This is a genomic window from Streptomyces sp. NPDC052020 (genome assembly GCF_040680575.1).
Lineage (GTDB): Bacteria > Actinomycetota > Actinomycetes > Streptomycetales > Streptomycetaceae > Streptomyces.
In genome coordinates this window covers 1-52,655 of record NZ_JBFAWY010000006.1, presented here as the reverse complement: position 1 = coordinate 52,655, position 52,655 = coordinate 1, and the positions used below count along the sequence as shown (strand labels likewise).

Genomic DNA, 52,655 nt, shown 5'->3' with positions numbered 1-52,655 from the left:
AGGACGTCGACCTGGCCCTCCAGCTGGAGCAGGACGACGACGCGATGGACCTCCTGCACCGCACCCTCTTCCAGCACCTGATGGACGACCGCTGGAAGCACGGCATCGAGACGGCCGTCGACGTGACCCTGCTGGGCCGCTACTACGAGCGGTACGCCGACCACGCCGTCGCGGTCGCCAAGCGGGTGGTGTACCTGGTGACGGGCGAGCACGCGGACGAGCTCCAGGCGGACATCCAGCCGGAGATCCAGGCGGTGGCGGGGAGCGAGGGGGTCTGAGCCGCCGGGATCCCGCCCGGGGGCTCCGGCCGCCCGGCACGCGCTCGGGGCGCGTACGAGCCACAGTGCGCCGTTGATGCGACCGGCACCCGGGGCGTGCAATGGGCACAGGCACCAGCCTTGAGGAGGGACCCATGGCCGAATCCCCCAGCACGACCCCCGACCCCGCCCGGGAACGCCCGTCCGAGCAGCCCGCCGAGGTCAGGAACCTGACCCTGGTGGCCGCCTGCGGCTGCGGCTCGGGCTGCGGCTGCGGCTGCCAGTCGGGCAACCCCTGCCAGTGCGGCTGACGGTACGCCGTTCCCGTACGTCTCCGAAGGGCTCCGGCGCGGCTGCCGGGGCCCTTCGCCGTGGGGCGGGGGCGCGGCGCCGCGCGGCTCGCGGACCGGGCGCGGGCGCGGGCGGGCCGAGGGGTACGGGGCCGGGCGGGCCCTGACGCGCGTCGGACGGACTCGCCCGGAGCCGCGCACGGGCGGAGCATGGAGGGAGAGGCAAGGGTAAGGAGGTGCGGCGCCATGGCCCACTTCATGGATGTCCACCACGGGATGCGGGGCATCACCGCCGACCAGCTGCACGAGGCGCACCGGGCCGACCTGGCCATCGAGAAGGACGAGGGCGTCCACTTCGAGCGGGCGTGGGCGGACCCGCGCTCCGGCACGGTCTACTGCCTTTCCGAGGCTCCCTCCGCCGAAGCGGTCCAGCGCGTCCACGAACGGGCGGGGCACCGGGCGGACGAGATCCACGAGGTGCCGCTGACCGTATGAGGGAACCCGGCGCTGGGTGAGTGCCCCGGAGCGCACCGGAGGGGCGCCGGCCGCGCGGGCCGTCAGCCGGAGGCGGAACCGTCGTCGGCGGCGGCCCTGCTCGCGGCCCGGCGGTACTCGGCGTTGATGCGCTGGGCTTCCTCCAGCTGGTCCTCGAGGATGACGATGCGGCAGGCGGCCTCGATCGGCGTTCCCTTGTCGACGAGTTCGCGGGCCCGGGCGGCGATCCGCAGCTGATAACGGGAGTACCGGCGGTGTCCGCCCTCGGACCGGAGCGGGGTGATCAGACGGGCCTCGCCGATGGCGCGGAGAAAGCCCGGAGTGGTGCCGAGCATCTCGGCGGCCCGGCCGATCGTGTAGGCGGGGTAGTCGTCGTCATCCAGACGATCGCTGAGCGGACTATCAGCTGTCATGTCACCTCGTGTTGTGCAACGCGTCGAGGGGCCCTGGTGCCGCACGGCACCAGGGCCCCGAGGGGAATTGAACACCATCGGCCGGCTCTACCGCTGGGCCGACCTTCTGTTGGCGTCTGCTCCTCTCCTCCGTACTTCGTGAGCTCCTACCCGGCAGTTCGTGTCTGCCAGGTCTCACTTGACCTTGTCTATGACAAGAATCCTAACCACACAGCAGCGCCATGTCTACTCTCGCAAGAGTAGATTTTGAGGCGCTCCGGCCAGAGGTTCCGGTCGCGGCCCGTGTGCTGTCGCGGCTCTCGTCCGGTCACGGCCCGGACACCGCCGTCTCCGTCCCGGCGTGCGGCACCGCCGGACGCGCGGGCGGCGGCGAGAACGCGATGAGGGCCCTGCCGACGTGCGTCGGCAGGGCCCTCATCGCGTTGTCTGGTGCGGCGGCCTACTCCTTGTGTGCGTCCGCCGGGGCGGCGGCGACGCCGCCGAGCAGAGCCGACGCGGTCTGGAGCGGCGTGGCGGGCTCGCTCACGGGCGCGGCGTCGGGATGGGCATGGCAGGTGAAACCGAGCCGTGCCATCGCCCGGACGACCTCACCGCTGGTGAAGTCGCGGCGGTCCTGGCGGGTGACGACCGCGCCCACCTGCTTGGCGGGATAGCGGCGGCGTCCGATGGTCACGGACTCGCCCGTGATGGGCTCGGGCTTGACGCCCTCCATCGAGGCCAGCACTCCGCTCTTGGTCAGCTCGAACGGATACCGGGCGATCACACAGCGCATGTTGCCTCACAGGGAGAAGGAGAAGGGCCGACCGGGCCGGCCGGGGCGGAACCCCCGGACCGGGCGCCGGACGAGGAGAGCGGTCCGTGCGGGACGTCCCGCAGACGGAGCCGGTCCGTGTACGCGGAGCCGGAGCGGAGGGCGGCGAGCCCGGACCGGGTGATCACGCCCGTGCACTGGTCGTCCCCGTCGCACAGCAGCAGGTACTCGACCCGGGCACCGGCCATCACGGACAGGGCCACCTCGACGGTCATGTCGTCGCGCACCCGCGGTCCGGTCACGTCCATGTCGTCGGCCACGGTCAGGCCGCCGAGCCGAAGTCGGACCGCCGCTGCCCGCCGCCGCGTGCCGTCCGCTCGGCGGACCGGGCCCGGCCGGGGCGGCCCCGGCGCCCCCGGGAGGAGGACGCGGCGCGGCGGGGACGTTCCACGGCCGGCGCGGCGATGACGACCGGGACGCCGGAGGGGGCCTGGGCTCCCGTGATCCGGCTCAGTTCCGCCTCGCCCGAACGCACCGCGGTGATCCGCGGCGTGATGCCGGCCGAGGCCATCAGCCGGCTCATGCCGCGGCGCTGGTCGGGGGTGACCAGGGTGACGACGCTGCCGGACTCGCCGGCCCGGGCCGTACGGCCGCCGCGGTGCAGGTAGTCCTTGTGGTCGGTGGGCGGATCGACGTTGACGACCAGATCGAGGTTGTCGACGTGGATGCCGCGCGCCGCGACGTTGGTCGCCACCAGCACGGTCACCTGTCCGTCCTTGAACTGGGCGAGGGTGCGGGTGCGCTGGGGCTGGGACTTGCCGCCGTGCAGGGCGGCGGCCCGCACACCGCTGTTCAGCAGGTGCTTGGTCAGCCGGTCCACGGCGTGCTTGGTGTCCAGGAACATGATCACCCGGCCGTCGCGGGCCGCGATCTCGGTGGTCGTCTGCCGCTTGTCCGCCTCGTCCACGTGGAGGACGTGGTGCTCCATCGTGGTGACCGCGCCCGCGGACGGGTCGACGGAGTGGACCACCGGGTCGTGCAGGTAGCGGCGCACGAGCCGGTCGACGTTGCGGTCGAGGGTCGCCGAGAAGAGCATCCGCTGCCCTTCCGGGCGCACCTGGTCGAGCAGGGCGGTGACCTGCGGCATGAAGCCCATGTCGGTCATCTGGTCGGCCTCGTCGAGGACGGTGATGCCGACGGTGTCCAGCCGGCAGTCGCCGCGGTCTATGAGGTCCTTCAGCCGCCCGGGCGTCGCGACGACCACCTCGGCGCCGGCGCGCAGCGCACCGGCCTGCCGGCCGATCGACATCCCGCCGACCACGGTGGCCAGCCGCAGCTGCACGGCGCGGGCGTACGGGGTGAGCGCGTCGGTGACCTGCTGGGCGAGTTCCCGGGTGGGGACGAGGACGAGGGCGAGCGGCTGCCGCGACTCGGCGCGCTGCCCGGCCGTGCGGGCCAGTACGGCGAGCCCGAAGGCGAGCGTCTTGCCGGAGCCGGTGCGGCCGCGGCCGAGGACGTCCCGTCCGGCCAGGGAGTTCGGCAGGGTCGCCGCCTGGATGGGGAACGGCACGGTCACGCCCTCGCGCCCGAGCGCGGCCAGCAGCGGAGCCGGCATCTCCAGATCGGCGAACGACTCGACGGCGGGCAGGGCCGGCGTGATCGTCTTGGGCAGGGCGAAGTCACCGCCCTGCGCGGCCGGACGGCCGCCGGCGCCCTGGGGCCGGCCGTTGCGGGACCGGCCGCCCTGGAATCGGCGGGAGGCACCGGAGCGCTTGGCGTCAGCGCCTCCGAAGCGGTCGTTTGTGCGAGTAGTACGGCTGCGATTCACGCGGGACCTTCCTTGATACGGCACGAAACAAGGAATTCCCGCAGCACATGAGCGGCGCAGAGAATCGCGAGAACGAGCCGATGATTGATGAGGGCGGACTGAGCCGGCCCGGGCGACGGGAAAACGTCGCCGTGCGGCGATGGGAAAGGCTTCGCCGCGAGCCTGAAAATGCAGCGAGCCGGGGCCCGCACCCCAAGGTGCGGGCCCCAGCTGCGAAGTATGCGTCAGCGCCGATGTCAGGCGGGGACGATGTTCTCGGCCGTCGGGCCCTTCTGGCCCTGCGCGACCTCGAAGGTCACCTTCTGGCCTTCCAGCAGCTCGCGGAAGCCGGAGGTGGCGATGTTGGAGTAGTGGGCGAAGACGTCGGGGCCGCCGCCGTCCTGCTCGATGAAGCCGAAGCCCTTTTCAGCGTTGAACCACTTCACGGTGCCACTGGCCATGTTATTTCTCCTTCAGGGAAACGGTGCTCGGAGTTCGCCCTGTGCGGACTCCGCGTCGCCGTGTTGATTACCCCGACGGAAAAACCTTCTGGCAACCACACCTGCAACTGAGATCGACAGTAGCACGGTGCCAACGGCCGTGCACGGGCAGAAATTTGGCCGCGGCGGCCGACCGGGGAATACTCGCCGCGCGCCCCCTCTATTTCTCACGTGGCAACCACAGATATTGCTCACCGCAGGGGTGCCGTTTCCACCCGCCCCGCCCCGCCGCAGCGCCCCGACCTCCCCCGATGGGCCGTGCGCCACCGCCGCGGTCGCCAGCGGCGGAGGCGCGGGCGAGGCCCCGTATCTCCCCCGCCGCGACGAAGGTCACATCGGCGTGGGGCGGGGAGGTGAGCCGGGGCCCGCCCGCCGCGAGCCCCGTGCTCCGTCTACGGCCTGCTGCTCTCCAGCCAGGACCGGGCCGGTTCCGCGGTGCGGGAGGTGTCCACGGTGAGTTCCAGACGCGTGCCCCCGTCGGCGCCCGCGGGGTAGCTGCGTTGCTCGGTGGCGGCGAAGCAGCGGCGGAGGACTTCCGCGACCCGGCGGGCGACCTCGGGCGACGCGGCGGCGATGTGCACCTCCGCGCATCCGTCCGGCGGCGTTTCCAGCGGCTCCATGGCGACCCCTCGTGCCCTCGGACAAAGATCGGCGGACCACCTCTCACCCTACTCCGCCCCCACCCGCGCGCCCGTCCCCGCGCGCCCGTGGCTGACGGACCACGCCGCGCCGGCCCGCCCTTCCGCCCGGCGAGCCCGGAGTCGGGCGCTCCGAGGAGTACGTTGGAACGAGGACGCGACCCCGATCAGGACCGTCCGCCATCCCGGCAGACAGGCGAGTGCCCATGTCCCCATCCGACGCCCCGCGCAAGCCCGGCCTCCTGCCGGACACCGGCCCCGGCCCCGGTCACCGGGAGGTGCGACCCGGGACGGCCGTCGTGCGGCTGGAGACGACCCACGACCGCCGCGGAGTACTCGACGGCGCCTGGTGGCCTCGCTCGCGCGACATCGCCGCGGAGCTCCCCGCGCTGGTCAGCGCGCTGACCGAGCACATCGGCCCGGTGACCCGCGTCGGTCTGGACGCCGGCGCCTGGCAGCAGCTGCCCACCCGCATGGTCATCGACGACCGCGTCGTCCACCTCGACTCCTTCCCGGTCGGCGACGGCACGGTCCTCATCACCAGAGGCGACCAGGACCACTTCTCCCTCCTGGTGATCCCGCCGGACGCGGCCCCCGAGGCGGCCCACGCCGCCATGGCCGCGGCCGTCCGCACCGACGACGCCAGACCGGCCGAACAGATCCTCATCGACACGGGCGCCACCCCCGCACCGGCCGAACCGGCCTCCGGCTCCGCGCCCGGCCCGGCCGACGAGGCCCCGCGCTAACCCCGGGCAGGGGGACTGAAGCGGACCGACCGGGCCGAGGAGCCCGCGAGCATGGCCGACGACAGGTCGGTGACCGGCCCCCAGCGGCGACGGAGCCACCCACAGAAAAGCCCCCGGCCCATACCCTGGCAGTGACGAGCTGTTCAGAGAGGGGGAAACCGTGCCATCTGACGCTACTCCGGACCCCTACGCCGACCCCTTGGTGTTCGGGCAACGTCTGCGAATCCTCCGCACCCGGCGCGGGCTGACTCGTGAGCAGTTGGGGGGCTCGTCGGCCGGTCCGGCTCGTGGGTGAAGAGCGTCGAGACCGGGCGGCTGAAGGCCCCGAAGCTCGACGTGGTACTGAGGCTGGCCGAAATGACACGCAGGCCGCGGTCCGGCACGCGGATACCGTCGCGGACCGGCGGGGTACGCAGGCCATCCTCGCCGAGGTCTACTCCCTGGCCCAGTTCTTCGTGGCCTACCAGCCCGACGCCCCGCTCCTGTGGCGGGTGGCCGAGCGCGGTCTCATCGCGGCGCAGGAGTCGGAGGACCCCCACGCCATCGGTGTCGCCGTCTGGCTCGCCGCGCAGGCGCACCGGGACAGCGGGCCCGCCCACTTCGACGCCGCCGACGACGTCACCCACCAGACCCTCGCCTACCTCGAGCCGCTGCTTCCCGACGCGAGCGCCGATGTCCTGGCCATCACAGGAGCGTTGACGTTCGAGGCCGGCTACACCGCGGCCCGGCGCGGCGAGACCGGCACCGCGTGGCGGTACTGGGACCAGGCCCGGGAGATGGCGGCCCGCCTGCCCGGTGGTTACTACCACCCCGTCACCTCGTTCTCCAGGGCCATCATGGGCGCCCACGCCGTGACCATCGCGGTGGAACTGCACCAGGGGGACGAGTCCGTCAGGCAAGCCGCCGCAGCCGATGCCGTGGTGATCCCGTCCCGCCCCCGTCGCGCCCGCCACCGCATCGAGGAGGCGCGCGGCTACCACCTCGACGGGCAGCCCGACGTCGCGCTGGCCACGCTGGCCCGGGCGCACGAGGCAGCTCCCGAGACGATCAAGTACAACGGCTACGCGAAGCGCATCGTCCTTGAGGAGGCCGAGGCGAAGAGTCCCGCCCGGCGGCGCCGCGCCTCCGAGCTCGCGGTCAGTCTCGGCCTGCTCGCCGCGTAGTCAAGGGGCACAGACTGTGCCCCTTGCCTGATCACCGGGCCTCTGCGGTCGCGTGCGTGGAACGGAACACCCCGACTGCCCTCGGCGATCGTGGTGGACGAGGCCAGCCGGGAGCCGTCCGAGCAGTCCTCCGCCCTTGCTCGGAGCCTGCTCCTCTCCCGGCCGGCCGACTGGAGCTGGCGGGACGAGCAGCAGCGGGTGTTCGCTCAGCACCGCGAGGGGTGACGTCGGCCCTCGACACATCCGCTTGAGGCGTTCGATCAAGCAGATGTGGCGGAGGTCAGGCCGGCCGAGGCACGATGTTCACCGCTCGGTAGTCGTACCCGTCCTGCTTGAAGCCAGGGGCCTCCCACTGGAGGTCCACCCGCTGTCCCGGCGACAGCGTGCGGAAGCCTTCGATCTGGATGTCGGAGTAGTGGCCCCAGCAACCGCCGGGCGTCTCGGGCGAGTCGAGCACGCCCCACCCCTCCTCGTCGCGCCACTCACGAACAGTCGCAGTCACCATGCGGGCACCTTATGGGATCCGTCGGCCTACCGGGGGCCCGAAGACCGTCCAGGGCAACGGGAAAGCTCCCTACCAGCGGAGAACCCGCAGGCAGGGAGCTTACGCGTGGGCGCTTACTTCTTCTTGCCCTGGTTCTTGACCGCCTCGATCGCCGCCGCGGCGGCCTCCGGGTCGAGGTAGGTGCCGCCGGGGTTGACCGGCTTGAAGTCGGCGTCCAGCTCGTAGGAGAGCGGGATGCCGGTGGGGATGTTCAGGCCGGCGATGTCGGCGTCGGAGATGCCGTCCAGGTGCTTGACCAGGGCGCGCAGGCTGTTGCCGTGGGCGGCGATCAGGACCGTGCGACCGGTGAGGAGGTCGGGGACGATGCTGTCGAACCAGTACGGCAGCATGCGGACGACGACGTCCTTCAGGCACTCCGTCTGGGGGCGCAGCTCCGGCGGGAGGGTCGCGTAGCGCGGGTCGGAGAACTGGGAGTACTCGGCGTCGCGGTCCAGCGGGGGCGGCGGGGTGTCGTAGGAGCGGCGCCACAGCATGAACTGCTCCTCGCCGAACTCGGCGAGGGTCTGGGCCTTGTCCTTGCCCTGGAGGGCGCCGTAGTGGCGCTCGTTCAGGCGCCAGGAGCGCTTGACCGGGATCCAGAGGCGGTCGGCGGCCTCCAGCGCGAGCTGCGCGGTGCGGATCGCGCGCTTCTGGAGGGAGGTGTGGACCACGTCGGGGAGCAGACCGGCGTCCTTGAGCAGCTCGCCGCCGCGCGACGCCTCCTTCTCGCCCTTCGGGGTGAGGTTGACGTCCACCCAGCCGGTGAACAGGTTCTTCTCGTTCCACTCGCTCTCGCCGTGGCGGAGGAGGATCAGCTTGTACGGTGCGTCGGCCATGCCTCAGAGCGTAATCCACGCATTCCCCCCTTCGCCCGGCTGCCCGGCGGCCGGGACGGTTGGCGGCGGCTGTTAATCGAGTGGCCTGCCGGGAAGTCCGCTCCGTAATATGTGCTCGCCGCGTGAGCCGCTTACAGATGGCGGTCACAGAGGGTGCTCGCACTCATTTCCTTCTTGGGGGACCGATGCCACTGGCCACACTGAGACGCGCCGCCCGGGAGACCGTCTCCGGGCTCCCCCGCGAGTTCTGGTGGCTGTGGACCAGCACGCTCGTCAACCGGCTCGGCGCCTTCGTCGCCACCTTCATGGCGCTGTACCTGACCCTGGACCGCGGCTACTCCGCCTCCTACGCCGGTCTCGTCGCGGCCCTGCACGGGCTCGGCGGGGTGATCTCCTCCCTGGCGGCCGGGGTGATGACGGACCGCCTCGGGCGGCGGCCCACGCTGCTGGTGGCGCAGGCGTCGACGGCCGCGTCCGTGGCGCTGCTGGGGTTCATGCGGGATCCGGTGGCCATCGCCGCCGTGGCGTTCGTGGGCGGCATGGCCTCCAACGCCTCCCGGCCGGCCGTGCAGGCGATGATGGCGGACATCGTGCGGCCCGAGGACCGTGTCCGCGCCTTCTCGCTGAACTACTGGGCGATCAACCTCGGCTTCGCCGTGTCGTCCATGGCGGCCGGCTTCATCGCCGAGGTCAGCTATCTCGCCGGGTTCCTGATCGAGGCGGGCATGACGATGGTCTGCGCGGTCCTCGTGTTCGTGAAGCTGCCGGAGTCGCGGCCCGCCGAGGTCCCGGCGGCGGCCGGGGACGCGGACACCGACACCGCCGCCGTCTCACTCGGCACCGTCCTGCGCGACGGGCGCTTCATGGGCGTCGTCGGGCTGTCCTTCCTCGTCGCGCTGATCTTCCAGCAGGGGTACGTGGGGCTGCCGGTGGCCATGGGCGAGGCCGGGTTCTCCCCCGCCGACTTCGGCATGGCGATCGCCGTGAACGGGGTGCTGATCGTCGCGTTGCAGATCCCGGTCACCCGGTTCATCGAGCACCGGGACCCGCGGCGGCTGCTGGTCGTGTCCTCGCTGCTGGCGGGGTACGGCTTCGGCCTCACCGCCTTCGCCGGGTCCGTCGGCGTCTTCGCCCTCACGGTCTGCGTGTGGACGCTGGCCGAGATCGTCAACGCGCCGACGCAGACCGGGCTCGTCGTACGCCTCTCCCCCGCGCGGGGGCGCGGGCGCTACCAGGGCATGTACACGATGTCCTGGTCCGTCGCCGCCCTCGTCGCCCCGCTGATGTCCGGTTTCGTCATCGACCGGTTCGGAGCGGCGTGGCTGTGGGGGCTGTGCGCGGTGATCGGTACGGCGGCCGGCGCCGGGTACGCGGCCCTCATGCGCCGGCTGCCCGACGAGACACCGGCCGAGCAGTCGGGCGACGCCCCGGACGGGCGGGCGGCCGGTACGCCGGAGGGGCGAGCGGCCGGAAAGGTGGCCGGGGAAGCGGCGGCGGCCGGGGACGCCGTCAAGGACGCGAGTGCCTGAGCAGTCGGTCCCGGGGCGCCTTCGACCGTGACGTCCGAGGTCGCCGGGGCGGCGCGAGGCAGGGCCGGGCCCGGGCTCACGGGTGCATCCGTGCCCCCTTCAGCACCTTGTCCACGCCGTTCTTCGGGCCGTACACCGCCAGCCCCACGAGGTCCAGCTCGCCGGTCGGTACGGCGCGGACGGCCGCCCGGTTGTCGCGGTCGTTGCCCGTGGCGAACAGGTCGCCGGTGAAGACCGCGCACGGCAGGGAACGGGACAGCACGCGCGCGTGGGCGGCCGTCAGCGTCTCCTTGCCGCCCTCGAAGACCAGCACCGGCTGGCGGAACATCGGCAGGTACGGCACGCCGTCGGCGTCCTCGTAGGGCTCGCCGATCACCTCGGGGAGCCGCGTTCCCAGGCCGCTGACGAGGAACGCGGTGACGTTGAGGCGCTGCCACGTCTCCAGGTCGTCGCGGAGCAGCACGGCGATCTTCGTGTCGAAGCGGACGGGCGGGGTGTCGGGAGCTGCGTCGTTCATGCGCTCAGCCTGCCGACCGGCGCTCGGCCGCGTCTTGTACGTTCTTTGCATGGCCGCGCAGCGCACCGCCACCGACGCCACCGTCTCCGCCTGGCGACCGCGCGTCCCAGGCGTCGTGGAGGTCTTCCACGCGCACTTCACCGAGTACGCCTACCCGATGCACGTCCACGACGCCTGGACGCTGCTGATCGTGGACGCGGGGGCCGTGCGCTACGACCTGGACCGGCACGAGCACGGCACCCCGCTCGACACGGTGTCGCTGCTGCCGCCGCACGTCCCGCACAACGGCGCCCCGGCCACCGCGGACGGCTTCCGCAAGCGGGTCCTGTACCTGGACGGCACCTTCCTCGCCGACGATCTGATCGGCCCCGCCGTGGACGGCCCCGACCTGCGCGACCCGGTGCTGCGGCGGCGCGTCGGACAGGTGCACGCCGCGCTGGCCCGTCCCGGCGACGAGCTGGAGGCGGCGAGCCGGCTGACGCTGATCGGCGAGCGGCTGCGGGCCGCGCTGCGGCCGGGCCGGGCACGCCCCGCCCCGCGCCGGGACCCCGCCCTCGCCCGCAGGCTGCGCGAACTGCTGGACGCCCGGGTGACCGAGGGGCTGGCGCTGGAGGAGGCCACCGCGCTGCTGAACGCCCATCCCGCCCATCTGGTCAGGGCGTTCAGCACCGCGTACGGCATCGCCCCGCACCAGTACCTCATGTCCCGGCGCGTCGGCCGGGCCCGGCGGCTGCTGCTGGAGGGGCACCGGCCGGCCGAGGTGGCCGCCGCCACCGGCTTCTACGACCAGGCGCATCTGACCCGGCACTTCAAGCGGCTGGTGGGCGTGCCGCCGGGGCGGTACCGGGCCGGCGCCTCCCGCTGACGGACGGCCGCGGCGCTGCGCCGCGCCCGGTACGGACCTGCGCGGCCGGCGCGACCGGCAACGCCGCCCGGCCGGGCGGCCCCGGCTCAGTCGGCGGGGCGCTCGGTCAGGTGGCGGAAGGCCTCCAGGTTGCGCGTCGACTCGCCGCGCGCCACCCGCCACGCGTACTCCTTGCGGATCGCGGTCGCGAAGCCCAGTTCCAGAAGGGTGTTGAACGCGCCGTCGGCGGCCTCCAGCACCTGGCCGAGGAGGCGGTCGATCTCCTCGGGGGTGACCGAGGCGAGCGGCAGGCGGGCGGTGACGTAGACGTCACCGTGCCGGTCGACGGCGTAACTCACGCCGTACAGCTTGAGGTTGCGCTCCAGCAGCCAGCGGTGGACGGCGGCCTCGTTCTCGTCGGGGTGGCGGATGACGAAGGCGTTCAGGGAGAGGGAGTGCCGGCCGAGGAGGAGGGAGACGGTCGTCGACAGTTTGCGGGTGCCGGGGAGCCTCACGGCGTAGTTGCCGGGCTCGGGGCTCTCCCACTCCAGTTCGGCGTCCTCCAGGACGCCCTCCACGACCCGCTGCGCCGCCTTCTGTGCCTCAGCCATGGTGCGAGCGTACGCGACGGCGATGGGAGGTGATCGCGGCCGTGTAGACGTCGGCCGTGGCCGCCGCGGCGGTGTCCCAGCCGAAGGACCGCGCGTGCCGGGCGGCGGCCTCGCCCATCCGGGGCGTGAGTTCCGGGTCGTCGGCGAAATCGCGCAGCACGCGCGCGTAGGCGGCGGGATCGTGGCCCTGGACCAGGAAGCCGGTGCTCCGGTCGCGCACCGCGACGGGGAGCCCGCCGACCGCGGCGGCGAGCACCGGCGTGCCGGCCGCCTGCGCCTCGATGGCGACCAGTCCGAACGACTCGCTGTAGGACGGCATGACGAGCACGGACGCGGCCCGGAACCAGTCCGCGAGCTGCTCCTGCCCGACGGGCGGGCGGAACCGTACGACGTCCGCGATGCCGAGGCGGGCCGCAAGCTTCTGGAGGCCCTCCGGCTTGGCGAGGCCGGAGCCGCTCGGGCCGCCGACCACGGGGACGACGAGGCGGGAGCGCAGCTCCGGGCGTTCGTCGAGGAGGACGGCCACCGCGCGCAGCAGCACGTCCGGGGCCTTGAGGGGCTGTATGCGGCCGGCGAAGAGCGGGATCAGGGCGTCCTGCGGCAGACCGAGGCGGGCGCGCGCGGCGGCGCGTCCGTCGGCCGGGCGGAACCGGTCGAGGTTCACGCCCGGGTGGACGACGGCGACCTTGGCCGGGTCGGCGGCGTAGTGCCGGACCAGCTCGTCGGCCTCCTCGGCGGTGTTGGCGATGAGCCGGTCGGCGGCGGTGACGATCTGCGTCTCGCCGATGACCCGGGCGGCGGGCTCGGGGGTGTCGCCCTCGGCCAGGTTGGCGTTCTTGACCTTGGCCATGGTGTGCATGGCGTGCACCAGGGGGGCGCCCCAGCGCTGGGCGGCGAGCCAGCCGACGTGGCCGGAGAGCCAGTAGTGGGAGTGGACCAGGTCGTAGTAACCGGGGCGGTGGCCGGCCCACGCCTGCATCACGCCGTGCGTGAAGGCGCACAGCTGGGCCGGGAGGTCCTCCTTGGCCAGGCCCTCGTAGGGGCCCGCGTCGACGTGCCGGACGAGCACGCCGGGGGACAGCTCCACGGCCGGGGGGAGCGCGGCGGTGGTCGCGCGCGTGAAGATCTCGACCTCGATGTTGATCGCGGCCAGGCGCTGCGCGAGCTCCACGATGTAGACGTTCATGCCGCCCGCGTCACCGGTGCCGGGCTGGTGGAGCGGGGACGTGTGCACGGAGAGCATCGCGACGCGACGGGGCCGCCGGTGCAGCCGGAGCCGCGAGGGAGCCGCCGGAGAGCGACGCCCGAGCCTGCTGACGTACTGGCTCACGTGGCGTTCCTCCTTGCTCGGGCATGCCGGTCGGAGGACACGCGCCGCCCTCCACGGGGTGCGAACATCGGAGGGCGGCATTCCCATTCCCCGTCCGCGGGCTTTGCCCAACCATTACCGCGCCTCGCTCAACCGTTCGGCACCGCCCGGGCCGGACCGCCCGGCGTGCCGGTCGGCTCCGGGCGCCCGCATACCCTCGTACGCATGACACCCCGCGCCTCGGCCCTCCCCCGCCCTCGGCTTCGCCCGAGCGGCGGGAGCCCCGTCGTGGGAACGGTCACGCGCGGGACGACGCATCCGAACCGCCTGCGCCGCATGGACCGCTGGATCGCCGCCACGCACGGCGCCGAGCTGCGCCGCGCCGCCGAGCCCGTCGCCGTCGACCTCGGTTACGGGGCGGCCCCCTGGACGGCCGTCGAGCTGCTGCGCCGCCTGCGCACGGCGGCGCCACGCGCGCGGGTGGTGGGCGTCGAGATCGACCCGGCCCGGGTCGCGGCGGCCGGGCCGTACGCGCGCGAGGGGCTCGTCTTCCGGCACGGCGGCTTCGAGATCCCGATCCCCCAGCGCCCGCATCTGATCCGCGCGGCCAACGTGCTGCGCCAGTACGACGAGAACGAGGTCGCCGCCGTCTGGCGGCGCCTGTGCGCGCGGCTGGCCCCGGCCACGGCGCACTCCCGGGGCGGGCTGCTGGTCGAGGGGACCTGCGACGAGATCGGGCGCCGGCACGTGTGGGTGGCGCTCGGCCCCGAGGGGCCCCGCACGGTGACCTTCGCCACCCGCCTGGGTTCCCTGGGCCGCCCCTCCGACCTGGCCGAACGGCTGCCGAAGGCGCTGATCCACCGCAACGTCCCCGGCGAGCCCGTGCACGCCTTCCTGCGGGACTTCGACCGCTCCTGGGCCGCCGCCGCGCCGTATGCCGCCTACGGCGCCCGCCAGCGCTGGATCCGGGCGGTACGGGACCTGGCGGCGGACTGGCCGGTGACGGACGGCCCCGCGCGCTGGCGGCAGGGGGAGGTCACCGTGCGGTGGACGGCGCTGGCGCCGCGCGCCTGAAACCGCGGCCGGACCACGGGCTCCCCCGCCCGGCCCGCCCGCCGGTCCCGCGGGGGAACGATCAGCGTGCGCCGTACGTCACACAGCGGGGGAGACGGTGTGCCGGGTGGCGGGTGGGAGGGAGCGCTGCCTCTGTCGCTTTCCGCGCCGGCATGGCACCATCCTCAGGCGAGCTATGTTACTGACAGTTAATCAGCTGGGGGCATGGTATGGGTACGGGCAGACGCGGCCTGATCGCAGCGGCCGTGACCGTGGTCTGCGCGGTGACCGTGCTGGCCGCGCCGGGCACGGCGTTCGCGGACCCCGGCCCCGCGCCGCCGCCGGGCGCCACCGCCCCCGGTACCAAGGACCTGGAAGCCGTACGCGCCGAGCTCGACAGGCTCTACCGCGCGGCGGCACTGGCCACGGATCAGTACAACGCGGCCGAGGAGAGGGCGCGGCGGCAGTCCGCCGAACTGGCCGCGCTCGCCCGGAAGATCACCGAGGGCCAGGAGAAACTGGCCCGGCTCAAGGAGCGGGCCGGCGCCGCGGCCCGCGCCCAGTACCGCTCCGGCGGACTTCCGGACGAGGCGAAACTGGTGCTGAGCGATGACCCGGGGGAGTTCCTCGACGGCACGGGCCGGGTGATCCAGGGCCAGCGGGCCACCAAGGGCCTGATCACGGAAACCGACCGCGCCCAGCAGGACTTGAAGACCTACGCCGGGGACGCCTCCGCCCAGTGGGAGAAGCTGGAGGAGAACCGCCGGGCGAAGGCCGCCGCCCAGAAGAAGGTCGAGAAGCAGATCGCGGCGGCCGAGAAGGTCGAGTCCGAGCTGGAGAAGGAGGAGAGGGAGCGCCTGGAGCGGCTGGAGCGGGAGGCCGCGCAGCGGGCGCAGACCGCCTGGCTCGACTCCGGGATCCTGGAGGAGGTCGACGGCGAGGCGACCGGGGACGGCAGGAAGGCCGTGGAATTCGCCACCGCCCAGGTCGGCAAGCCCTACGCGTGGGGAGCCGAGGGCCCCGCGGCGTACGACTGCTCCGGCCTGACCTCGCGGGCCTGGGCGTCGGCCGGCCTCGCCATCCCGCGCACCTCCCAGCAGCAGTGGAAGCGGCTGCGGCACGTCGAGGCCGAGGACATGCGCCCCGGCGACCTGATCATCTACTTCGAGGACGCCAGCCATGTCGGGATGTACGTCGGCGACGGCCGGGTCGTGCACGCCCCGCGGCCGGGGCGGACGGTGACGATCACCGGCGCCGGCTCCATGCCCATCCTGGGGGTGGTGCGCCCGGACCCGGCCTGAGCGACGGGACGCCGGACCGGCCCGGAGCGCCAACTCGGCGGCCGTCCGCGGGAGGTGACCTGGGCCACGTGACCCAGTCCACGCGCCCCCGCCCCGAGGGGCCCGCCCCGGCGTGACGTTCGTCATCCCGCGCGCCCGGTCGTCCCGTCCAACTGCGCCACGGAAAGCGGCATATGACAGTGGCCGGTGGCCCAGCGGCGTGCCCCACGCCATTCCGCTGCGGCACCGGCACCCGCTATGGTCCCCGTCGGTGGGTCGAGGTCCCTCGCCCCGCCATGCCCTCGGGGGGAGGGAAGGAACCCAAGACCATGCCCGTACCCGTACCGCGGCCCCGAGCGATCCCGGCCGTGGAGAGTGGTCAGGCGCAGGCAGCGTCCGCGGGCGGCCGCACGTCCGCGGAGCACTCCGAGGCGCGCGCCGCGCACAGGCAGGACGCCGCCGAGAACACCACGCACACCGTCGACGCCCCTGACACCGAGAAGGCGAGGAAGGCCGGGACCGCCAGGAACACCGCGGAGAACAGCGCTCCCACCAACCTGACGCTGCTGCTGATCGAGGACGACCCGGCCGGTTCGCCGATCGTCCCCGACCTGCTCGACCAGGCCGGCAAGCCGATCCGCGTCCGCACCGCCCGCAACCTCACCGAGGCCGAGCGGCTGCTCACCGACGACGTCCACTGCATCCTGCTGGACCTCGCCCTGCCCGCCCCCGGCCGGGCGGGCGACGGTGGCGACGACGAGCTGGCGGTGCTGCGGCACGTCCTGGAGCTCGCGCCCCGGCACGCCGTCCTCGCCCTGACCGCGTCGAACGACGCCGAGCGCGGCGCGGAGGCGGTGCGCGTGGGCGCCCAGGACTACCTGTTCCGCGACGAGCTGGACGGCCGGCTGCTGAGCCGGGCGATCCGGTACGCCGTCGAACGCAAGCGGTCGGAGTCGGCCGAGCGGCGGCTCGCCGAGGGCAGGCTGCGCGCCCAGGAGAACCGCCGCCTGGAGCGCGGTCTGCTGCCGACCCCTCTCCTGGAGGGCTCCCCGCTGCGCTTCGCCGCCCGCTACCGCCCCGGCCGCTCCCGGGCCCTGCTCGGCGGCGACTTCTACGACGTCGTACGGACCCCGGACGGCACCGTGCACGCCATGATCGGCGATGTCTGCGGCCACGGCCCGGACGAGGCGGCGCTCGGCGTCGAGCTGCGCATCGCCTGGCGCGCGCTGACCCTGGCCGGCCTGTGCGGTGACGAGCTGCTCGGCACGCTCCAGGAAGTGCTGGAGCACGAGCGGTCGGACGACGAGATCTTCGCCACCCTGTGCGCGGTGGACATCGCCCCGGACGGCCGCCGCGCCGGCCTGTGCCTGGCCGGTCACCCGGCGCCGCTGATCGCCGCGCCCGGCCGCCCCGCGCGGCTGCTGCCTTACGACAACAACGGCCCGGCACTCGGGCTGCTGCCCGGCGCGCGCTGGCCCCGGATGCAGGTGGAGCTGGGACCGGAGTGGACCCTGATGCTCTACACCGACGGCCTGATCGAGGGCCGGGTCGGCGAGGGCCGGGAGCGGCTCGGCCAGGAGGGCATGGTGGAGATGGTCCGCCGCCAGCTCGCCCAGGGGCTGCGCGGCGAGGCGCTGCTCCAGGCCGCGGTGAACGAGGTCCGCGACCTCAACGGCGGCGAGCTGACCGACGACGTGGCGGTCCTGCTGCTGGACCGCGTGCCGTAACGGGGCCGGTACGCCGGGCCGGCCCCCACCGGGCCCGTCCCGCCGGGCCCGTCCCGCCGGGCGGGCGAGGCCGGGCGCGGTGGCCACGCGGCCCGAAGGCCGCGGGCCCGAGGACCCGGGGCTCAGGGGCGGACCTACCGCCCGCCGTTGTACGGCCCGTACGGGCCGTCGCTGCTGGAGCCGCGGCGGCGGCTGCGGCCCCCGCCCGGCAGGCCGCGCAGCGCGGGCCGGACGTCGACCATGTACACGATCGTCGCGATCAGACCGATGATCGGCAGGAACGACAGGATGTTGAAGATCAGGTTCACCACGAAGGCGAGCCCGAGGATGATCAGCCAGAAGGGCTTGGTCTGCTTGTCCGCCGCCCGGTAGGCGTCCTCACGGCGCGTGGCGGCGTCGATCAGCGCGAAACCGCTGAAAAGGATCAGGGCCATGCTCAACAGCCACATGAACCCCACGAACCCCTGCATCAGCACAACGTCCACCACCCGACTCGGCTCGTCGATTTACGCGGTCACCGTACCCGCAAGCGCGGGCCCGCTACCGGAGGAACGGGCCGGGCATCCCGCACGTGCCCGGCCCGTACCCGTACGCCCCTGTTGGTCCGCCGCCCGCTTACGGACGGCTCACTCGCCCGACGGGGTCGTGTTCTTCGCGCCGGTGGCCGGCTTCCGCGCCGGGGCCTTCCTGGCCGGGGCCTTCTTCGCCGCGGCCGGCTCGGCCCCGGCGCCGGCGGGCTCGTCCTCCTCGACCGTGACCGGCTCGGGCTTCGGCTCGACGGCGACGGCCAGCTCCTCCACCTCCTCGGCGATGTCCTCGATGCCCTCGGCGGCCTGGCCGCGCCAGGTGCGCACGGCCTGCTCGCCGTGTTCGGCGACCTTCTCGTAGGTCTCCCGGGCCTTGACGGCGTACTCGGCGGCGACGCCCACCCCGCGCAGCGCGAGGTCCTGGGCGGTCTCACCGAGCTTCTTCAGGTCGGTGTCGAGGGAGCCCAGGAACTCGTTCACCTTGGTCTGAAGGGTCGACTGCGTCTCCTTGACCCGGGCGGTCGCCTTCTGCTGGACGTCCTTCGGGTCGGTGTTGCGGACGGCCTCGATACGGGACGGGGCCTCGGCGCGCAGCTGCTCCACCAGGACGGGCACCTTCTTCGCCTGCTGCCAGGCGAGGTCGGCGGTGCCCGCGGCGAAGTAGAGCGGGGTGGGGTCGCTGAGGGTCTTGCGCAGGTCGTCGGTGATGGCCATGGTGCTGGACCTCCCGGTCGCGTTCGCTGTGAGGGTTGTGTGGGGTTCCCGCGCTCGTCCGGCCGGATCGCGCGTCCGTCTCACCCGGCCGAATGGCGCGGTCCGGCGTCGTCGCCACCGGCCTCGCGGGTGCGGCGCGCGACGGCGCCCTGATCGCCCGCCGCCCCGCCGGCGTCGGCGTCGCGGGAACGGCGTACGGCATCGGCGTCGCCGTCAGCGGAAAGGCGTACGGCGTCGGCATCGGCGTCGCCGTCAAGGGAACGGCGTACGGCGTCGGCGTCGCCCGCGCGCAGGCCGCGTATGGAAGTGCCGCCGTCGGGGCCGGCGCCGTCGGAGGCATCGCGCCGCACGCCGTCCCGGGCCTCGCCCGGGGCGTCCGCCCCGTCCCGCTCCCCCGCCGCCCGGTCCGCCGGGACCTCTGCCGGGGAGGGCGCGGAGGCCGGGGCTCCGAAGCCGTTCTCCTTGCGGAAGGACTCGTAGATCTGGAGCAGCACCTGTTTCTGCCGCTCGGTGAGCGTCGGGTCGGCGAGGATGGCGGCGCTCGTCTCCACCTCGTCGCGGTCCCGGTCGGCGTCGAGGATCCCCGCCCGCACGTACAGCGTCTCGGCGGAGATCCTGAGCGCCTTGGCGACCTGTTGCAGCACCTCCGCGCTCGGCTTGCGCAGCCCGCGCTCGATCTGGCTCAGGTACGGATTGGACACCCCGGCGGCGTCGGCGAGCTGACGCAGCGACAGCTGCGCGTTGCGCCGCTGCTCGCGCAGGTACTCACCGAGATTGCCGACGTTGAGCGATGCCATGCCTCCACGATGCCCCACCTTGCTAACTGTTGCAAGCACCTGCTTGCAAAAGTCGTACGCGCGCGGGTGGCGGCGACCGCGGCGAAACTAAGAGGCACCATCATTTGCCTAAAGGCTTTAGGCTGTTCCATACTTCCCTATGGAAGATGACTTCCTCATGGAAGATGACTTCCTCATGGAAGACGACTTCCTCATGGAAGACGACTTCCTCATGGAAGACGTGGGAGAGAGGGAGGACGACGGCCATGGCACGCGCGGGGCTGACCACGGAGCGCCTGGTCCGGGCGGCCGCCGAGCTCGCCGACGAGGTCGGCTTCGACCAGGTCACCGTCTCGGCGCTCGCCCGGCGGTTCGGCGTCAAGGTCGCCAGCCTCTACTCCCACCTGAAGAACTCGCAGGAGCTCAGGACGCGGATCGCCCTGCTCGCCCTGGAGGAACTCGCCGACCGGGCCGCCGACGCGCTGGCCGGACGGGCCGGCAAGGACGCCCTGACGGCGCTCGCGAACGTCTACCGCGACTACGCCCGCGAGCACCCCGGCCGTTACACCGCGGCCCGGCTGCCCCTGGACCCGGAGACCGCGGCGGCCAGCGCGGGGGTCCGGCAGGCGCGGATGACCCGCGCCCTGCTGCGCGGATACGACCTGGCGGAGCCCGACCAGACGCACGCCGTCCGGCTGCTGGGCAGCGTCTTCCACGGCTACGTCAGCCTGGAGGCGGCCGGCGGGTTCAGCCACAGCGCCCCGGACTCCGAGGAGAGCTGGGCCCGCGTCCTGGACGCCCTGGACTCACTGCTGCGCACCTGGCCCGCACCCGGCGCCGGCCACCCCCACCCGTGACCGACGGGCCGGACCCCCGACCGACGAACAGCAGGCCGGAGCCATGCACCCACACGACTGGATCACCACCCCCCTGACCGAGGCCCTCCTGCGCGGCGCTCTCGAACTGGAGCGGACCGAGCGCGGCGGCCTGCTGCCGCACCGGCTGCCCGCCCGGGCCCGCGCGCGGTGCGCCGACCCCCAGCTCGCCCTGGCCGAGTCCCAGCCGTCCGGCGTACGGCTGGTCTTCCGCACCCGGGCCACCGCCGTGGAGCTGGACACCCTGCCCACCAAGCGGGTCTACGCCGGTGCCCCGCCCCGCCCGGACGGCGTCTACGACCTGCTCGTCGACGGCCGCCCGCACGCGCGGGCCGGCGCGGAGGGCGGTCACGTCCTCGCCATCGACCTGGCCACCGGGAAGACCGAGCACCGGCCCGGCCGGCCCGTCACCCTCCGCTTCACCGGCCTGCCCGACCACGCCAAGGACGTCGAGATCTGGCTGCCGCACAACGAGACCACCGAGCTCGTCGCCCTGCGCACGAACGCCCCCGTCGAGCCGGTGCCCGACCGGGGCCGCGCGGTCTGGCTGCACCACGGCAGCTCGATCAGCCACGGCTCCGACGCCGCGAGCCCCTCCACCACCTGGCCCGCGCTGGCCGCCGCCCGGGGCGGCGTGGACCTGGTCAACCTGGGTCTGGGCGGCAGTGCCCTGCTCGACCCGTTCACCGCCCGCGCCATGCGGGACACGCCCGCCGACCTGATCAGCGTCAAGATCGGCATCAATCTGGTCAACGCCGACCTCATGCGGCTGCGCGCCTTCACCCCGGCCGTCCACGGCTTCCTCGACACCCTCCGCGAGGGTCACCCCACCGCGCCGCTGCTGGTCGTCTCGCCCCTGTACTGCCCCCTCCACGAGGACACCCCCGGCCCCTGCGCCTTCGACTTCGGCGCGCTGAGCGAAGGGAAGCTCCGGTTCCGGGCCACCGGGGACCCCGCCGAACGCGCCGCCGGGAAGCTGACCCTCACCGTCATCCGCGACGAACTCTCCCGCATCGTGCGGCAGCGCGCGGCCGACGATCCGCACCTGCACTACCTGGACGGCCGCGCGCTGTACGGCGAGGCGGACTACGCCGAGCTGCCGCTGCCCGACGGACTCCACCCGGACGCCGCCGCCCACCGCCGCATCGGCGAGCGCTTCGCCGAACTGGCCTTCGCCCCCGGCGGCCCCTTCGCCGGCCGCACCGCCTGACCCCCGCTCCGAGCCCCCACCGCACCCCTCCCCGGCTGGGCGCCGCGCACCGCTCCGGCTCGGCGCCGCACCCGTCCCCGCTGGGCGCCGCGCCCCTCCCTGGACCGGTGCCGCGCACCTCCCCGGCCCGGCGCCGCGCGCCGCCCGCGAACACCCACTTTTTTGTGCGTACTTGGCAGCGGACGCGCACCGGCGGACCCTGGTGGAGGGGCGAACGGGACGGCACCGGGCCATCGGAAAAGGAGCGAGGGGGTGCGGATGCGTCAGGACGCCGTGCGCGTCACGGCAAGCCGCTCCAGGCGGCGGTGGCCCCAGTCGGAGACGGGTCCGAGCGCCTCGGCGAGGTCACGGCCGAACGGGGTCAGGGAGTACTCGGTCTTCGGCGGCAGCACGTCGTACACCTCCCGGTGCACCAGTCCGTCCGCCTCCATCTCGCGCAGCGCCTGAGTCAGCACCTTCTCGGTGAGGCCGGGCACCCTCCGGCGCAGTTCGGCCGGGCGGTGCGGGCCGGATTCGAGCAGCCACAGCAGCGTGGTCTTCCACTTGCCCTCGATCACGGCGATCGCCGCGGTCACGCCGCAGACCTCCGGATCGTGACGCCGGTGCGTCATGCCGTGCCCCGTTTCTCAGTGATTGTCAATTGTTCTGTTCATTATGGGAGTTGAACCATGTCCCTGCACAGCGATCAGCCCACCGCCGCCGTCCCCTCTGTCACCGTCCTCGGGCTCGGCCCGATGGGCCGGGCGCTGGCGGGCGCCTTCCTGGACGCCGGAGTGCGCACCACCGTCTGGAACCGCACCCCCGGCCGCGACACCGAGCTGGCCGCCCGGGGTGCCGTCCCGGCCGCCTCCGCCGAGGAGGCGGTGGCCGCCAGTGACCTGACCGTCGTCTGCGTGGTGAACTACGACGCCTCCGACGCCGTACTGCGCCAGGACGCCGTCACCACCGCCCTGAAGGGCCGTACGGTGGTGAACCTGAGCGCCGACACGCCCGAGCGGGCCAGGGACACCGCGGCCTGGGCCGACCGGCACGGCGTGCGCTACCTGGACGGCGCGATCATGACGCCGGCGCCGACCATCGGCACGGCCGACGCGGTGTTCCTCTTCAGCGGACCCGAGGAGCTCTACCGGGAGCACCAGCCCGTGCTGGCGGTGCTCGGCGGCAGCCACACCCACCTCGGCGAGGACGCCGGCCGGGCCGCGGCGTACGACATCGCGCTGCTCGACATCTTCTGGACCGCGATGGCGGGGTACGCGCACGCCGTCGCCGTGGCGCGGGCGGAGGGCGTCACCGCGCGCGAGCTGGCCCCCTTCGCCCAGGGCATCGCCGCCATCCTCCCGCCGCTGTTCACGGAGTTCGCCGGGGACATCGACGACGGCACCTACTCCGGTGAGCTGAACCCGATCACGTCGGCGGCCTCGACGATGGCGCACGTCGTCCACGCCTCCGAGGCCCACGGCATCGACGCGGGCGTGATGCGGGTGATCGAGGGCCAGGCCCGGCGGGTGATCGCCCAAGGGCACGGCGGCGACGGGTTCAGCCGGGTCGTGGAGCTGCTGGGCCGGGCCTGACCCGCCGGGCGGGCCCGGGTCGGGCCTGATCCCCGGGCGGCCCGGCGGGTCAGAACGGCAGCGGCCGCCCGTGCACCACCTCCAGCCGGGACACCGCACGGGTCAGCACCACGTAGAGCCGGTGCGGTCCCCGCTCCTCCGCCTCGGCGATCGCCGCGGGCTCGACGGCCACGACATGGTCGTACTCCAGGCCCTTGACGACGCTCGCCGGGACCACGGCGACCCGGGCGCCCGGCTCCTCGGGCCCGGCCGCCCCGATGCCCGCCGCGTCCAGTGCCGCCCGCACCCGGGGCACGTCCGCGTCGGCGGCGATGACCCCGACGGACCCCTCCCGGGCGAGCGCGCCCCGTACGGCGGCGGCGACCGCGGCCGGCACCTCGCCGGGCGCGACCGCGCGGAACGCCAGCTCACCGTCGCCGCGCAGCGACCGAGCGGGCGGGACGTCGACGCCGAGCCGCTCCAGCAGCCGGTTGGCGAGGCCGACGACCGCCCGCGGCACCCGGAATCCGGTGGTCAGCGGCACCACGGCGGCGTCCGGGCGGCCCAGGTGGCGCAGGACCGTCGCCCAGGACCGCGCCGCCCACGGGGTGGTGCCCTGCGCCAGGTCGCCGAGGACGGTGAGCGAGCCGAAGGCCGCCCGCCGGGCGATGGCCCGGCACTCCATCGGGGACAGGTCCTGCGCCTCGTCGACGACGATGTGGCCGTATCCCTGGGGGTGTTCGAGGAGCCCGGCCACCTCGTCGAGGAGGACCAGGTCGGCGGCGGACCAGCGGGCCGACTTCCACGACCGCGGGGGCCGCGCCCACAGCACGGCCTTCTGCTCGTCGGCGTCGAGCAGCCCGTCGGCGGCCTCGGCCAGCGCCCCGGGGTCGCCGAGCAGTGCGGCGACGACCTCCTCCGGCCGTACCCGGGGCCATACGGCGTCGAGGCAGGCGCCGACCGGCCGCGCCCGTTCGATCCCGCGCGCCCAGGCGCTGGTGCGCGGCCCGCCGCGCCGCTCGGCCTGGTCCTGGAGGTGGCGCACGATCCGGCCGCGCACCCGTTCCCGCCCGACGCCGTACGGGGGTTCCTCCGCCCGCACCCCGGCGACGATCCGCGCGAGTTCGTCGGCGGGCACCCGCCAGCGGTACGAGCCGTCCGGCACGGCGAGGGAGCCGGCGGCACCGGCCCCCACCCGCGCGTACAGCGCCCGGCGCAGCACCCCGGCCATCCGCGCGTCGTGCTTGACGGCGGCGGCCCGCTCCTCGTCGGCACCGGTGACGGGGTGCCGGGCGATCTCCTCCTGGAGGGTCGCCTGCCGCACACCGGTCTCGCCGAGGGCGGGAAGCACCTCGGAGATGTAGGAGAGGAAGGTGCGGTTCGGGCCGAGGATCAGCAGACCGCCGCGCTGGACGCGCCGCGGGTGGGTGTAGAGCAGGTAGGCGGCCCGGTGCAGGCCGACGGCGGTCTTGCCGGTGCCGGGGGCGCCCTGCACACAGACGGAGGCGGACAGCTCGCCGCGGACGAGGTCGTCCTGCTCGGGCTGGATGGTGGCGGCGATGTCGCGCATGGGCCCGACGCGCGGCCGTTCGATCTCCCGCCGGACGATATCGCCCGGCCGGGACTCGCCCCGGCCGAGGTGCTCGTCCTCCAGCCCGGTGAGGTCGGCGGAGTCGCCCCGGCCGCCGGGCGCCCAGCCGAAGCGGCGGCGGACGGCGACGCCCTGCGGGTCGCGGGCGGTGGCCTGGTAGAAGGCGCGGGAGACGGGGGCGCGCCAGTCGACGACCAGGGGCGGTTCGGCGGGGTGCTCGGTGATCCGCAGCCGGCCGATGTGGTAGCGCTGCCCGGCGTGCTGCCCGCCGGACCCGTCCCGCGCGCCCGCGAAGTCCAGCCGGCCGAAGAACAACGGCCCCTCGGGCAGCTCGCGCAGCGCCTTGGCCCGGCTGCGCAGGCGGTAGCCGAGTACTTCGGCGTCGGCGCCGGAGGCGGAGACGTCCTCGCCGGTGACGACCTGTTCCCGGGCCCCGGCGGCCATGGCGGCGAGAGCGGCGCGGCAGCGGTCGTGGTGGGCGCGTTCCTGACGGAGGGCGTGGCGGAGGGCGGGGTCGGATGGCGTCATGCCACCGAGCGTACCCAATAACGTTACCGAGTTACATTTCTTACCGAGATTCTAACGGGCTCCCCGGGCGAGGTCAGGGCACCCTGGCCAGGTCAGGGCTCCCCCGGCGCCAGGGCTCCCAGGCGAGGTCAGGGCCCCCAGGCCGGGTCAGGCGCTCACGCGAGGTGCGGCAGTCCCGCCGCCAGCAGCCCGAACGCCCGCTCCGCCGCCGCCACCGCGTCCGCCCGGACGTCCGCCACCCGTTCCCCGGCCGCGATCCGGCGCCAGTTCTCCTGGGCGAGGATCCGCTGGACGGCGACGATCTGCCCGGCGGCCAGCCGCGCCTCCAGGTCCCCGCCCAGCGCCTCGGCGAGCGCGGCCTCGGAGCGCTCCAGATGCGTGTGCAGCCGCGCCACCAGCGCGGGAGTCCCGTACAGCAGTGCGTGGAAGGCCAGCACCTCCGGGTCGTCGTTCAGCCCGGTGACCGGATCGCACCGCCGCAGCCCGTCGAGGAAGTGCCGCCGCAGCGCCTCCACGGGCGCCGGCCCCTGCCGCGCCGCCCGCGCCGCCTCTCCCTCGTGGTCGGCGATCCGGTGCAGGACGAGGTCCTCCTTGGCCGGGAAGTACCGGAACAGCGTGGGTTTGGAGACCTCCGCCGCGGCGGCCACCTCGGCGACGGACACCGCGTCGAACCCCTTCTCCACGAAGAGCCGGATGGCGATGTCCGACAGCACCTGGTACGTCCGCCGCTTCTTCCGCTCCCGCAGGCCCATCTCGCTCATGCCGGTGAGCCTACGCAGCCCCCTGCCCGCCCCACCGGCCGGCAGCGGGCCGGTGGGGCGGCGCCCGTCTCGCGGGAGGCCGCGGGCTACTCCCTCAGCAGCCGGAGCACCGGCTCAAGCGATCTGATGACCACCGGGGCCCCGGCCCGCCGCAGGGCCTCCGCCTTCCGCTCGGCGCGCGCGTAGCCGAGGAAGCCCACGCCCGCCTCCCGCGCGGCCGCGACGGCGGCGGGGGTGTCACCGATCACCAAGGTGGTGGAGGGCACGGCTCCGGTCGCGTGCAGGGCGCGGTCGAGGCGGTGCGGGTCCGGCGCGAGGCGGTGGGCGTCCGGGGTACGGCCGTAGATGCGCGGTTCGAAGCAGGCCAGCAGGCCGCGCCCGGCCAGATAGGCGCGGACCGCGCGCGGGGACCGGTCGGTGACGACGGCCTGCCGGGCCCCCACCGCGGTCCAGGTCCGTATCAGCGGATCCGCGTAGGCGGCGGGCATCGCGGAGGCGGCGGCCCGCAGTTCCTCCTGGGTGAGACGTTCCTCCAGTTGGGCGATCAGGTCACCGCCCGGACGCCGCCGGTGCGCGGCGCGCAGCACGGCCTGCGGATCGGGGGCCTCCCGCCCGGGCTCGGCCCGCGGGTCGGGGGCCTCCCGCCCGGGCTCGGCCCGCGGATCGGGAGCCACTCGCCCGGCCTCGGCCCGCGGATCGGGAGCCTCCGGCTCGGCCCGCGGATCGGGAGCCACTCGCCCGGCCTCGGCCGGCAGGCCGCGCAGGCCCCGGCCCTCCAGCCACCGCAGCAGATCGGCCGACACACGCTCCGCCGCGTGCCCGGCGAAGAGCCGGCAGACCGGCCCGTCGAAGCCCCAGAGCACGAGGCGGGCGCCGATGACCAGGTTCCGTAACCGCTCCGGGCCGGCGTCGGTTTCCGCCCGCGCCGACTGTATGTGCGTCGCATCGGAAGTCACCAGGCAAGTGTCAGGTCCATGGCGGTGGTTTCCCAGAGGGCGTCCGCCCGCTTCCGCGATTCCTCCACCCACCCGCGGCGGCCCGCGCCCCGGTCGCCTTCTCGCGGGCGCGAGGGAGGAACGCTCAGAACATGTCCGGGCACCAAGGCCGCCTGGACGTACGCAGCAGGGCGTCGGCGGTCCGGGCGGCGCCCGCCCGTTCCTCCCGTATCCGCCCCAGCGCCGCGAGCCGCAGCGCCGACTCGTCCCCGAGCCACAGCGACGCCAGCTCGCCCGCGCCCAGCACGAGATCGGCGTCGCGGGTCGTCGCCGCGCAGGACGCGCCCTCCGGGGACGCCTCCAGCAGCCACCGGCCGCCCGCCCCCGGGGACGGGTCGGCGACCTCCAGCACGAGCGCGCCCGACGCGCCGTACGTCCGCGCCTCCAGGGCCCGTACGACGTCCAGGATCCGCACCCACAGCCAGTCCGCCTGCGTGGTGATCCTGGCCGCGCGCGGGTCCGGCAGGAAGAGCGGCAGCAGGTCGTCGGGGGCCCGCCGGCCGCTCTTGACCCGGACGACCCAGTCGATCGCGCACAGGTAGTGCCACAGGGCCCGCTCGGCGGCCGGGGTGACGCCGATCAGCCACTTCACCGTCACCGTGTTCAGCGGCTGCTTGGCGTCGCCCCAGGTGTCGTCCGCCACGTAGGAGACCATGCCCTCGACCTCGCCGGCCGCGGAGCGGTAGACGGCGTGGAAGGGCTCGGTCCACGAGGGTTCGAACCGCACGGAGCCGGTGGCGCTCCGCCACCAGAGCTCGGTGCGGCTGACGGCGCCCGGCTGGGCGCGGCGCAGCCGCTCGTGCAGTTCCGGGCCGAGCTCGCGCACGTCCTCGCCGTCCACGAGGTCGATCCGGCCGCCGTCCTGCGGGCCCGCCCAGCGGGGGTCGAGGCCGGCGCGCGGCACGTCGACCGTCCACTCGGTCATGGTGGTGGCGGGGCCGAATCCGTACCGGCCGTAGATCGGGTACTCGGCCGCGATCAGCGTGGCGACGACGTCCCCGCGCTCCCTGGCCGCGGCCAGGTCGTGGGCCATCATCCGGGACAGCAGACCGCGGCGGCGGTGGGTCGGGGTCACGGTGACGTTGGAGACGGCGTCGGCCGGGACAGGGGCACCGCCGACCGCGGTGAGCTCCTGCGCGAAGGACCGGTAGGTCGCGACGCAGCGGCCGCCGTCGAAGGCGCCGAGGAGACGGCCGGGCACGAAGTGGGAGCGACGGGCCGCCAACTGCGCCTCGGTGACGGTGGGTTCTTGCAGGAACCCGGTGTGCAGGGCCCGGTTCCACTCGGGCAGCTCGGCCTCGGTGATGGGGCGTACGTCGATGTCGGCGCGGCGGTTCATGTGATCACGGTAGGCGGACGGGCACGAGACCGGCCCCGGCTTTCTTCCCACCGGGCTCCCGCCGGGCTCCCACCGGCGCCCTGTCGTCGGCGCCGCCCGCGCCGGTGCGACGGCGCCGCCCGCGCCCGTGGTGGAGGAGCGGCGGCGACCGCCTCCGGCCGCCGCCGCTCCTCCACCACCCGCGGGCGCGCCGCCCAGCCGGCCGTCGCGGAGGTACCGCGCCTCAGACGAGCAGGTCGTCGACCTGTGCCTCCCCGTCCCGGTAGCGGCGGGCGATCTCCGCGCCGCACCCGTCGGCCGTGCGCTGCAACCGCTGCCGCCGCCGGGAGACCTGCTGCTCGTACCGGACGAGCCGCCCCATCGCGGTGTTCAGCTCCTGGTCGGTGCGGGCGCCGAGGTCCGACAGCGACACCTCGGCCAGCATCTCCTCCACCAGCAGCCGGCACTCCTCGCTGCGGGGGGTGCCCAGCGTCACGTGCCGGGCCGAGGAGCGGTGCCGGGCCGGGGCGTCCGTGAGGATCTCCGGCAGCCGTTCCACCACCGGCGCCCCGCCCCGGTCCTTCGCGGACGCCGGCCCCCGCCGGGCCAGCTCCGCCCGCAGGATGTCGATCCGACCCTGCAACAGGCGCCGCACGTAGCTGAGGTCGGCCTCCTCGCGCTGGGCGTCCCGGCGCAGCGTGCGCAGCTCGGGCAGGCTCAGTTCGGTCAGGCCGGGCCTGGGCGGTGGCGCCGGCAGCTCCGGGCTGTCCGTGCGCTGGACGGGCGGCCGGGGCGTATCCCGGCCCACCGCGTGGGTGACCGAGAACGCTCCCGGGTGCTGCTCGGTGCTCGGTGTGCTCATGTGCCTCTACCGTCCCCTCGACCGGCGTGTGAGAGCATCGTGCCACCCCAAGTGGTCGCAATGTGAACGAGTGCCCCCGATCAGCCCCAGATGGGGGGTTACGGAGACATGATCGACCCCCGTGCGGCCCCCCTTCCGGCCGCTCACGACGGCACCGGCATCATGGCGGCATGCGTGCGGTGGTGCAGAGGGTGGACGGCGCGAGCGTCGTCGTGGACGGCGAGACGGTGGGCGCGATCGAGGGCGAGGGGCTGTGCGTCCTGGTCGGCGTCACCCACGACGACACCGTGGAGAAGGCGGACCGGCTGGCCCGCAAGCTGTGGTCGCTGCGCATGCTGCACGACGAGAGGTCGTGCAGCGACACCGGCGCCCCGCTGCTGGTGATCAGCCAGTTCACCCTCTACGGCGACGCCCGCAAGGGCCGGCGCCCCACCTGGAACGCCGCCGCCCCCGGCGAGGTCGCCGAGCCGCTCGTCGACGAGGTCGTCGCCCGGCTGCGCGCGCTGGGCGCGACGGTGGCCACGGGCCGGTTCGGCGCCCAGATGCGGGTGGGGCTGACGAACGACGGCCCGTTCACGGTCCTGCTGGAGATCTGAGGAGAGCCTCAGGGCTCGACGACGGTCTCCTGGGCGGCGGCCGTGTCCCCGGCCATCAGCCGCGCGTCCACCGGCACGTTCCGCTTGACCAGGGCGAGGGCGACCGGGCCCAGCTCGTGGTGGCGTGCGGAGGTGGTGACGAAACCGACCTTGCGGCCGTCCGCCCCGTCGTCCGCGAGGCGGATCTCCGTCCCGGGCACCGGGAGGTGCACCTCGCTGCCGTCCAGGTGCAGGAAGACCAGGCGGCGCGGCGGCTTCCCCAGGTTCTGCACCCGCGCGACCGTCTCCTGGCCCCGGTAGCAGCCCTTCTGGAGATGGACGGCGGACCCGATCCAGCCCAGCTCGTGCGGGATGGTGCGGTGGTCGGTCTCGAAGCCCAGGCGCGGGCGGTGCTGCTCCACGCGCAGCGCCTCGTAGGCGAGGATCCCGGCCGGGGGGCCGGCCTGGGCGGCGAAGGACTCCAGGCCGTCGCGCGGCAGGAACAGGTCGCGGCCGTGCGGCGTCTCGCGGACGACGGCGTCCTCGGGCGCCTCGGTGATGGAACCGGCCGGCAGATGGACGACCGCGACGCCGGCGGTACGGTCGGCGACCTCCACCCTGTAGAAGAACTTCATCGACTCCAGGTACGCGATCAGCGCCTCCTGGGTGCCCGGCTCGACGTGGGCCCAGACGGTCTCGCCGTCGTCGACGAGGTACAGGGCGTGCTCGATGTGGCCGTTGGCGGACAGGATCAGCGCCTCGGTGGCCTGGCCGGCGGGGAGTTCGCTGACGTGCTGGGTGAGCAGCAGGTGCAGCCAGCCGAGCCGGTCCTCGCCGGAGACGGTGACGACACCCCGGTGCGAGAGGTCGACGAAGCCGGTGCCGTCGGCGAGGGCGCGCTGCTCGCGGAACAGGTCGCCGTAGTGGGCGGCGACGCCTTCGTCCACGCCCTCGGCGGGCACGGCGCCGGGCAGGGACAGCAGGGGGCTCTTCATAGGACCAGCCTACGACTCGTCACTTGAACCCTCACCAGACGAATCGGTGCACTCCCGGCACCGGCCGAAGATCGCGAAGTGCTTCATGTCCGTCTCGAAGCCGAACTCCTCGCGCAGCTTGGCGGTGAAGTCGGCGGCGACGCTCAGGTCCGCCTCGATGACGTTGGTGCAGTCGCGGCAGACCAGGTGGATGTGGTGGTGCCGGTCGGCGAGGTGGTACGTCGGCGCCCCGTGCCCCAGATGGGCGTGGCTGACCAGCCCCAGCTCCTCCAGGAGCTCCAGCGTGCGGTAGACCGTGGAAATGTTGACCCCCGACGCCGTCTTCCTCACCTCGCTGAGGATGTCGTCGGGGGTCGCGTGCTCCAGGGTGTCCACGGCTTCGAGCACGAGTTGCCGCTGCGGCGTCAGCCGGTAGCCGCGCTGCCTGAGGTCGCTCTTCCAGTCGGTGCTCACCACACCGAAAGTCTAGGACCCTCCGGGCGGTCACCGGCCGCCTTCGGCCACCGGTCTACTTGAAGAAGGCGATCCCGTCGTCCGGCAGGTCGTCGGGGAGGGCCTTGGCCCAGCGCTCGACCTCCTCGGGGGTGACGACCTTCTTCAGCTGCGCCGACATGTAGGGGCGCAGCGGGACCTCGGGGGTCTGCTTCTCGCCGACCCACATGAGGTCGCTCTTGACGTAGCCGTACAGGCGCTTGCCGCCGCTGTAGGGGCCGGAGGCGGGCGTGCGGGCCACCGCGTCGGTCACGAGGTCGATCTGCGGCTTCTTCTCGGCCATCTCGCCGTACCAGATCTCGATGACGCCGTCGTCGCGGGTCATCGTGACCTCGACCTTGCGGTCGGCGTCGATGCGCCAGTAGCCGTGCTCGGACTCCAGGGGACGGACCTTGTTGCCGTCCTTGTCCAGCACCCAGGTGTGGGAGTGGTACTCGAGGAAGTCCCGGCCGTCGTGGGTGAAGGTGACCTCCTGCCCGAAGTTGCACTTCTCGGAGCCGGGGAAGTCGTGCACGCCCGCGCCCGCCCAGTTGCCGAGCAGGAAGGCGAGCGGGACGAGGTCCTTGTGGAGGTCGGACGGGATCTCGATCATGAGCAGCTCAGATGTCTCGTACGTAAGGATGGGGGGCGCGTCAGCGCTGGCCCTGGAACAGCTTCTTCACGGTCAGTCCGGCGAAGGCGAGGACGCCGACGCAGACCAGGACCAGCAGGATTTCGAAGAAGATCTCCACGGGGTGCTCCTCGCTTGAGCGGAGTGCGGTGCGTGCGCTACGTGCACAGGGCCGGGGCCCAGCTTACGCGGCCGGGGCACGGCTCTCCCTGTGAGGTGCGCCCTGGCGTCGGCCGTACGATGCGGTCATGGCGAAGAAGCTCGTGATCAAGGTGACCGCGGGGGCCGATGCCCCCGAACGCTGCTCGCAGGCGTTCACGGTGGCGGCGGTCGCCGTGGCCAGCGGGGTCGAGGTCTCCCTGTGGCTGACCGGCGAGTCCTCCTGGTTCGCGCTGCCGGGCCGGGCCGCGGAGTTCGAGCTGCCGCACGCGGCGCCGCTGCCCGATCTGCTGGACTCGATCCTGGCGGGCGGCCGGCTGACGCTGTGCACGCAGTGCGCGGCCCGCCGCGAGATCACGGAGAAGGACGTGATCGAGGGCGTCCGGATCGCGGGGGCGCAGGTGTTCGTGCAGGAGGCGCTCGCCGACGACACCCAGGCACTCGTCTACTGAGCCCTCATCTCCCGCCGCCTCTGCCGTCCAGCTCGTCCCACCACCGGTCGGACTGCGGGTCGCCGGAGGGATCGTCCCACCAGCGGTCGTCGGGGCCGCGCCGGTTGGCGATCACGGCGGCGCACGGCGGGATGACCATGGCGGCCACGCACATGCCGACCGCCACCGGGACGGACCACAGGCGCACGACGCCCCAGGCCAGGACGAAGAGCCCGATGCAGGTGCCCATCATGGCGAAGTACACGTGCCGGCGCCGTGTGTACATGCGTCCAGGGTAGGACGGCAACGGGCCGGACGGGCATGCCGAAGGGGCCGCCTCCCAGGTGTCCAACCCGGGGGAAGCGGCCCCTCAGCCGGTCACCGCGCCGGCGTCAGACGGCGATCGCGACCTCCGCCAGGCCGCCCTTCTGGGCGACGACCGTGCGGTCGGCGGTGGCGCCCGGCACCAGGGCGCGGACGGTCCAGGTGCCCTCGGCCGCGTAGAAGCGGAACTGGCCCGTCGCGGAGGTGGGGACCTCCGCCGTGAACTCGCCGGTCGAGTCCAGCAGACGGACGTAGCCCGTCACCGGCTCGCCGTCGCGGGTCACCTGACCCTGGATCGTGGTCTCACCCGGCTTGATCGTCGAGGCGTCGGGGCCGCCGGCCTTCGCTCCACACATGTCGTACTCCTGAAGGGGTGATGAGAGGTCGGTCGGGGGGCTTACTTGCCGGAACCCAGCTCGATCGGCACGCCGACGAGGGAGCCGTACTCGGTCCAGGAGCCGTCGTAGTTCCTGACGTTCTCCACGCCCAGCAGCTCGTGCAGGACGAACCAGGTCAGCGCCGAGCGCTCGCCGATGCGGCAGTAGGCGATGGTGTCCTTGGAGAGGTCGACGTTCTCCTCTTCGTAGAGCTTCTTCAGCTCCTCGTCCGACTTGAACGTGCCGTCGTCGTTGGCGTTCTTCGACCACGGGATGTTCTTGGCGGTGGGGACGTGGCCCGGGCGCTGCGACTGCTCCTGGGGCAGGTGCGCCGGGGCGAGCAGCTTGCCGGAGAACTCGTCGGGCGAGCGGACGTCGACCAGGTTCTGCGCGCCGATCGCCTTGACGACGTCGTCGCGGAAGGCGCGGATGGCGGTGTTCTGCGGCTTGGCCTTGTACTGCGTCGCCGGGCGCTCGGGCACCTCCTCGACCAGCTCGCGGGCGTCCAGCTCCCACTTCTTGCGGCCGCCGTCGAGGAGCTTGACGTTCTCGTGGCCGTACAGCTTGAAGTACCAGTACGCGTAGGAGGCGAACCAGTTGTTGTTGCCGCCGTAGAGGATCACCAGCGTGTCGTTGGCGATGCCCTTGGCCGACAGGAGCTTCTCGAAGCCCTCCTGGTCGACGAAGTCGCGGCGGACCGGGTCCTGTAGGTCCTGCGTCCAGTCGATCTTGATGGCGTTGCGGATGTGGTTCTTGTCGTACGCGGACGTGTCCTCGTCCACCTCGACGATCGCGATGTTCGGGTCGTCCAGGTGGTCCTGAAGCCAGTCGGCGTCGACCAGCACGTCGCTGCGGCTCATGCTCTTTCTCCTCCGGGGCAGTTGCGGCGGGGCGGGCGTGTGCGAGGGGTGCGCGCGCTCGGACTCGCGCCGAGGCGCCGCACGAAGGCCCTGATGCAGGGCGGCGGGGAACGCGGAAGACGGTGCTTTCCGCTCAGAAGGCGCGACAGAGCATGGCGGCAACGCGGCACAGGTCCACTGCCCGCCGCTTCGTGAGATCCGCCTGTCGCTTCATGACTGCGATCGTAGGGACGGACCGCGGGGCATGTCACCGGCGTGTCGGATTCTGAGACACGATCGTCCGTATGGCGGGATGGCAGGGGGTCGCCGCGCCCCGCCGGACGGCGTCCCGGCCCGGCGCGCCGGGCACCGCGGCGGCACCGCGGACGAGATGTCTCAGCCCTCGGACGCAACGGCGGCCGGTCCGCCTTCCGCCCTCGTCCCTACCCGGCCAGGCGGACGTCCGCGCCCTTCACCGTGATCTCGACGCCGTCCGGCGCCGCCTCGACCCGGTCCAGCCGGACGCCGCCGGGCAGCCGGTCGATCGCCTGCCGGAAGTCGCTCACCGCCCGGATCCGGGACTCGACGAGGTCGACGTCCCCGATGCGGGGCAGGGAGTCGGCCCGCACCTCGACCCGGTCGCCGCGGACCGTGACCGAGCTGAGCAGGCTGACCCGCTGGGGCAGTTCGGCGCCGAACAGCGACACCTCCAGCTCGACCTTGACCTTGCCGTCGCCGCCGTCGGAGAGTCCGGAGAGCCGGGCGGTGACCCCGGGGCCTATCCGCGCGGGCTCGGCCTGGGCGGCCTTCAGCAGCTCGTCGTAGGCGATCGTCGCGGTGCCGGTGGCGGTGGCGGCGGTGGCGGAGCCGAAGTCGCCGGAGAACGCGACACCCGCCATGTCCGCGCGCAGGTCGTCGATACGGATCGTCGTGCCGTCGCCGGTGGCCGCCTGGTAGCCGTCGATGCCGACCTTCACCTCGTCCAGTTTTCCGCCGGCGAGCTGGGTGAGGAACGGAAAGCCCTCGATGGACACGTCCGGGGCGGCGGCGAGGCCCTCGGTGGCCCGCAGCCGGTCCGCCGCCTCGTCCTCCGCGAAACGGACCGCGAGGCGGTCCACCGCCACGAACAGCCCGCCCAGGACCACGACGACGATCAGCAGTATTCGCAGTGCGCGCATGCGGTGTTCCCCCACCTGGCGGTCGTGGACGGCGGTCGCGATCCCGGACGGCCGATCGACCGCCCAGCGCGAGGGTAACCCCGTGCCGTACGGCGGGCCGGACTTTGTCGATCACCTGTGACAGGCCCGGCGGCGCGGACCGCGCCCGCGGCCCGACGTCAGCCGACCGCCCGGCCCAGCAGGTACACGGCCGGCGCCGCCGCCGCCAGCGGCAGGGCCACACCGGCGGTGAAGTGCACGAAACGGGACGGGTAGTCGTAGCTCGCCGCCCGGTGGCCGACCAGCGCGCACACCGCCGCGCCGGCGCCGAGCAGCGCCCCCGGCGTCCCGATGCCCGTCACCCCGCCGACCGCGATCCCGGCACCGGCCGCGGCCAGCAGCGCGACGACCACCGACACCGGCGTGGGCAGCGGCAGCGCCCGCGCCACGGTGGCCACCGCCACCGCGGCCGCGCCGACCGTGACCGCGTCCCCGTCGGCCGCCAGGTAGCCGCCCGCGACGATGGCCAGGGCCGAGGCGGCGACGGTCGCCATCAGGCCGTACATCCGCTCGTCCGGGTCGGCGTGCGAGCGCAGTTGCAGCACCAGGGCGAGCAGGACCCACACGCCGAGCGTGCCCAGGATCGCCGCCGGGGAGCGGTCCGCCACCAGCAGCGCCGCGTCGGCCACCAGCGCGCCCAGGAAACCGAGCGCGATGCCCTGCCGGGCGGGCCACATGCCGTTCAGCCGGAACCAGCCCGCCGCGGTGACGGCCTGGAGCACGACGAGGGGGAGCAGCAGGGCGTACGTGCCGACGGCGGCCGCGGCGGCCAGCAGCAGGCCGAGCAGCGCGGTCAGCGCGGCCGGCCGCATCCCCGGCTCGATGATCGGCGACCGGCCCTCGGCGCGGGCCCGCTGCGCGTCGGTGATCCGCGCGTTCCCGGCGAGGGTCGCCGGGCCGTATCCGGGCTCGGCACCGGCGTCGGCACCGTCGTCGGTCCCGGCGGACGCGGTGGCGACGGCGGACCCGTGCGCCGCCTGGCCCTGTGCCGCAGGCTCCTGTGCCGGGTACGCCTGGTCTCCGGCCTGGCCCGGATACGGGTGCCGCTGCGCTGCGTACGCCCCGTACGCCTGGTGCGGCTGGTACGCCGGGTCCCCTTGCGGCTGGTGGGCCTGGTACGCCTGGTGCCCCTGCGGCTGGTACGCCTGCTGGGCCTGGTACGCCTGGTGGGCCTGGTACGCCGGGGCTCCGTACCCGGTCCCCGTCCCCGTCCCCGTCCCCGGCGGTTCCTGCTGCCCCTGCGGGGGCAGGTACGCCGTCTCCTCGGCCGGGATCGGCGGCTGGAGCTGCGTCTCCCACGTCTGCCCCTGCCACTGCTGCGTGTGCTCGACGGCGTGCGGGTCGTCGTACGCCTGCTGGCCGGGCCAGGCGGACTGCGGCGGGGTGGCGGCCTGGTGCCCGTACGGGTCCGGCGCCCCGTACCCCTCGTACGGCTGGTCGTACGGCTGGTTCGTCATCGGTCGGGTCACCCTCCTGCGAACGGCGGGAGCACCTCGACCGTGCCGCCGTCGGCCAGCCGTACCGTCTCATGCCCGCGGGTGCCCACGGGGTCGCCGTCGACCAGGAACGAGCAGCGCGACAGCACACGCGAGAGTTCGCCGGGGTGCCGCTCGCGCACCGCGTCGAGCGCCTCGGCGAGCGTGGCGGCCTCGTACGGCTCCTCGGCCACCCGGGCCGCGGCCTTCGCGGCGGCCCAGTAGCGCACCGTGACCTTTGCCATCTGGATCCTTAGTCGATCGGCAGTGAACACGGCCAGGCTAGCCCGCCCGTGCGACGGCCCAGTCCCCGATCCGGCGCAGCAGGTCCTCGCCGCAGGCGTGCTCGGCGTGGCCCATGCCGGGCTCCAGCCACAGTTCGCCGTGGTCACCGGCGGCCTCGGCCAGCATCCGGGGGTGGTCGACGGGGAAGTAGCCGTCCCGGTCGCCGTGCACGACGAGCAGCGGCACCGGGGCGATCCGGGGCACCGCCTCCACCGGCGACAGCGGCACCGGGTCCCAGTCCCGGTGGTGGATACGGGTGCGGAAGCCGTAGCGGCCCACGACCCGGCCCGCGGGGCGGGTCACCAGCCAGTGCAGCCGGCGCATCGGGGCGGTGCCCCGGTAGTACCAGCGGGCGGGCGCGCTCACCGACACCACGGCGTCCGTCCGGGCCGCCCCGCCCGCGCCGGTACCGCCGTCCGGACCGCCCCGGCCGTCGCCGCCGTACAGCGCCGCGTGCCGCAGGACCACCGAGCCGCCCATGGAGAAGCCGACGGTGACGACGCGGGCGTGTCCGAAACCGCGCGCCCAGGCGACGGCCGCCGCCAGGTCGTACACCTCGCGGTCGCCGACCGTGGAGCGCCCGCCGGAGGCGCCGTGGCCGCGGAAGGAGAAGGTGACGACGGCGCCGTGGCGGGCGAACGCGGCGGCGATCCGCCTGATGTGCGGGCGGTCCGCGTCACCCGTGAAGCCGTGCGCCACCACGAACACCGCGTCCCGCGCCCCCGCCGCGCCGGGCACCGCCGCGCCCGGTTCGTACACGGCGTCGACGCGCACGCCGTCGGCGGTGCGCAGGAAGGTCCGCGCGGGCACCCGGCCGGGCGTCCCGGCATACGGACGACGGGTGGAACGCGCCACATGACCTGCCCGACCAGAGCTCATGTCGGCTATTGTGCTGGGAAGAGGATCCGGGCAGCGTAGCCCCCGGGTCCTTTCGTGCTTTCGGAAGCGTTGTATACGACGCGGGAAACCGCAGGTGTACGGGCCGTCGGACGCATAGCGGCGCCCAGGGGCGCGGGAGCCGCGCAGTACGAAGCAGTGCCGCAAACGTCCTCGCAGGGACCGAGGAGGAACCAAGACGTTATGGGCGAGCGAACCGTGCACGACCGTGTGAGGACCCCCGCGTGGGGTCACCCCCCGACCGAGCGGGACCGGGAGTCCGGGGGAGGGGTGCGATGAGTTCTCTGCTGCTGCTGACCAACGCCCTCCAGCCGTCGACGGAGGTGCTTCCCGCGCTCGGCCTGCTGCTGCACAACGTGCGCGTGGCGCCCGCGGAGGGCCCGGCCCTCGTCGACACCCCGGGCGCCGACGTGATCCTCGTCGACGGCCGCCGGGACCTGCCGCAGGTGCGCAGCCTGTGCCAGCTGCTGCGTTCCACCGGCCCCGGCTGTCCGCTCCTCCTCGTCGTCACCGAGGGCGGCCTCGCCGCCGTCACCGCCGACTGGGGCATCGACGACGTCCTGCTGGACACCGCCGGCCCGGCGGAGGTCGAGGCCCGGCTGCGGCTGGCCATGGGCCGCCAGCAGATCACCGGCGACGACTCCCCCATGGAGATCCGCAACGGCGACCTGTCGGTGGACGAGGCGACGTACTCCGCCAAGCTCAAGGGCCGGGTCCTGGACCTGACCTTCAAGGAGTTCGAGCTGCTGAAGTACCTCGCCCAGCACCCGGGCCGCGTCTTCACCCGCGCCCAGCTCCTCCAGGAGGTCTGGGGCTACGACTACTTCGGCGGCACCCGCACGGTCGACGTCCACGTACGGCGGCTGCGCGCCAAGCTCGGCCCCGAGCACGAGTCGCTCATCGGCACCGTCCGCAACGTCGGGTACCGCTTCGTCACCCCCGAGAAGCCGGAGAAACCGGCGCGGGCCGCGGAGGAGGCCACGCCCCCGGCCGGCGGGCGGGCAAAGCGGGGCGAGGCGGACACCTCTGTCGCCCCGGCCGTCGCCGAGGTGCCGGCCGAGGCGTGACGGCGAGGGCGTAGCGCGTGTCCCGCACGTCGATACGCCCTGCCCAGAAGGGGTCCATCCGCGTAGACTCCGCGCGTGGCCAAGGTGACTCGGGATGATGTGGCGCGGCTGGCAGGGACCTCCACTGCCGTCGTCAGCTATGTCATCAACAACGGACCCCGGCCGGTCGCCCCGGCCACGCGGGAGCGTGTGCTCGCCGCGATCAAGGAACTGGGGTACCGGCCCGACCGGGTGGCCCAGGCGATGGCGTCGCGGCGCACGGACCTCATAGGCCTGATCATCCCGGACGCCCGCCAGCCCTTCTTCGGGGAGATGGCGCACGCGGTGGAGCAGGCCGCCTCCGAGCGCGGGAAGATGGTCCTGGTCGGCAACACCGACTACATCGGCGAGCGCGAGGTCCACTATCTGCGGGCCTTCCTCGGCATGCGCGTCTCGGGACTGATCCTCGTCAGCCACGCCCTGAACGACCTGGCCGCCGCCGAGATCGACGCCTGGGACGCCCGCGTGGTGCTGCTGCACGAGCGCCCCGAGGCCATGGACGACGTCGCCGTGGTCACCGACGACCTGGGCGGCGCCCAGCTCGCCGTACGCCATCTGCTGGAGCACGGCTACCCGTACGTGGCCTGCATGGGCGGCACCGCCGAGACCCCCGCCGTCGGCGACCCCGTCTCCGACCACGTCGAGGGATGGCGGCGCGCGATGCGGGAGGCCGGCCTGCCCACCGAGGGACGGCTCTTCGAGGCGCCGTACAACCGCTACGACGCCTATCAGGTCGCGCTGGGCATCCTCTCCGGCCCCGACCGCCCGCCCGCGGTCTTCTGCTCCACCGACGACCAGGCCATCGGCCTGCTGCGCGCGGCGCGCGAGCTGCGCATCGACGTGCCGGGCGAGCTGGCGGTGGCCGGGTTCGACGACATCAAGGAGGCGGCGCTGGCCGACCCGCCGCTGACGACGGTCGCCTCCGACCGCTCGGCGATGGCGCGGTCCGCCGTCGACCTGGTCCTCGACGACGGGCTGCGGGTGGCCGGCTCCCGGCGCGAGCGGCTCAAGGTGTTCCCGTCGCGGCTGGTGGTCCGGCAGTCCTGCGGCTGCCGGTAGCCGCCGCCGCACTGGCCCGGCCCTCGCCTTTCGCCTTGCGCTGAGCGCCTTTATATCGGGCATACGAGGTTCTGCCGGGCTTCTCAGCGTGCACTCAGACGGCTCTCATGCTCGGCCGTGATCCTCGTGGACATGACCGAGAGCTTCCGCCGCAGCGGCGAGTACGAGAACCCGTACCCGGGCCGGAACCCGTACCAGGGCGAGGCGCGGCACGCCGTCTCTCCCGTGAACCCCGAGTGGCCGCCCCCGCCCGCGCGGCCGCCGGTCCCGCCGGCCGCCGCTCCGGTTCCCGGGGAGCCCGCGCGCAGGCGGGCCCGGCGCGGACCGGTCGCGCTGCTCGCGGCCGTGGCGATCGTCGCGGCGGCCGTCGGCGGCGGCACCGCGTACGGCATCCAGGAGCTCACCGGCGGCGGCACGGTCGCCGCGAGCTCCACCGGCACCACCGCCGTCCCCGCCGGGCAGAAGGGCACGGTCGCCTCGGTGGCCCAGGCGGTCAGCCCGAGCATCGTCGAGATCAGCGCCGCCTCGAACACCGGCGCCTCCACCGGCTCCGGCGTGATCATCACCGCCGACGGCGAGATCATCACCAACAACCACGTCGTCTCGGGCGCCTCGTCGGTCGAGGTGACCACCAGCGACGGCAAGAAGTACACCGCCGAGGTGGTCGGCACCGACAGCGCGAAGGACCTGGCGCTGATCAAGCTGGGGGGCGCCTCCGGCCTCCCGGCGGCCACGCTCGGCGACTCGGACGCCGTGCGGGTCGGCGACCAGGTCGTGGCGATCGGCTCGCCCGAGGGGCTGACCGGCACCGTCACCAGCGGCATCGTCTCCGCCCTGGACCGGGACGTGACCGTGCCGACGGACGAGGAGCAGCAGCGGCCGGACGGCGGCTGGCCGTTCGAGTTCGGCGGCCGGCAGTTCAACGGCGACACCGGGTCCTCCACGACGACGTACAAGGCGATCCAGACCGACGCCTCCCTCAACCCGGGCAACTCCGGCGGCGCGCTGATCGACATGAGCGGCCGCATCATCGGGATCAACTCCGCGATGTACTCGGCGGCCGGCTCCTCCGCCGACGCGGGCAGCGTCGGCCTCGGCTTCGCCATCCCGATCGACACCGTCAAGGCGGACCTGGCCAAACTGCGCGCGGGCGCCGACGGCTAGGGTCCGCCTGGCACGGCACCCGCGCCCCGGTCCGGCACCGCGCCGCACGGGCGGGCGCGGACGTGCGACGCTGAAGGCGTTGTCACCCCTACCCGACCGCACCCGAGGACCATCCAGCCATGAGCCCCGCAGACGGCGACCGTGACCCCCAGCGCATCCTGATCGTCGACGACGAACCGGCGGTGCGCGAAGCCCTCCAGCGCAGCCTCGCCTTCGAGGGGTACGGCACCGAGGTCGCCGCCGACGGCGCCGAAGCCCTGGAGAAGGCGGCGGCCTACCGGCCCGACCTGGTGGTCCTCGACATCCAGATGCCCCGCATGGACGGCCTGACCGCCGCCCGCCGCATCCGGGCCGCCGGCGACACCATCCCGATCCTCATGCTCACGGCCCGCGACACGGTCGGCGACCGGGTGACCGGGCTGGACGCGGGCGCCGACGACTACCTGGTCAAGCCGTTCGAGCTGGACGAGCTGTTCGCCCGCATCCGCGCCCTGCTGCGCCGCAGCTCCTACGCGGCGGCCGTGGCGGCGGCCTCGGCCGAGGAGGAGGACGTCCTGGCCTTCGCCGACCTGCGGATGAACCTGGCGACGCGCGAGGTGACCCGGGGCGGGCGGCCGGTGGAGCTGACCCGCACCGAGTTCACCCTGCTGGAGATGTTCCTGGCCCACCCGCGCCAGGTCCTCACCCGGGAGCAGATCCTCAAGGCGGTCTGGGGCTTCGACTTCGAGCCGTCGTCCAACTCCCTGGACGTGTACGTGATGTACCTGCGCCGCAAGACCGAGGCCGGCGGCGAGCCGCGCCTCGTCCACACCGTCCGGGGCGTCGGCTACGTACTGCGGCAGGGCGGCGCCGAGTGATCAGGCGGTACCGTGCCCTGCCCCTGCGCTCGCGGCTGGCCCTGCTGGTGGCGGCGGCGGTCGCGTTCGCCGTCGCGGCGGCGGCCGTGGCGTGCTGGTTCGTGGTGAAGAACGTCCTGATGAACTCGCTCGACGACGCGTTGCGGGCCAGCCGCATGGACCGGGCCCAGGTGACGCAGTACGTCGACCTCAGGACCGGCCTGTGCCTGCACGAGTCCACCGCGCAGGAGCCCAACCTGTTCGACTCCACCGTCCAACTGGTGGACCGGCAGGGCCAGAGCTGTCTCATCATCGGCACCGAGGAGGTGGCGCTGACCCGCGCCGACCACGACGTGGCCGAGGGGACCTCCCCCGGCGTCCTCCACAACGCCACCGGGGCGGACGGCACCAAGTACCGCGTCTTCACCTACGCCGTGCCCGGCCTGCGGGACGTGGCCGTCTCCGCGGCCCGGCCCCTGGACGAGGTGAACGGCTCCCTCAGCAACCTCGCGCTGGTACTCGTCTTCGTCGCCGGTGCCGGAGTGGTCGGCGCGGGCGCCGCCGGACTGTGGGTGGCCCGCACCGGCCTGCGCCCGGTGGACGAGCTGACCCGCGCCGTGGAGCACGTGGCCCGCACCGAGGACCTCACCGTCCGCATCCCCGTGGAGGACGGCGACGAGGACGAGATCGCCCGCCTGTCCCGCTCCTTCAACTCGATGACGTCCGCCCTGGCCAGCTCCCGGGAGCTCCAGCAGCAGCTCATCGCGGACGCCGGGCACGAGCTGCGCACGCCCCTGACGTCGCTGCGTACCAACATCGAGCTCCTTACCCGCAGCGAGGAGACCGGCCGCCCGATCCCGGAAGCCGACCGCAAGGCGCTCCTGGCCTCGGTGAAGGCCCAGGTGACGGAGTTGGCCGCGCTCATCGGCGACCTCCAGGAGCTGTCTCGCCCCGAGCAGGACCAGCACACCGGCGCCAAGACCCGGATCGTCGCCTGGCACGATGTCGTCGAATCCGCCCTGCGCCGCGCCCGGCTGCGCGGCCCGGAACTGACGATCACGGCGGACGTAGGGCCGTGGTACGTCCGCGCGGAACCGGCCGCGCTGGAGCGGGCGGTGGTCAACATCCTGGACAACGCGGTCAAGTTCAGCCCGGAGGGCGGCACGATCGAGGTGCGGCTCGCCGACGGCGTCCTCACCGTCCGCGACCACGGGCCCGGCATCGCCGACGACGAACTCCCCCGAGTCTTCGACCGGTTCTGGCGCTCCCCCTCCGCCCGCGCCCTGCCCGGCTCCGGCCTCGGCCTGTCGATCGTCGCCCGTACGGTGCAGCAGGCGGGCGGCGAGGTCCGGCTGACCGCTGCGGAGGGCGGCGGCACGATGGCGACGATCCGGCTGCCGGGGGCACCGACACCGCCACCGGACGAACCGCCGCCGGCCTGAGGGAGCCCCCTCAGCGCCCTCAGCCCTTGACGCCCGCCAGGAACGACGACCAGGAGCCCGCGCCGAACACGATCACCGGGCCCGCCGAGAGCTTGCTGTCACGGACCGGGACCATGCCGGGGCAGTTGTCGGCGACCTCGACGCAGTTGTTGGCTCCCCCGTCGCTGTAGGACGACTTCCGCCACGCGGCGGTGGTGAGGTCAGAAGCTCGGTTCATGGATACGCGCTCCCTTCGTCAGCCCCGTCAGGAATGACGACCAGGAATCGGCGTCGAACACGATCACCGGGCCCTCCGACAGCTTGCTGTCACGGACCGGGACCATGCCGGGGCAGTCGTCGGCGACCTCCACGCAGTTGTTGTCTCCCCCATCGCTGTAGGACGACTTACGCCACGCAGCGCTGGTGAGGTCAGAGGCTCGGTTCATGGGTACCGCTCCCTTCATCAGCTCTTCACGCCCGCCAGGAACGACGTCCAGGAGCCCACGCCAAACACGATCACCGGGCTCGCCGAGAGCTTGCTGTCACGGACCGGGACTGCGCCGGGGCAGTTGTCGGCGATCTCGACACAGTCGTTGGCTCCCCCTTCGCTGTAGCTCGACTTGCGCCACACTGCGGTGGTGAGGTCGGGGGTACCCGTCATGATCTGTGCTCCTCCAGTACGTCCCTGATGAACGCGAGCGAGTCCGACGGGGACAACGCCAGGTCGCGGAGCCGATCGTAGGACAACCGCTGTCGAAGAACTTCGTGCAACTCCTCGATCAACCGGCTGCATCCGTTGCCTTCCTTGTAGACAACAGCGCTTCCGTCACTCTGCCAAAGCAGCGTCAGCGATCCGTTCATATGGTGGTGCGCTCCCGCCGAGAACGGCAGTACCTGAAGCGCCACATTGGGCCACAGCGCGGCGGCCTCAAGATGCAGCACCTGGTCCTCCCAGGTCTTGCCCTGGGCAGCGGGCCGTCGGAGCGCGAACTCGTCCACGATGATGCGCACTTCCGGTTCCGGCTTCTGCCTCAGCAGGTACTGGCGCCCGAGCCGCGCGGCCACCTGCTCCTCGACGGCCTCCTCACCGTCCGCCGTTGTCTGGGCGCCAGACAACACCTCCCGAGCGAAGTCCTCGGTCTGGAGCACGCCCGGGATGCCGGGCGAGAAGACCCACATGATCCGCGCCGTCGCCTCCAGCGCCATGTACTCCTTGTACTGGTCCTTGAACGCGTCCAGCCGAGCCGCCTTCCAGTGGCTCAACAGCAGGTCACCGGTACCGTAGTACTCGTCCAGGTCCTCTATGACCGTCACCTTGGACAGCCGCTCACCCGTCTCCAGGCGGCTCAGATAGCTCTTCTCGTAGCCGGTCTCCTCGGCCAGTTGCCCCAGAGACTTCCCGGCCTTCTCCCGCAGGACCCTGAGCGTCTGCCCGAGCATCGCCCGCCCGGAAACCCGCTGAGCGTCAACCTTCTCGCCCACGTCATCCCTCCCCGTTGCCTGGGCGCCAGACAACGCCGAACCTCTTCCGCAGCGTACGCGCCATCAGTGACCATCGAGGCACGAACGGTAATCACCGCTCGTCAACCACCCCTTGCCAAGCCCCGGAAGGGCACCCCCATGCCTCTGCGCCTCCGCCTGCGCCTCGCCGGACTCTGCGAGACCGCCCTGCTCTCCCTCGTACGGCTCCTGCTGCCCACCGAGGGACGCCACCGCGCCACGGCGCTGCCGTCTCCCCCGGCACCCCCGCACTCCTCGCCCCTCGCCCCGGAGCCCGTCTGGCTCGACACCCCGCTCGTGCGCCCCTACCTGCTCGCCCGCGAAGGTCACCCGGCGGAGGTGTACGCATGAGGCTGCTCCCCTGGACGGGCGAGGACGGCAAGCCCTGCTACCTCAGCAGCGACGACCCGGAGAGCCGGCTCTCACGGCTCGCCGATGACATCGAGGCCGCCCAACTGCGCTCCGCCGTGGAGGTACGGCAGGGGCCAGGGCCGTGCTCGGTGACGCCAAGGCCGGTGAGCGGGCCGTGCGGTTCGCGCTCACCCGGGCCACCGAGTCCCTGGAGGACGTACTCCGGGTCGCCGTCAGCCGGGGAGCCCCATTGCCCGACGAGGCCCCCTCCCCCTCCTGACTCCGACTCGGCGCTCGCTCCCGCTGATCCGGGAACGCGGCAACCCTCCCCCCGCCCGCGGCGACTATCCGGCGACCATCCCCACGCACGGAACGGAACCCGCATGGATGAGATGACTCGTGGCAAGCCCCGGCACCGCAGGCGCGGGAAGACGACGGCACTCGCGGCCGGCGTCCCCCTCGCACTGATCGCCGCAGGCGTGTTCGTCGTCGGCGCGCACGCGCAGCCTCAGGCGGCGGCGGCCGAGGTGCCCGCGTGGGCGACGGCGACCGCCGACGGATTCGCCTCCGTGGACTCCCTCGGCCAGAACGGCACGTATGGCGGGCGGGGCGGGCAGATCGTCACCGTGCGAACCCAGGCCGAGCTGGAGAAGTACGCCACAGCCGCCGAGCCGTACGTCATCATCGTCGCCGGGACGATCACCATGAACCCCGTCGGCAAGGAGATCAAGGTCGCCTCGGACAAGACGATCATCGGCTCCGGCGCCTCCGGGCACATCGTCGGCGGCGGTTTCTTCCTCGGCCCCGGCGTGCACAACGTGATCATCCGGAACCTGACGATCCGGGACTCGTACCAGGGCGTCTGGAACGACAAGGACCACGACTACGACGCGATCCAGATGGACGGCGCCCATCACGTCTGGATCGACCACAACGACCTGCGGCACATGGCGGACGGGCTCATCGACGTCCGCAAGGACAGTACGAACATCACCGTGTCGTGGAACAAGCTGAGCGACAACAACAAGGCGTTCGGCATCGGCTGGACCGAGAACACCGTCACCGACATCACGATCCACCACAACTGGATCCGCGAGACCGAGCAGCGCAATCCGTCCACGGACAACGCCGCCCACGCGCACCTCTACAACAACGTCCTGGAGGACACCCCGGGGACCGCCATCACCTCCTCCTACGGCAACTACGCGCGCGGGAAGACGAGGATGGTCCTGGAGAACTCCTACTTCCAGGGCGTCAACAACCCCGTCATCAAGGACGCCACGGCGTCGGTCGTGCAGCGCGGCAACGTCTTCTCCGGCACCAGCGGGCGCAACGAGAGCGGCGGCACGGCCTTCGACCCGAAGACGTACTACGGCTACACCCTCGACAAGGCGGCGGACCTGCCCGCACTGCTCAAGTCGGGTGCCGGGCCGCGCGGCTCCCTGGGGACCACGGCGGCCTCGGTCACAGCCGCCCCCGCAGCCGCCGCGGCCACCGCCCTCACCGTCGCCAAGGACGGCTCCGGGCAGTACTCCACCGTCCAGGCCGCCGTGAACGCCGTCCCCGCGAACAACCCGAGCCGGGTCGTCATCGCGGTCAAGCCGGGCACGTACCGCGAGACGGTGAAGGTCCCCTCCAACAAGCCGCACGTCACCATTCAGGGCACGGGCGCGAGCCGCAAGGACACGGTGATCGTCTACAACAACGCCTCCGGCACCCCCAAGCCGGGCGGCGGCACCTACGGCACCGGCGGCAGCGCCACCGTCGCCGTCGAGGCGGACGACTTCCAGGCCCGCAACCTGACCATCGCCAACGACTTCGACGAGAAGGCCAACCAGCACATCTCCGGCCACCAGGCCGTGGCCCTGCGCACGGCGTCGGACAAGGTGTTCCTGGACTCGGTGATCGTCGAGGGCGACCAGGACACCCTCCTGCTCGACACGGCGGCGAAGGACCGGCTGGGCCGCGTCTACATGGCCGACTCCTATGTCGTCGGCAACGTCGACTTCATCTTCGGCCGCGCAACCGCCGTGATCGACCGCTCGGTCATCACCCTGAAGAAGCGCTGGGACGGCACCTCCGCCGGCTACGTCACGGCCCCGAGCACGGCCGCCGGCCGCAAGGGCATCCTGATCGCCAACTCCACGGTGAACGGCGCCGTCTCGGACCGCACCTTCTACCTCGGCCGCCCCTGGCACGCGGGCGGCGACGCCACGCTGGACCCGCAGACGACGGTCCGCAACACCGCCCTCAGCGCCGCGATCAGGACCACACCCTGGACCGACATGAGCGGCTTCTCCTGGAAGGACGACCGCTTCGCGGAGTACAAGAACACCGGCCCCGGCGCGGGCGCGGCGAGCGCCGACCGCCCGCACCTGACCGACGCCCAGGCGGCGGACCAGGAGGTCCGGGACTGGCTCGGCGACTGGTCGCCGACCGCCTCCTGAACCCCGTACCGCCCGTCCGCACCAGACCCGTGCCGAGGGCCCGGGACGCGCACGCGCCCCGGGCCCTCGGCCGTACCCCCGTACCCCCGTACCCCCTGAAGCCCGCTTACCGCACGATCGTGATCCGGTCGGCCGCCGGGGGCTCGATCGGATCGGTCGCCGAGGAGTTGGCCGCAAGGTACTCCTCCAGCGCCGTCAGGTCGTCGGCGCCCACGAGGTCGTTGGTGCCCTGGCCCAGCGTCGGGAAGCCGTCGCCGCCGCCCGCGAGGAAGCTGTTCGACGCGACGCGGTAGGTGGCCGACGGGTCGACGGCCTGGCCGTTCAGCCGGATCGAGTCGGTGACCACCCGGTCGGCGCCGGTCTTCGTCAGGTCCAGCGTGTACGTCAGCCCGGACGAGATCTGCAGAATCCTCGGCGCCGCCTCGTTGGCACCGCTCACCTGCTCCTTGAGGATCTGGATCAGCTGGGCGCCGGTGATGTCCTGGAGGTTGACCGTGTTGGCGAACGGCTGCACGGCGAAGACCTCCGCGTACGTCACCACGCCGTCGCCCTCGCCGCCCTTGGCCGCGTAGGTCAGGGGCGCGCGGATACCCCCGGAGTTCATCAGCGCGAGATCGGTCTCCGGGTCCAGCTCCTTGCCGTACGCGAGCTGCGCGTCGGCGATCAGATCGCCGAGCGGGGACTCGGTGCCGCTGTTGCCGATGTCGCCGGAGATGTGGCCGACGGGGCGGTCGCCGATCGGGGCGGCCAGGATGTTCCACCGGTCGATCAGCTCGGTGATGTCGGGTGCCTTGGGGACGTCCCGGGTGACCACGTGGTTGGCCGACTCCACCGCCGTACGGGCGATGTCTCCGGTACGGCGGTCGTAGGTCAGCGTGGTGTCCGTGTACAGGCGGCCGAAGGACGAGGCCGAGGTGACCATGCGGGGCTGGCCGGCCGGGTCAGGGATCGTGCAGACGTACGCGTGGTGGGTGTGCCCCGTGACCAGCGCGTCCACCCGCGGGGTGACCTTCTTCGCGATCTCCACGATCGGCCCGGAGATCCCGTCGCCCGCGCCCGGCGCGTCACAGTCGTAGTTGTAGGAGCCCGAGGCGGGGAGGCCGCCCTCGTGGACCAGCGCCACGATCGACTTCACCCCCTGGCGCTGGAGCACCTTGGCGTACTTGTCGATCGTCTCGACCTCGTCCTTGAAGGCGAGGCCCTTGACGCCCTCGGCGGAGACGACGTCCGGGGTGGCCTCCAGCGTCACCCCGATGAAGCCGATCTTGACGTCCTTCTTCTGCCACACCCAGTACGGCTTGAGGATCGGCTTGCCGGTCTTCTCGTCCAGGACGTTCGCCGCGAGGTACGGGAAGTCGGCGCCCTCGAACTCCCGCCCGCCGTAGCAGCCGTCGGTGGGGTGGCAGCCGCCGTTCTGGAGGCGGGCCAGCTCCCTGGCGCCCTCGTCGAACTCGTGGTTGCCGACGGAGGTGACGTCCAGGCCGAGCCGGTTCAGCGCCTCGATGGCCGGCTCGTCGTGGAAGAGGCCGGACAGCAGCGGCGAGGCGCCCACCATGTCGCCGCCGGCGGCGGTGATGGAGTACGGGTGGCCCTTGCGGGCCTGGCGCAGATGGGTGGCGAGGTACTCCACGCCGCCCGCGTCGACCGTCTTCGTGGTGCCGTCGGGCTGGAGCTCGGTGACCCGGCCGGAGGAACCGGCCGGCGGCTCCAGGTTGCCGTGCAGGTCGTTGAAGGACAGCAGCTGCACGTCCTGGTAGCGGCCCGGCTTGTGGCTCGTGGTCTTCTCGCCGGCGCTCGCGGTCTGCGGCAGCGCCGCCACCAGCGCGCCGGCGGTCGCGAGCCCGGCGGCGGCCGCGAGCAGCCGGGACGTACGGCGCCCGCGGCGCGGTCGCGGGTGGGATGTGGCTGGCATACGCCCCCCTGTGGGTCGGTGTTCTCGTGGCCTGGCGGACGCGACAGGTACGGGCGCAGCCTAGAGTCAACGCGCGTAGCGCGACAGGGGTTTCCGGGTTACACCTTGGTCTCCCCCGTGCCGCCACTTTGCCCGGCCCGCCCCTTACCCTCGTACGCATGACCAGCGACGACACCGCACGGCCCGGCAGCCGCACCCGCTCGATCGAGACCCACGCCGCGCTCACCGGGGAGCAGACCGAGGCCGTCCTCGCCCTGCTCACCGACGCCGCCCGCACCGACGGGCAGCAGGCGGTGTCCGAACAGGGACGCCTCCAGCTGCGCGGCGGGGAACGCGCGGGCGTCGCGCACCTGCTGCTGACCGTCGGCGGCGAACTCGTCGGCTACGCCCAGCTGGAGGACACCGACCCGGTGGAGCCGCCCGCCGCCGAGCTGGTGGTGCACCCCGGGCACCGGGGGCAGGGACACGGCCGGGCGCTCGGCGCGGCCCTGCTCGCCGCCTCCGGCAAGCGGCTGCGGATCTGGGCGCACGGCGGCCACTCCGCCGCCCGGCACCTGGCCCAGGTGCTGGGCCTCAGCCTCTTCCGCGAACTGCGCCAGATGCGGCGCCCGCTGACCGGGTTCGAGCTGCCCGAGCCGGTGCTGCCCGAGGGCGTGCGCGTGCGCACCTTCGTCCCCGGGCAGGACGACGCGGCGTGGCTCGCCGTGAACGCCGCCGCGTTCGCCCACCACCCGGAGCAGGGCTCCCTCACCCAGCGGGATCTCGACGACCGCAAGGCCGAACCGTGGTTCGACCCGGCCGGCTTCTTCCTCGCCTTCCGCGGCGACGACCTCGTCGGCTTCCACTGGACCAAGGTGCACGCGGCCGAACGGCTGGGCGAGGTGTACGTCGTCGGCGTCCGCCCCGGCGCCCAGGGTGGCGGCCTCGGCAAGGCCCTCACCACGATCGGCCTGCGCCACCTGGCGGAGCGGGGACTGCCGACGGCGATGCTCTACGTCGACGCCGACAACCAGGCGGCGGTGTCCGTCTACGAACGGCTGGGATTCACCACGCACGAGACGGACCTGATGTACCGCACGGAGACGTGAGGCGACGGGGAGACGTGCGGCGACGGGGTACGAGGCCGCCGGGCGGCGTACGGGGCGGTCCCCCGGCGTCCCCGGCGTCCTCAGCGGTGCTCGCTCGCCGGCGGCGTGTCACGCCGCCCCGGCGGGGGACCCTCCGCCCGCGCGGGACGGTGCCGCCCGCCGCCGCAGGGGCTCGGGCCCGCACGCCGCCCACAGGGCCCCCGCTCCGGCCAGCGCCAGGGCCCACCGGTCATGGGCCGCCGCCCACCGCTCGTCGTCCGGCGGCACGAACAGCGCCCAGCGCTCGGGAAGCACCAGCGGCGCGAGCACGGCCGCGGTGAGCAGGACCGCCGCCACCGCCCGCCCCGGCCGCGCCTCGTCCGTCAGCCGCAGCGCCGCCGCCGCTCCGGCGAGCGCGAACCCGCAGACGACGCCCGCCTCCAGGGTGAGGCCGGCCACCGGGGGCCGCGCCGTCGCCGGGGCGAGCAGCAGCACCGCCGCCCACCACAGCGCGGCCCACGGCATGACCAGGGCGGCTCGCAGCGCCTGCCGCAGCGGGCGCCGGACCGGCACCGGGGCGGTGAGCTGCCGGGCCGGATCGTCCAGCAGGAAGGCCAGGCCGAGCCCGCCGGCCAGCGCGGCGCCCCGCAGCGCCGTGAGCGTCACCCAGGGGCTCGGCTCACCGTCCGCCAGCCGGGGCAGCGCGGCGAGCAGCAGCCCCACGGCCCCGGCGGCCCCCAGCGCCCGCCACGGCAGCGTGCGCCACACCGGGCCCGCCAGCGCCCGGATCACTCGCACCGGTCCGCCTGCCCGGGCGCGGCCACCCCGAGCAGCCGCGCCGCCTGCGCGGTCGTCACCTTCGGGGAGGTCAGCTCGCTCCAGTGCTCCTTCACCTTCGCCGTGACCTCGGCGCGCGGCCGGCCCAGCAGTTCCCGTACGACGTCGGTCTGCCCCTCGGTCATGGTCAGCGGGTCGGTCGGCGACAGGACGACCGCCGAGCCGGTCACGCTGTCGTCGAGGCGGACCCGGCGCAGGGCCCCCGTCGGGTCGTCCTGCCAGCCCAGGGCGAGCCACATCACGGTGACCATCCGGCCGTCGCACATGTCGCCGGCCGTCCGCTCGTGGCCCCCGACCAGCACGGCGGCGACGGCGGTGGAGAACTCCGGCACGCGGTTGCCGCCCCAGGCGGTACCGACCGTCACCTGACGCGGCGCGGTCAGCGGGGGCAGGGCGGCGTCGCCGTCCAGGCCGTACCGGGCCTCGATCCGCTGCCGGACGAGCAGCGGCTGCCGTGCCGCGGCGCCCCCGGCCAGCGACTGGACCTTCTCCACGACCCCGGCCCAGGTACCGGCCCGTGCCGTCCACTCGGGGAAGGCGCAGTACGTCGACCGCCCCCGCTCGACGCGGCGCTGCTCCTTCTCCGGGGTGACGGAGGCCCGCTCGCGCGCCGCCGTCGGCTGCGGCGACGGCGACAGGCCCGCGGACTGCCCGACGGCGCCCAGCACCGCCAGGGCCAGCGTCCCCGCGACCCCGGCCCGCACGGCGAGGTTCCGGCCGCCCGCGGCGAGCACCGCGAGGCAGGCGGCGCACAGCGCCACGCCCGCCAGGTACAGGGCGTGCCAGGCAGCGGGCCGTCCCAGCAGGCCGGAGGGCAGCGGGCCGCCGCCGGCCTCGGTGACGACCGGCACCAGCCAGTCGCTCGCCACCCCGCTGCCGACCAGCGCGGTGCCCAGCACGAGCGTGAACAGCAGCACCTTCTCGTTCCGCTCACACCCCCTCATCGCACGACCCGCCCCGACCGGTTCACGATCGCAGCCCGCGGGGTCCTCCGGACCCGGCGCCCACCAGCGGCACGACTGCCCGGGGCTGGGCGGCCTCCCCGTTGGACGGAGCCGCGGCCGCCCACGGCGGGAAGGGACGTGCCGGGGGGTGTCCGCCCGCAGCGGTTGGCGCGTCAACCCGGGTGCGTTGGTCACCGACCGATTCCGCGCCGTTCCGAGGACGGACACCCCCCGGCGCGGCCCGACCCACCCCCCACCCTGGGCGCTACGCGCACCCCCACCGGAGCCGCACAGGCGCCGCAGGCACCAAGGCGCACC

General features: G+C 73.5%; 60 protein-coding genes and 3 pseudogenes (1 of these 63 running past the window's edge). 25 read left to right on the top strand and 38 right to left on the bottom strand.

Going from position 1 to position 52,655, the window contains the following annotated elements; all coding sequences use genetic code 11:
• The 3 genes from phoU to AB0L74_RS07665 form a co-directional block, all read left to right on the top strand.
• A protein-coding gene (gene phoU, locus AB0L74_RS07675) for a phosphate signaling complex protein PhoU (RefSeq protein WP_365646899.1) crosses the window boundary here: on the top strand, window positions 1-278 show its final stretch. 424 nt of this gene lie to the left of the window's left edge; 278 of the gene's 702 nt are visible here — the last part of the coding sequence; its start codon lies beyond the left edge, outside the window; the stop codon is at window positions 276-278.
• Between the two features lie 134 nt (window positions 279-412).
• Window positions 413-568, top strand: coding sequence for a hypothetical protein (locus tag AB0L74_RS07670; RefSeq protein WP_365646897.1), 156 nt, complete (start codon window positions 413-415; stop codon window positions 566-568).
• Window positions 569-793: 225 nt separating this feature from the next.
• On the top strand, window positions 794-1,042 hold the full coding sequence (locus AB0L74_RS07665) for an SCO4226 family nickel-binding protein (RefSeq protein WP_365646894.1): 249 nt from the start codon (window positions 794-796) through the stop codon (window positions 1,040-1,042).
• A 62-nt stretch (window positions 1,043-1,104) separates the two neighbouring features.
• Here AB0L74_RS07665 and AB0L74_RS07660 read toward each other — a convergent pair whose 3' ends face one another.
• The 6 genes from AB0L74_RS07660 to AB0L74_RS07635 all read right to left on the bottom strand — a co-directional run bounded on the left by AB0L74_RS07660 (window position 1,105) and on the right by AB0L74_RS07635 (window position 5,133).
• Window positions 1,105-1,455 carry a helix-turn-helix domain-containing protein gene (locus AB0L74_RS07660; RefSeq protein WP_365646891.1) on the bottom strand — a complete coding sequence of 117 codons (351 nt, stop codon included), beginning with the start codon at window positions 1,453-1,455 and terminating at the stop codon, window positions 1,105-1,107.
• A gap of 439 nt (window positions 1,456-1,894) precedes the next feature.
• On the bottom strand, window positions 1,895-2,227 hold the full coding sequence (locus AB0L74_RS07655) for an SCO5918 family protein (protein WP_365646888.1): 333 nt from the start codon (window positions 2,225-2,227) through the stop codon (window positions 1,895-1,897).
• The gene (locus AB0L74_RS07650; RefSeq protein WP_365646885.1) at window positions 2,215-2,514 is read right to left on the bottom strand and encodes a CBS domain-containing protein; all 300 of its coding nucleotides are present in this window, start codon (window positions 2,512-2,514) and stop codon (window positions 2,215-2,217) included. Before AB0L74_RS07650 ends, AB0L74_RS07655 begins: the two co-directional genes overlap by 13 nt.
• 14 nt (window positions 2,515-2,528) lie before the next feature.
• Window positions 2,529-4,034, bottom strand: coding sequence for a DEAD/DEAH box helicase (locus AB0L74_RS07645; protein WP_365646882.1), 1,506 nt, complete (start codon window positions 4,032-4,034; stop codon window positions 2,529-2,531).
• Between the two features lie 236 nt (window positions 4,035-4,270).
• Complete coding sequence (locus AB0L74_RS07640) at window positions 4,271-4,474, bottom strand: cold-shock protein (protein WP_029382810.1); 204 nt, start codon at window positions 4,472-4,474, stop codon at window positions 4,271-4,273.
• A 431-nt stretch (window positions 4,475-4,905) separates the two neighbouring features.
• Window positions 4,906-5,133 (bottom strand): hypothetical protein, encoded by a 228-nt coding sequence (locus AB0L74_RS07635; protein ID WP_365646879.1) that lies wholly within the window; start codon window positions 5,131-5,133, stop codon window positions 4,906-4,908.
• 224 nt (window positions 5,134-5,357) lie between these two features.
• Between AB0L74_RS07635 and AB0L74_RS07630 the strand changes: the two genes are divergently transcribed.
• From AB0L74_RS07630 to AB0L74_RS07620, 3 genes and pseudogenes are all read left to right on the top strand, one after another.
• Window positions 5,358-5,897: a DUF5994 family protein gene (locus AB0L74_RS07630; protein WP_365646877.1), complete on the top strand. Its 540-nt coding sequence runs from the start codon at window positions 5,358-5,360 to the stop codon at window positions 5,895-5,897.
• Window positions 5,898-6,057: 160 nt separating this feature from the next.
• Window positions 6,058-7,060: pseudogene (locus AB0L74_RS07625) on the top strand (helix-turn-helix transcriptional regulator).
• A 90-nt stretch (window positions 7,061-7,150) separates the two neighbouring features.
• Window positions 7,151-7,285 carry a hypothetical protein gene (locus AB0L74_RS07620; RefSeq protein WP_365646874.1) on the top strand — a complete coding sequence of 45 codons (135 nt, stop codon included), beginning with the start codon at window positions 7,151-7,153 and terminating at the stop codon, window positions 7,283-7,285.
• A 55-nt stretch (window positions 7,286-7,340) separates the two neighbouring features.
• Here AB0L74_RS07620 and AB0L74_RS07615 read toward each other — a convergent pair whose 3' ends face one another.
• Together AB0L74_RS07615 and AB0L74_RS07610 are read right to left on the bottom strand one after the other, a co-directional pair.
• Window positions 7,341-7,565 (bottom strand): cold shock domain-containing protein, encoded by a 225-nt coding sequence (locus tag AB0L74_RS07615; RefSeq protein WP_365646871.1) that lies wholly within the window; start codon window positions 7,563-7,565, stop codon window positions 7,341-7,343.
• 113 nt (window positions 7,566-7,678) lie between these two features.
• Window positions 7,679-8,440 (bottom strand): phosphoglyceromutase, encoded by a 762-nt coding sequence (locus AB0L74_RS07610; RefSeq protein WP_365646868.1) that lies wholly within the window; start codon window positions 8,438-8,440, stop codon window positions 7,679-7,681.
• A gap of 185 nt (window positions 8,441-8,625) precedes the next feature.
• Between AB0L74_RS07610 and AB0L74_RS07605 the strand changes: the two genes are divergently transcribed.
• Entirely contained in the window at window positions 8,626-9,969 is a 1,344-nt protein-coding gene (locus AB0L74_RS07605; protein ID WP_365646865.1) for an MFS transporter, read from the top strand.
• 76 nt (window positions 9,970-10,045) lie between these two features.
• Here the strand turns inward: AB0L74_RS07605 and AB0L74_RS07600 are convergent, their stop codons facing one another.
• Complete coding sequence (locus AB0L74_RS07600) at window positions 10,046-10,486, bottom strand: DUF2000 domain-containing protein (RefSeq protein ID WP_365646862.1); 441 nt, start codon at window positions 10,484-10,486, stop codon at window positions 10,046-10,048.
• Window positions 10,487-10,535: 49 nt separating this feature from the next.
• On the opposite strand from AB0L74_RS07600, the gene AB0L74_RS07595 reads away from it, so the two are divergent.
• Entirely contained in the window at window positions 10,536-11,351 is an 816-nt protein-coding gene (locus AB0L74_RS07595; protein ID WP_365646859.1) for an AraC family transcriptional regulator, read from the top strand.
• 86 nt (window positions 11,352-11,437) lie between these two features.
• Here the strand turns inward: AB0L74_RS07595 and AB0L74_RS07590 are convergent, their stop codons facing one another.
• Complete coding sequence (locus AB0L74_RS07590; RefSeq protein ID WP_365646856.1) at window positions 11,438-11,941, bottom strand: YbjN domain-containing protein; 504 nt, start codon at window positions 11,939-11,941, stop codon at window positions 11,438-11,440.
• Window positions 11,934-13,271: a D-inositol-3-phosphate glycosyltransferase gene (gene mshA / locus AB0L74_RS07585; protein ID WP_365646853.1), complete on the bottom strand. Its 1,338-nt coding sequence runs from the start codon at window positions 13,269-13,271 to the stop codon at window positions 11,934-11,936. The genes AB0L74_RS07590 and mshA overlap by 8 nt, the downstream gene beginning before the upstream one ends.
• A 267-nt stretch (window positions 13,272-13,538) precedes the next feature.
• Between mshA and AB0L74_RS07580 the strand changes: the two genes are divergently transcribed.
• The 3 genes from AB0L74_RS07580 to AB0L74_RS07570 all read left to right on the top strand — a co-directional run bounded on the left by AB0L74_RS07580 (window position 13,539) and on the right by AB0L74_RS07570 (window position 17,310).
• Complete coding sequence (locus AB0L74_RS07580) at window positions 13,539-14,324, top strand: class I SAM-dependent methyltransferase (RefSeq protein ID WP_365646850.1); 786 nt, start codon at window positions 13,539-13,541, stop codon at window positions 14,322-14,324.
• Window positions 14,325-14,533: 209 nt separating this feature from the next.
• Entirely contained in the window at window positions 14,534-15,604 is a 1,071-nt protein-coding gene (locus AB0L74_RS07575; RefSeq protein WP_365646846.1) for a C40 family peptidase, read from the top strand.
• A 308-nt stretch (window positions 15,605-15,912) separates the two neighbouring features.
• Complete coding sequence (locus AB0L74_RS07570; protein ID WP_365646843.1) at window positions 15,913-17,310, top strand: SpoIIE family protein phosphatase; 1,398 nt, start codon at window positions 15,913-15,915, stop codon at window positions 17,308-17,310.
• 134 nt (window positions 17,311-17,444) lie between these two features.
• Here AB0L74_RS07570 and AB0L74_RS07565 read toward each other — a convergent pair whose 3' ends face one another.
• The 3 genes from AB0L74_RS07565 to AB0L74_RS07555 form a co-directional block, all read right to left on the bottom strand.
• A complete protein-coding gene (locus tag AB0L74_RS07565; RefSeq protein WP_365646840.1) occupies window positions 17,445-17,780 on the bottom strand; it encodes a DUF2516 family protein in 336 nt (111 codons plus the stop codon).
• 156 nt (window positions 17,781-17,936) lie between these two features.
• On the bottom strand, window positions 17,937-18,551 hold the full coding sequence (locus AB0L74_RS07560) for a hypothetical protein (protein WP_365646837.1): 615 nt from the start codon (window positions 18,549-18,551) through the stop codon (window positions 17,937-17,939).
• Window positions 18,552-18,631: 80 nt separating this feature from the next.
• Window positions 18,632-19,348 (bottom strand): helix-turn-helix transcriptional regulator, encoded by a 717-nt coding sequence (locus AB0L74_RS07555; protein ID WP_365646834.1) that lies wholly within the window; start codon window positions 19,346-19,348, stop codon window positions 18,632-18,634.
• Between the two features lie 245 nt (window positions 19,349-19,593).
• Between AB0L74_RS07555 and AB0L74_RS07550 the strand changes: the two genes are divergently transcribed.
• Both AB0L74_RS07550 and AB0L74_RS07545 read left to right on the top strand, forming a co-directional pair.
• A complete protein-coding gene (locus AB0L74_RS07550; RefSeq protein ID WP_365646831.1) occupies window positions 19,594-20,184 on the top strand; it encodes a TetR/AcrR family transcriptional regulator in 591 nt (196 codons plus the stop codon).
• A 43-nt stretch (window positions 20,185-20,227) separates the two neighbouring features.
• Entirely contained in the window at window positions 20,228-21,412 is a 1,185-nt protein-coding gene (locus AB0L74_RS07545; RefSeq protein WP_365646828.1) for a GDSL-type esterase/lipase family protein, read from the top strand.
• A 263-nt stretch (window positions 21,413-21,675) separates the two neighbouring features.
• Here the strand turns inward: AB0L74_RS07545 and AB0L74_RS07540 are convergent, their stop codons facing one another.
• Complete coding sequence (locus AB0L74_RS07540) at window positions 21,676-22,023, bottom strand: helix-turn-helix domain-containing protein (protein ID WP_365646826.1); 348 nt, start codon at window positions 22,021-22,023, stop codon at window positions 21,676-21,678.
• 57 nt (window positions 22,024-22,080) lie between these two features.
• On the opposite strand from AB0L74_RS07540, the gene AB0L74_RS07535 reads away from it, so the two are divergent.
• Entirely contained in the window at window positions 22,081-22,983 is a 903-nt protein-coding gene (locus tag AB0L74_RS07535) for an NAD(P)-binding domain-containing protein (protein WP_365646823.1), read from the top strand.
• Between the two features lie 49 nt (window positions 22,984-23,032).
• Here the strand turns inward: AB0L74_RS07535 and AB0L74_RS07530 are convergent, their stop codons facing one another.
• The 5 genes from AB0L74_RS07530 to AB0L74_RS07510 all read right to left on the bottom strand — a co-directional run bounded on the left by AB0L74_RS07530 (window position 23,033) and on the right by AB0L74_RS07510 (window position 29,017).
• Window positions 23,033-25,081: an AAA family ATPase gene (locus tag AB0L74_RS07530; RefSeq protein ID WP_365646820.1), complete on the bottom strand. Its 2,049-nt coding sequence runs from the start codon at window positions 25,079-25,081 to the stop codon at window positions 23,033-23,035.
• 155 nt (window positions 25,082-25,236) lie between these two features.
• On the bottom strand, window positions 25,237-25,842 hold the full coding sequence (locus AB0L74_RS07525) for a TetR family transcriptional regulator (protein WP_365646817.1): 606 nt from the start codon (window positions 25,840-25,842) through the stop codon (window positions 25,237-25,239).
• An 86-nt stretch (window positions 25,843-25,928) separates the two neighbouring features.
• Entirely contained in the window at window positions 25,929-26,798 is an 870-nt protein-coding gene (locus tag AB0L74_RS07520; RefSeq protein ID WP_365646815.1) for an HAD family hydrolase, read from the bottom strand.
• 124 nt (window positions 26,799-26,922) lie between these two features.
• Window positions 26,923-28,176 (bottom strand): GNAT family N-acetyltransferase, encoded by a 1,254-nt coding sequence (locus tag AB0L74_RS07515; protein ID WP_365646812.1) that lies wholly within the window; start codon window positions 28,174-28,176, stop codon window positions 26,923-26,925.
• A 223-nt stretch (window positions 28,177-28,399) separates the two neighbouring features.
• A complete protein-coding gene (locus AB0L74_RS07510; protein WP_365646809.1) occupies window positions 28,400-29,017 on the bottom strand; it encodes an aerial mycelium formation protein in 618 nt (205 codons plus the stop codon).
• Window positions 29,018-29,187: 170 nt separating this feature from the next.
• On the opposite strand from AB0L74_RS07510, the gene dtd reads away from it, so the two are divergent.
• Window positions 29,188-29,613, top strand: coding sequence for a D-aminoacyl-tRNA deacylase (dtd, locus tag AB0L74_RS07505; protein WP_365646806.1), 426 nt, complete (start codon window positions 29,188-29,190; stop codon window positions 29,611-29,613).
• Between the two features lie 8 nt (window positions 29,614-29,621).
• Here dtd and AB0L74_RS07500 read toward each other — a convergent pair whose 3' ends face one another.
• The 3 genes from AB0L74_RS07500 to AB0L74_RS07490 are packed head-to-tail and all read right to left on the bottom strand — an operon-like array spanning window position 29,622 to window position 31,671.
• Window positions 29,622-30,587 (bottom strand): folate-binding protein, encoded by a 966-nt coding sequence (locus AB0L74_RS07500; protein WP_365646803.1) that lies wholly within the window; start codon window positions 30,585-30,587, stop codon window positions 29,622-29,624.
• Window positions 30,588-30,596: 9 nt separating this feature from the next.
• Complete coding sequence (locus AB0L74_RS07495) at window positions 30,597-31,043, bottom strand: transcriptional repressor (RefSeq protein WP_365646800.1); 447 nt, start codon at window positions 31,041-31,043, stop codon at window positions 30,597-30,599.
• 52 nt (window positions 31,044-31,095) lie between these two features.
• Window positions 31,096-31,671: an FABP family protein gene (locus tag AB0L74_RS07490; RefSeq protein ID WP_365646797.1), complete on the bottom strand. Its 576-nt coding sequence runs from the start codon at window positions 31,669-31,671 to the stop codon at window positions 31,096-31,098.
• A gap of 266 nt (window positions 31,672-31,937) precedes the next feature.
• Here AB0L74_RS07490 and AB0L74_RS07485 point away from each other — a divergent pair, with 266 nt between their 5' ends.
• Window positions 31,938-32,300 carry a DsrE family protein gene (locus AB0L74_RS07485; protein WP_365646795.1) on the top strand — a complete coding sequence of 121 codons (363 nt, stop codon included), beginning with the start codon at window positions 31,938-31,940 and terminating at the stop codon, window positions 32,298-32,300.
• 4 nt (window positions 32,301-32,304) lie between these two features.
• Here the strand turns inward: AB0L74_RS07485 and AB0L74_RS07480 are convergent, their stop codons facing one another.
• The 8 genes from AB0L74_RS07480 to AB0L74_RS07445 all read right to left on the bottom strand — a co-directional run bounded on the left by AB0L74_RS07480 (window position 32,305) and on the right by AB0L74_RS07445 (window position 37,675).
• Entirely contained in the window at window positions 32,305-32,565 is a 261-nt protein-coding gene (locus AB0L74_RS07480; RefSeq protein ID WP_365646792.1) for a DUF3099 domain-containing protein, read from the bottom strand.
• A 106-nt stretch (window positions 32,566-32,671) separates the two neighbouring features.
• Window positions 32,672-32,959 (bottom strand): DUF1416 domain-containing protein, encoded by a 288-nt coding sequence (locus tag AB0L74_RS07475; protein WP_028421436.1) that lies wholly within the window; start codon window positions 32,957-32,959, stop codon window positions 32,672-32,674.
• A gap of 41 nt (window positions 32,960-33,000) precedes the next feature.
• On the bottom strand, window positions 33,001-33,840 hold the full coding sequence (locus AB0L74_RS07470; RefSeq protein ID WP_365646789.1) for a sulfurtransferase: 840 nt from the start codon (window positions 33,838-33,840) through the stop codon (window positions 33,001-33,003).
• 133 nt (window positions 33,841-33,973) lie between these two features.
• Window positions 33,974-34,054, bottom strand: a complete 81-nt coding sequence (locus AB0L74_RS07465; RefSeq protein ID WP_355172694.1) for a putative leader peptide — start codon at window positions 34,052-34,054, stop codon at window positions 33,974-33,976.
• Between the two features lie 208 nt (window positions 34,055-34,262).
• On the bottom strand, window positions 34,263-34,997 hold the full coding sequence (locus tag AB0L74_RS07460; protein WP_365646786.1) for a DUF2993 domain-containing protein: 735 nt from the start codon (window positions 34,995-34,997) through the stop codon (window positions 34,263-34,265).
• A 158-nt stretch (window positions 34,998-35,155) separates the two neighbouring features.
• Window positions 35,156-36,493: a hypothetical protein gene (locus tag AB0L74_RS07455; protein ID WP_365646784.1), complete on the bottom strand. Its 1,338-nt coding sequence runs from the start codon at window positions 36,491-36,493 to the stop codon at window positions 35,156-35,158.
• Between the two features lie 8 nt (window positions 36,494-36,501).
• Entirely contained in the window at window positions 36,502-36,756 is a 255-nt protein-coding gene (locus tag AB0L74_RS07450) for a MoaD/ThiS family protein (protein ID WP_365646781.1), read from the bottom strand.
• A 37-nt stretch (window positions 36,757-36,793) separates the two neighbouring features.
• Window positions 36,794-37,675, bottom strand: coding sequence for an alpha/beta fold hydrolase (locus AB0L74_RS07445; RefSeq protein WP_365646778.1), 882 nt, complete (start codon window positions 37,673-37,675; stop codon window positions 36,794-36,796).
• A 293-nt stretch (window positions 37,676-37,968) separates the two neighbouring features.
• Here AB0L74_RS07445 and AB0L74_RS07440 point away from each other — a divergent pair, with 293 nt between their 5' ends.
• From AB0L74_RS07440 to AB0L74_RS07420, 5 genes are all read left to right on the top strand, one after another.
• Window positions 37,969-38,760, top strand: a complete 792-nt coding sequence (locus AB0L74_RS07440) for a response regulator transcription factor (RefSeq protein ID WP_365646775.1) — start codon at window positions 37,969-37,971, stop codon at window positions 38,758-38,760.
• A gap of 75 nt (window positions 38,761-38,835) precedes the next feature.
• Window positions 38,836-39,858, top strand: coding sequence for a LacI family DNA-binding transcriptional regulator (locus AB0L74_RS07435; protein WP_365646772.1), 1,023 nt, complete (start codon window positions 38,836-38,838; stop codon window positions 39,856-39,858).
• Window positions 39,859-39,990: 132 nt separating this feature from the next.
• On the top strand, window positions 39,991-41,022 hold the full coding sequence (locus tag AB0L74_RS07430; RefSeq protein ID WP_365646769.1) for a trypsin-like peptidase domain-containing protein: 1,032 nt from the start codon (window positions 39,991-39,993) through the stop codon (window positions 41,020-41,022).
• Window positions 41,023-41,141: 119 nt separating this feature from the next.
• Complete coding sequence (locus tag AB0L74_RS07425; RefSeq protein ID WP_365646766.1) at window positions 41,142-41,879, top strand: response regulator transcription factor; 738 nt, start codon at window positions 41,142-41,144, stop codon at window positions 41,877-41,879.
• Window positions 41,876-43,300: a HAMP domain-containing sensor histidine kinase gene (locus AB0L74_RS07420; RefSeq protein WP_365646764.1), complete on the top strand. Its 1,425-nt coding sequence runs from the start codon at window positions 41,876-41,878 to the stop codon at window positions 43,298-43,300. The genes AB0L74_RS07425 and AB0L74_RS07420 overlap by 4 nt, the downstream gene beginning before the upstream one ends.
• A gap of 19 nt (window positions 43,301-43,319) precedes the next feature.
• On the opposite strand, the gene AB0L74_RS07415 is transcribed toward AB0L74_RS07420, so the two are convergent.
• From AB0L74_RS07415 to AB0L74_RS07400, 4 genes are read right to left on the bottom strand one after another with little or no spacing between them, the layout of a single operon-like run.
• Complete coding sequence (locus AB0L74_RS07415; protein ID WP_365646761.1) at window positions 43,320-43,517, bottom strand: DUF397 domain-containing protein; 198 nt, start codon at window positions 43,515-43,517, stop codon at window positions 43,320-43,322.
• A complete protein-coding gene (locus tag AB0L74_RS07410) occupies window positions 43,501-43,725 on the bottom strand; it encodes a DUF397 domain-containing protein (protein ID WP_365646759.1) in 225 nt (74 codons plus the stop codon). The genes AB0L74_RS07415 and AB0L74_RS07410 overlap by 17 nt, the downstream gene beginning before the upstream one ends.
• A gap of 17 nt (window positions 43,726-43,742) precedes the next feature.
• Complete coding sequence (locus AB0L74_RS07405; RefSeq protein WP_365646756.1) at window positions 43,743-43,940, bottom strand: DUF397 domain-containing protein; 198 nt, start codon at window positions 43,938-43,940, stop codon at window positions 43,743-43,745.
• Window positions 43,937-44,761, bottom strand: coding sequence for a helix-turn-helix transcriptional regulator (locus tag AB0L74_RS07400; RefSeq protein ID WP_365646753.1), 825 nt, complete (start codon window positions 44,759-44,761; stop codon window positions 43,937-43,939). The genes AB0L74_RS07405 and AB0L74_RS07400 overlap by 4 nt, the downstream gene beginning before the upstream one ends.
• Window positions 44,762-44,899: 138 nt before the next feature.
• On the opposite strand from AB0L74_RS07400, the gene AB0L74_RS07395 reads away from it, so the two are divergent.
• From AB0L74_RS07395 to AB0L74_RS07385, 3 genes and pseudogenes are all read left to right on the top strand, one after another.
• Window positions 44,900-45,130 carry a hypothetical protein gene (locus AB0L74_RS07395; protein WP_365646750.1) on the top strand — a complete coding sequence of 77 codons (231 nt, stop codon included), beginning with the start codon at window positions 44,900-44,902 and terminating at the stop codon, window positions 45,128-45,130.
• Window positions 45,127-45,410 (top strand): annotated as a pseudogene (locus tag AB0L74_RS07390) (hypothetical protein). Before AB0L74_RS07395 ends, AB0L74_RS07390 begins: the two are co-directional and overlap by 4 nt.
• A gap of 103 nt (window positions 45,411-45,513) precedes the next feature.
• Window positions 45,514-47,577, top strand: a complete 2,064-nt coding sequence (locus AB0L74_RS07385) for a pectinesterase family protein (RefSeq protein WP_365646748.1) — start codon at window positions 45,514-45,516, stop codon at window positions 47,575-47,577.
• A 106-nt stretch (window positions 47,578-47,683) separates the two neighbouring features.
• Here the strand turns inward: AB0L74_RS07385 and AB0L74_RS07380 are convergent, their stop codons facing one another.
• A complete protein-coding gene (locus AB0L74_RS07380; protein ID WP_365646745.1) occupies window positions 47,684-49,489 on the bottom strand; it encodes a bifunctional metallophosphatase/5'-nucleotidase in 1,806 nt (601 codons plus the stop codon).
• 158 nt (window positions 49,490-49,647) lie between these two features.
• On the opposite strand from AB0L74_RS07380, the gene mshD reads away from it, so the two are divergent.
• The gene (mshD, locus tag AB0L74_RS07375; protein WP_365646742.1) at window positions 49,648-50,577 is read left to right on the top strand and encodes a mycothiol synthase; all 930 of its coding nucleotides are present in this window, start codon (window positions 49,648-49,650) and stop codon (window positions 50,575-50,577) included.
• A gap of 108 nt (window positions 50,578-50,685) precedes the next feature.
• Here mshD and AB0L74_RS07370 read toward each other — a convergent pair whose 3' ends face one another.
• Together AB0L74_RS07370 and AB0L74_RS07365 are read right to left on the bottom strand one after the other, a co-directional pair.
• Window positions 50,686-51,354: an ABC transporter gene (locus tag AB0L74_RS07370; protein ID WP_365646739.1), complete on the bottom strand. Its 669-nt coding sequence runs from the start codon at window positions 51,352-51,354 to the stop codon at window positions 50,686-50,688.
• Window positions 51,345-52,310: pseudogene (locus AB0L74_RS07365) on the bottom strand (ABC transporter permease); the annotation flags it as partial. The gene AB0L74_RS07370 and the pseudogene AB0L74_RS07365, both read right to left, overlap by 10 nt.
• Window positions 52,311-52,655 lie beyond the last annotated feature (345 nt).

Excerpts from the sequence above, each read along its gene's own strand:
- AB0L74_RS07635 (WP_365646879.1), bottom strand. The coding sequence starts at position 5,133 with ATGGAGCCGCTGGAAACGCCGCCGGACGGATGCGCGGAGGTGCACATC.
- AB0L74_RS07570 (WP_365646843.1), top strand. The coding sequence starts at position 15,913 with ATGCCCGTACCCGTACCGCGGCCCCGAGCGATCCCGGCCGTGGAGAGT.
- AB0L74_RS07455 (WP_365646784.1), bottom strand. The coding sequence starts at position 36,493 with ATGACGAACCAGCCGTACGACCAGCCGTACGAGGGGTACGGGGCGCCG.
- AB0L74_RS07590 (WP_365646856.1), bottom strand. The coding sequence starts at position 11,941 with ATGGCTGAGGCACAGAAGGCGGCGCAGCGGGTCGTGGAGGGCGTCCTG.
- AB0L74_RS07545 (WP_365646828.1), top strand. The coding sequence starts at position 20,228 with ATGCACCCACACGACTGGATCACCACCCCCCTGACCGAGGCCCTCCTG.
- AB0L74_RS07640 (WP_029382810.1), bottom strand. The coding sequence starts at position 4,474 with ATGGCCAGTGGCACCGTGAAGTGGTTCAACGCTGAAAAGGGCTTCGGC.
- AB0L74_RS07655 (WP_365646888.1), bottom strand. The coding sequence starts at position 2,227 with ATGCGCTGTGTGATCGCCCGGTATCCGTTCGAGCTGACCAAGAGCGGA.
- AB0L74_RS07540 (WP_365646826.1), bottom strand. The coding sequence starts at position 22,023 with ATGACGCACCGGCGTCACGATCCGGAGGTCTGCGGCGTGACCGCGGCG.
- AB0L74_RS07510 (WP_365646809.1), bottom strand. The coding sequence starts at position 29,017 with ATGAGCACACCGAGCACCGAGCAGCACCCGGGAGCGTTCTCGGTCACC.
- AB0L74_RS07410 (WP_365646759.1), bottom strand. The coding sequence starts at position 43,725 with ATGAACCGAGCCTCTGACCTCACCAGCGCTGCGTGGCGTAAGTCGTCC.
- AB0L74_RS07660 (WP_365646891.1), bottom strand. The coding sequence starts at position 1,455 with ATGACAGCTGATAGTCCGCTCAGCGATCGTCTGGATGACGACGACTAC.
- AB0L74_RS07665 (WP_365646894.1), top strand. The coding sequence starts at position 794 with ATGGCCCACTTCATGGATGTCCACCACGGGATGCGGGGCATCACCGCC.
- mshD (WP_365646742.1), top strand. The coding sequence starts at position 49,648 with ATGACCAGCGACGACACCGCACGGCCCGGCAGCCGCACCCGCTCGATC.
- AB0L74_RS07430 (WP_365646769.1), top strand. The coding sequence starts at position 39,991 with ATGACCGAGAGCTTCCGCCGCAGCGGCGAGTACGAGAACCCGTACCCG.
- AB0L74_RS07475 (WP_028421436.1), bottom strand. The coding sequence starts at position 32,959 with ATGTGTGGAGCGAAGGCCGGCGGCCCCGACGCCTCGACGATCAAGCCG.
- AB0L74_RS07480 (WP_365646792.1), bottom strand. The coding sequence starts at position 32,565 with ATGTACACACGGCGCCGGCACGTGTACTTCGCCATGATGGGCACCTGC.
- AB0L74_RS07560 (WP_365646837.1), bottom strand. The coding sequence starts at position 18,551 with ATGGCCATCACCGACGACCTGCGCAAGACCCTCAGCGACCCCACCCCG.
- AB0L74_RS07450 (WP_365646781.1), bottom strand. The coding sequence starts at position 36,756 with ATGGCAAAGGTCACGGTGCGCTACTGGGCCGCCGCGAAGGCCGCGGCC.
- AB0L74_RS07555 (WP_365646834.1), bottom strand. The coding sequence starts at position 19,348 with ATGGCATCGCTCAACGTCGGCAATCTCGGTGAGTACCTGCGCGAGCAG.
- AB0L74_RS07470 (WP_365646789.1), bottom strand. The coding sequence starts at position 33,840 with ATGAGCCGCAGCGACGTGCTGGTCGACGCCGACTGGCTTCAGGACCAC.
- AB0L74_RS07380 (WP_365646745.1), bottom strand. The coding sequence starts at position 49,489 with ATGCCAGCCACATCCCACCCGCGACCGCGCCGCGGGCGCCGTACGTCC.
- AB0L74_RS07600 (WP_365646862.1), bottom strand. The coding sequence starts at position 10,486 with ATGAACGACGCAGCTCCCGACACCCCGCCCGTCCGCTTCGACACGAAG.
- AB0L74_RS07615 (WP_365646871.1), bottom strand. The coding sequence starts at position 7,565 with ATGGTGACTGCGACTGTTCGTGAGTGGCGCGACGAGGAGGGGTGGGGC.
- AB0L74_RS07630 (WP_365646877.1), top strand. The coding sequence starts at position 5,358 with ATGTCCCCATCCGACGCCCCGCGCAAGCCCGGCCTCCTGCCGGACACC.
- AB0L74_RS07395 (WP_365646750.1), top strand. The coding sequence starts at position 44,900 with ATGCCTCTGCGCCTCCGCCTGCGCCTCGCCGGACTCTGCGAGACCGCC.
- AB0L74_RS07550 (WP_365646831.1), top strand. The coding sequence starts at position 19,594 with ATGGCACGCGCGGGGCTGACCACGGAGCGCCTGGTCCGGGCGGCCGCC.
- AB0L74_RS07465 (WP_355172694.1), bottom strand. The coding sequence starts at position 34,054 with ATGAAGCGACAGGCGGATCTCACGAAGCGGCGGGCAGTGGACCTGTGC.
- AB0L74_RS07485 (WP_365646795.1), top strand. The coding sequence starts at position 31,938 with ATGGCGAAGAAGCTCGTGATCAAGGTGACCGCGGGGGCCGATGCCCCC.
- AB0L74_RS07515 (WP_365646812.1), bottom strand. The coding sequence starts at position 28,176 with ATGAACCGCCGCGCCGACATCGACGTACGCCCCATCACCGAGGCCGAG.
- AB0L74_RS07500 (WP_365646803.1), bottom strand. The coding sequence starts at position 30,587 with ATGAAGAGCCCCCTGCTGTCCCTGCCCGGCGCCGTGCCCGCCGAGGGC.
- AB0L74_RS07445 (WP_365646778.1), bottom strand. The coding sequence starts at position 37,675 with ATGAGCTCTGGTCGGGCAGGTCATGTGGCGCGTTCCACCCGTCGTCCG.
- dtd (WP_365646806.1), top strand. The coding sequence starts at position 29,188 with ATGCGTGCGGTGGTGCAGAGGGTGGACGGCGCGAGCGTCGTCGTGGAC.
- AB0L74_RS07460 (WP_365646786.1), bottom strand. The coding sequence starts at position 34,997 with ATGCGCGCACTGCGAATACTGCTGATCGTCGTCGTGGTCCTGGGCGGG.
- AB0L74_RS07415 (WP_365646761.1), bottom strand. The coding sequence starts at position 43,517 with ATGAACCGAGCTTCTGACCTCACCACCGCCGCGTGGCGGAAGTCGTCC.
- AB0L74_RS07605 (WP_365646865.1), top strand. The coding sequence starts at position 8,626 with ATGCCACTGGCCACACTGAGACGCGCCGCCCGGGAGACCGTCTCCGGG.
- AB0L74_RS07530 (WP_365646820.1), bottom strand. The coding sequence starts at position 25,081 with ATGACGCCATCCGACCCCGCCCTCCGCCACGCCCTCCGTCAGGAACGC.
- AB0L74_RS07650 (WP_365646885.1), bottom strand. The coding sequence starts at position 2,514 with ATGGACGTGACCGGACCGCGGGTGCGCGACGACATGACCGTCGAGGTG.
- AB0L74_RS07595 (WP_365646859.1), top strand. The coding sequence starts at position 10,536 with ATGGCCGCGCAGCGCACCGCCACCGACGCCACCGTCTCCGCCTGGCGA.
- AB0L74_RS07575 (WP_365646846.1), top strand. The coding sequence starts at position 14,534 with ATGGGTACGGGCAGACGCGGCCTGATCGCAGCGGCCGTGACCGTGGTC.
- AB0L74_RS07425 (WP_365646766.1), top strand. The coding sequence starts at position 41,142 with ATGAGCCCCGCAGACGGCGACCGTGACCCCCAGCGCATCCTGATCGTC.
- AB0L74_RS07535 (WP_365646823.1), top strand. The coding sequence starts at position 22,081 with ATGTCCCTGCACAGCGATCAGCCCACCGCCGCCGTCCCCTCTGTCACC.
- AB0L74_RS07385 (WP_365646748.1), top strand. The coding sequence starts at position 45,514 with ATGGATGAGATGACTCGTGGCAAGCCCCGGCACCGCAGGCGCGGGAAG.
- AB0L74_RS07525 (WP_365646817.1), bottom strand. The coding sequence starts at position 25,842 with ATGAGCGAGATGGGCCTGCGGGAGCGGAAGAAGCGGCGGACGTACCAG.
- AB0L74_RS07405 (WP_365646756.1), bottom strand. The coding sequence starts at position 43,940 with ATGACGGGTACCCCCGACCTCACCACCGCAGTGTGGCGCAAGTCGAGC.
- AB0L74_RS07490 (WP_365646797.1), bottom strand. The coding sequence starts at position 31,671 with ATGATCGAGATCCCGTCCGACCTCCACAAGGACCTCGTCCCGCTCGCC.
- AB0L74_RS07440 (WP_365646775.1), top strand. The coding sequence starts at position 37,969 with ATGAGTTCTCTGCTGCTGCTGACCAACGCCCTCCAGCCGTCGACGGAG.
- AB0L74_RS07610 (WP_365646868.1), bottom strand. The coding sequence starts at position 8,440 with ATGGCCGACGCACCGTACAAGCTGATCCTCCTCCGCCACGGCGAGAGC.
- AB0L74_RS07670 (WP_365646897.1), top strand. The coding sequence starts at position 413 with ATGGCCGAATCCCCCAGCACGACCCCCGACCCCGCCCGGGAACGCCCG.
- AB0L74_RS07565 (WP_365646840.1), bottom strand. The coding sequence starts at position 17,780 with ATGCAGGGGTTCGTGGGGTTCATGTGGCTGTTGAGCATGGCCCTGATC.